This is a genomic window from Streptomyces sp. NPDC001787 (genome assembly GCF_040297465.1).
In the GTDB taxonomy this organism is placed as follows: domain Bacteria; phylum Actinomycetota; class Actinomycetes; order Streptomycetales; family Streptomycetaceae; genus Streptomyces.
The window spans coordinates 57,672-102,029 of record NZ_JBEOZE010000029.1; the positions used below are offsets into that span (position 1 = coordinate 57,672).

Below are 44,358 nucleotides of genomic sequence, written 5' to 3' on the forward strand. Positions count from 1 at the left end.
CCGCGTGGGAGACGACGACCCCCTTCGGAGCGCCCGTCGACCCCGACGTATACATCACGTACGCCGCGTCACCCGGACCCACCTGCGGCAACCCCGCGTCCGAGCGCCCCGCCAGATCGACGTCGCCAACCACTACCAGCCGATCCGCGAACTTCTCCGGCACCGCCGACCGTGTTGTTCCCACACACACCACCGACACCGGATCTGCGTCGTCAAGAATCCACTGCACGCGTTCGGCCGGATACGCCGGATCCACCGGAACGAACGCACCACCCGCCAATGACACGCCCAGTATCCCGACCAGCCACCACGACGACCGCTCCACCACGACGCCCACCCGGCGCTCCGGCCCGACCCCGCGAGCCCGCAGCACAGCGGCCAATCCCACCGCCCGGTCCCACAGTTCCCGGAACGACAGCTCACCCTCACCGTCCACTACCGCAACGTCGTTCGACCGCTCCGTCACCACCCGCCTCACCAAGGCCGGCAATGACTCCCCCACCACCAACGCCGGGTCCGAGTCATGCGCCCGGCCCTCGGCCACACCGACCCGCCCCACCGGTCCGGACGGATCAGCGACCAGCGCGGCGAGCGCATCAACGAACCACTGCAGAGCCGACTCGGCAACGCTCTCCCGGATCTGCCCGTGCCAGTAGCTGAGCTGGATCCGGAAACGCTCTCCCGGGATGATGCCGAGGGTCAGCGGATAGTGGGTCCCCTCAACCGTGCCCAGATACGTGAATTGGCCTGCGAAGTCGCGCGGATAGTTCTCGAACACCAGCAACGTGTCGAATGCCGCGCCGGAGCCGGCCGACTTCTGGATCTCCGGCAGCCCCAGATGCTGATGCGGGATCAGGGCCGCCTGCCGGCGCTGCAACGCAGCGAGCATGTCCATGACCGATTGCCCGCCGTCCAGGGGCACCCGGACCGGCACCGTGTTCATCATGAGGCCCGGCATCGACTCCACACCCGGTAGCACCGCGGGACGACAGGCGACCGTGGCGCCGAAGACCACATCGGTCCGCCGCAGAAGTCGCGCCAGTACCAACGCCCACGCACCCTGCACCACCGTGTTCAGCGTCAGCCCGTGGTCGCGGGCCAACCGCATCAGCCGGGTGTGAAGATCCGTCGACAGGTGGACGACGCGGTGGTCGTAGTCCGCCGCAGAGGCCGCCGTCGCGACCAGCGCCGGCTCGTCCAGACCGGACAGCTCCGCCCGCCAAGCCGCACGTGCCGCGTCCTTGTCCTGCCGGTCCAGCCACGCCAGGTAATCCCGGTAGGAGGCCGAACCCGCCCGTTCCGGGAGCTGCCCACCGGCCGTGTACGCCTCGGCCACCTCGTTGAGGATGACCGCCACCGACCAGCCATCGATCAGGGTGTGGTGAATGACGACCAGCAGGCGGTGGCAGTCCTCCGCGATCCGAATCAGCACCAGCCGGGCCAGCGGAGCCTGGGCGAGATCGAACCGCTTCTCCTGTTCCCGTTCGACCAGGGCGTCGACGGCCGCATCGACATCGCTCGCACCCGTCAGATCCACCTCCTGCCACGGCAAGGTGACGTGCCGGTGGACGACCTGCACCGTCCTGCCCGACGGGAGTCGGTGGAAGCTCGGTCGAAGCTGGGCGTGCCGGGCGAAAACCGCTTCCCACGTGGCCCGCAACCGGTCCGCATCCAGCGGTCCGTTCAGCTCCACGAGCCAGTGCACCTGGTAGATGTCGCGACCCTGATCACCGAGCCCCTGATCATCGAGGGTCGACTGGAAGACCAAACCCTCCTGGAGCGGTGCCAGCGGCCAGACCTCCTCCGCCTCCGAATCGGCGATCGCCAGCTCCGCCTCGTCCTCCGCGGTCAGAGCGATCAGCGGCTGGTCGGCGGGGCGATCCGCCGGTACGGCACGCGCCACGGCCGCCAGCTTTGCGGGGGTCTGCTCCCTGAGGATCTGGGCGGGTGTCAGCAGCAGACCGGCTTTGAACGCACGTGCCGCCAAGCGCATCGCGCCGATCGAGTCCCCGCCCAACTGGATCAAGCCGTCGTCGACACCGACTCGTTCCACGCCGAGCATCTCGGCGAAGAGGTCGCACAGGACGCGCTCCGCCTCGGTCACGGGTTCACGGCCGGTGGCATTCGCCTCGAACTCGGGCGCGGGCAACGCCGCTCGGTCCACCTTGCCGTTGCCGGTCAGTGGCAGCGCGTCCATCACGATCACAGCGGCCGGAACCATGTAGTCCGGCAGGTCCGCCCCGAGGCGCTCGCGGATGAGATCGGGATCCGCGTCCGCATCCGCCACCACGTAACCGATCGGGCGCCCATCGATCGCCACCAGCACGGCGTCGTGGACGCCAGGCTGAGCCATCAGGGCGGCCTCGATCTCGCCGGGCTCGATCCGGTACCCGCGGATCTTCACCTGGTGATCGACCCGGCCCGCGAACAGCAACTCACCGTCCTCGGTCCACTGGGCGAGGTCCCCGGTCCGGTACATCCGCCCACCCGTCACCTGACCGCCACCCGCCTCGGCGGCACTCTCGGGTGCGTACGGATCCGCCACGAACCGTTCCGCCGTCAGACCCGGGCGGTTCAGATAGCCGTCCGCCAGACCGGCACCGGAGAGGTACAGCTCACCGACCACACCCGGCCCCACGGGCCGCAGCGACTCGTCGAGCACGTGGGCCCGGCGGCCCGACAGCGACCGTCCGATCGGCAACGTCGGCCCCATCGCGTCACCTGGTTCGAGCACATGCCACGTCGCCCACACCGTCGCTTCGGTCGGGCCGTACATGTGCCGAATCCGCGCTCGCGGACAGGCCTCCCGCACCCTTTGCACCGCGTGCGCGGGTACCGCGTCACCACCGGTCTGCACCTCACGGAGCCCCGCGAATGACTCCGGCGACTCCTCCGCCACAGCGCGGAAGTTCCCGGCGGTCAGATACGCCCTCGTCAGCCCGGCCGCGACCAGCTCACGCAGGCGCTGGGCATCCACCGGCCCCGGCCCGGCGATCATCACACGGGCGCCCCACGCCAGCGGCACCCAGATCTCGAACATGGAAGCGTCGAAGGCGTACGGCGCGTGCATGAGGACCGCATCGTCGGGTTCCATCGCCCAGCCGGAACTCTCCACCAGCTCCACAAGGCTGCGGTGCGGGACGGCCACCCCCTTCGGGGTACCCGTCGAGCCGGAGGTGTACATCACGTAGGCCAGATCGCCCGGGTGCACCGTGACCGCCGCCGCGTCGCACGCACCGTCGTCCGTGGCAGTGTCCAACTCAAGCAACTCGGTCCCGTCCGGTACGCCGTCGCGCGCCGCGACCGAGCACACCATCAGGGACACCCTTGCATCCGCCACCATGAACGCCACCCGCCGCGCCGGATAGGCGGCATCCACCGGCACGTACACCGCCCCCGCCTTCCATACGGCGAGCAGCGCCACCAACAGGTCGGCCGAACGGTCCATCATGACCGCGACGCGGTCGCCGCGGCGGATGCCCCGACCGATCAGGCGCCCGGCCAGCCGGCCCGCGTGCTCATCGAGTTGCCGATACGTCAGAACCCGATCACCGTCGACGACGGCCACCGCATCGGGCGTCCGGTCGACGTGCGAGGCGAACAGCTCCATCACCGTCGGTGTGGCTTGCGCTGTGGAATTCATCGTTCTCCTTCACGAACCGCCTGATGCACCGACCGGAGTGCGTTGTCCGGTCCCAGCCCCGTCCCGAGGTCGGTGGGCTCGGCTCCGCTGCTTCCCGGCATGACGAACTGCGTGTGATAGAGCTCGGCATAGAGGCCGCCCTCGGCCAGCAACTCCTCGTGCGTCCCGTGCTCGCAGACCCGTCCGTCGTCGATCACGAGAATCTGGTCGGCCTCGCGGATCGTCGACAGCCGGTGGGCGATCACCAGCGAGGTACGGTTGCGCAGAGCGATCTTGAGTGCCCGCTGGACGGCGGCCTCCGACTCGGAGTCCAGGTGCGCGGTGGCTTCGTCCAGCACGACGACCGAGGGTGCCTTCAACAGCAGCCGGGCAATGGCCAGTCGTTGCTTCTCCCCGCCCGACATGCGGTAGCCGCGATCGCCCGAGACGGTGTCGAGCCCACTGGGCAGGGATTCGATCAGATCCCAGATCTGGGCCCCTTTGCAGGCCTCGATCAGCTCGTCCTCGGTGGCGGTCGGGCGAGCGTAGAGAAGGTTCTCCCGGATCGTGTCGTGGAACAGGTAGGTGTCCTGGCTGACCACCCCTACCGTTTCGCGGAGCGAGTCGAAGGTGAGGTCCCGCAGGTCGTGTCCACCGACGCGAACGGCCCCGGAGTTCGGGTCGTACAGCCGGGACACCAGGTGAGTGATGGTGCTCTTCCCCGCGCCGGACGGGCCGACGAGCGCGGTGAGGGTTCCGGCCTGCACGTGGAAGCTCACGTCGCGCAGGACATCCGGCGTCACTTTCCCGCGCTCGCGATCGGTCCGCAGATGCTCCAGAGACGCCAGTGAGACCTCGTCCGCGGTGGGATAGCGGAACGACACATTCTCGAACTCGATGTCCGGCGCCACGTTCTTCGCGAGCGCGACCGCATCGGGGCGTTCCTGGATCAAAGGCTTCAGGTCGAGCAGTTCGAAGACCCGGGAAAAGCTCACCACGACGGTCTGCGCGATCTGCTGCATCCCGGACAGTTGGCTGATCGGCCCGAACAGTCGCTGAAGCAGGGTGGCGATGGCGATCAGCGTGCCGAGCTGGAAGGTCCCGTCGAGCACGAGCCCGCCACCGACCCCGTAGACGATCGCCGTGCCGAGCGAGGCCATCAGCGTCATCATCACGAAGGCCATCCGGCCCCAGACGGAAAGGTTCACGCCGATCTTGCGGATCCTATTGGCACGATCCGCGAATTCGGCCATCTCCTCGTCCGGACGGCCGAAGAGCTTGGAGAGCATCGCCCCCTGTACGTTGAACCGCTCCTGCAGCTGTCCGCCGAGGCCGGCGTTCTCGTCCATCTGCCGTCGGGTACGCCGCTGTATCACCCGCCCCACGTGAACCCAGGGCACGATGAATATCGGAACCAGCGCCAGCGTGATGACGCCGACAAGCCACGACAGGTAGAACAGCTCGGCCAGCACCACCACGACCATGACCGCACTGGTGGCCGCCATCAGCAATCCGCTGAACTGCTGCTGCGCCATGATCAGTTCAGTGTGCAGCCGGCCGACCAGCACCCCCGTCTGGGTGCGGGTGAAGAACGCGAGCGGCAGCCGCCGGACGTGGTCGAGCGCCTGGACCCGGAGGTCGTAGGTGACCACCTGCCCGATCCGCCCGGAGATATAGGCGGACACCAGCGACAACCCCGCGCCCAGCACGGCAAGTCCGGCGGCCAGGCATGCCGTCACGACCACGACCCCGTGATCGTTCTTGACGATTCCGTTGTCGACAAGCTCCCTCAGTAGCAAGGGAGTTGCGGCGACGGTAAGCGCCTCCATCGTGGCAACTACGCCGAAGAGCGCCACCATGCGGATGTGCGGGCGAAAGTAGGCGAGTACTCGGCGCACCGTCCCCGGGTGGATCGTGGTCTGCCAGGGATCGGAATCGTCATCGCTCTTCTTCACCCCCTGATAGCGCAACACCATCTCCACGCAGGCGCCCCTCTCACACAACTCACGAAGTCAGCGAGCCTCAATCGTGCTGAATCAAGTCGATGTCCACGAGTGAACCGTGAGTCCAACTGAAGACTTCCGGCACTTGGACGCATCTGCCGACATCCAAGGGCTGTCCCGTAATCCCTGACGGATCAGCGCGCGGCGTCGGATGCGGTGCATCGCAAGGCGGAGGGACGCCCGCATACTGGATGTATGGGGGCGTTCCGGGAACTCGGCGAGGTGCCGTAGCTGTCGTCGTGCGCCCGCCAGGGATTACGGGACAGCCCTTGGGCCGCACGGCCGCCGCGGCACGGGGGACCACCGCGATCACCCTCTCGACCCGGGGCTCGTCGGCTTGCCGCCGTGGAGTAGTCCCGCTCTTGTCGACGGTGAGCCTCTTCGAGGTGGCCATGTGCCACCCGGTGGCCTCGTCGGTCATCCGACCTGGCGCACTCGCCCTGCCGCGCGCACGCGTGGAGCGGGTCACCGTGCTCACCTTGCCCGCGGGGGCGACCGGCGTTGCAGGCTCCGCCCGTCTCAGCGCGCGCCGGCGCCGCAGGCGTACCCGCGCGGACACATCACCTTGACGAAGCTCGCCACCCGGTTCGGGATCAGTGGGCCCTCCGCCCACGGCTGCACCAGTGCGGTCGTCCGCCTGCGCGCGAACGCGCACCGGGTCGCGGACTCACGCGCGGACGGCTCCCCCTCGCACCGCCGGCACGGGGTGCATGCGTAAGGGCTGGCCCGTCATCCCTGGCGGGCGCGGCGTCAGGGATTACGGTCCAGCCCTTGGCAACACGCGACAGCGACGCTCAGGCGGTGTCCCCGCCGAGCCCCGCGAAGGCCGGCACTGGGCAGGATGATGCCTGAGGGCTGTCCCGGACCTTACTTCCTTGCGACGATGCAACTGGCCACAGGATAGTCCGGGTGGTATGTGCTCAGTTCCAGGGCGTCGAGTTCCTCGGCTGCGATACCCATGAGCGACGCGATGACACTCAGCGGATTGCCGTACTGGTACACGGTCTGTTCGGACCAGGCGCCGAACATCTCCCGCAACGCTGCTGGGAGTGGCCGCCAGTAGTCCTCGGGCGCGCCGTGCAGTCGTTGGGCGCTGGGAACCATGCAGTACGCTGTTCCGCCCTTTCGCAGCCATTGCCGCATGTTGTCGACGACCTGCCACGGGCGCGCGGTGTGTTCCAGAACGTTGAAGGCGATGATGGTGTCGAGGGAGTCCGCCGGGATGATTCCCAGATCCGCCGCGTCACCGACCAGAGATACTCCCGGGGCATCATTGATGTCCAGACCGCGGTATCCCGAAGTTCGGGTGAAACCGTAGACGTCCTTGTTGCCGTCGTTTCCGCCGATCTCCACGACATCTCCCTGAACGAGATCACGGATTTCGGCGATGAACTGGTTCAGGTAGTGACGGTCGATCGGGGTGCCGCGGGATATTCCGAAGTCCGGGCAGATCGGTGCCAGCCTGCGCAGCTGGCCCCAATCGATCTCGCCAACTGACGGTACCAGGAGGCCACGTTCCTGCAGTTCCGTGAAGAGTTCGCGAAAATTCGGGGTTTCTGGATCGTGACTCAGGTTTCGCCGCATTCCCAGGGCCCGCAGCACCTGCCGGGTCGAAAGACTCTGCGCGGTCAGGTCCGCCGCCCGGACCATCTTCCGATCATCGCGCACGGTTAAAGTTCCACGCCGGGCGTGTATCGAGCAGGTGTTCCCACTGTAGCTGAGCTCATCCACAGCGGCTTGCGCGTCGGCCGCCAGCGGGGCTTTCCGCACTGCGGTGAACTGGGCTTCCGCCGCTGCGAGATCATGCTCGTGGAGCATGATCTCCAGAATGAGCAGCATGTCCAGGGAGAGCGGAAAGCCTTCCTCCCCGTTGACTGCACCCGCCTTTACGCACATCCGGTCGGGTTGCGCGGACAGCGCCACGGTGGAGGTGAACAGTCCGTTCTTTGGCATTGTGCATCCACTCCTCACTATTTTTCCGACACCGTTCATCCGGCGCTCATAACCGGCCGGGCGCGTGGTCGTTCACGCTGCACGGGCGCTCCGGATTCCCGGTCTCTGGACCGATCCATATCCAGAAAATTCACGCCGCTCCGAGGCGCACCGTACGGCAGACTCTCAACGTGCAGCAGCTGCGGGCGGACATCAGCGACAACCCCGCGCCCAGCACGGCAAGCCCGGCGGCCACATGCCGTCAAGACTCAAGTGCCCCTCTCACACGACTCACGAAGTCAGCGAATCCCAATCGTGCTGAATCAAGTCGATGTCCACGAGTGAACAGTGAGTCCAACTGAAGACTTCTGGCGCTTGGACGGCAGCGAGGATGGCAGGCCACCTCGCCTTTCGACCGCCGGGCATCCAAGCAGCGCAACACCGTCGAACGGTGCGTCAACAGGATCAAGCGGTATCACTACGCTGCAACACCGCTTCCGCCGCGGCGACTTGGCCTCGCGTTTGGACGCGGAGCTCAACGAGGAGTCGATGTATATGCTCTGTTCGCGCTTCAAGGGTCTGCCGACAGTGGTGATTGAGAGATGGCGCATGCCTGCCGGGCATCGCCTTCGATTGCCAGGCCGGGCCGACCAGGCCAATTTCCGCACCGACGACAAGGACGGCCTGCTCGACGGCTCACCGCGCCGCTATGAGTTGGCTCATGACCGACGAAGGGCTGCGCGCCGACCCGGGCCGCCAAGACCGCCCGCACGACGTGCACGCCCGGGAACCGTACGGCTGCAGTGGGAGCCCTGTTCACCGACCCTCCGCCCTGGAGGCAGGTCCGATTGCCGGGTGCGCGCATGACCGTGCCATCCCTGGGAGCCACAATGCCCGATACTGAACGACGAACTCGCACCGCCGCGCTCGACCACGGTGTCACCGTATGGCTGACCGGTCTGCCCAGTGCGGGCAAGACCACGATTGCCCACGCGCTCGCCGAACTGCTGCGTGCGAAGGGGCGCCGGGTCCAGATCCTGGACGGCGACGAACTGCGCACCTACCTGACAGCCGACCTGGGCTTCTCCCGCGCCGACCGCGATGCGAATGTGCGCCGCATCGGCTTCGTCGCCGCACTCCTGGCATCCCACGGCGTGATCGTGGTGGTACCGGTGATCGCCCCGTATGCCGAAGCCCGTGAAGCGGTGCGCATGCGGCATGTCGCGGCGGGCACGCCGTACGTCGAGGTGCATGTGGCGACGCCGGTGGAGGTGTGCTCGGCCCGGGATGTCAAGGGACTGTACGCCCGGCAGGCGGCCGGTCGGCTGACGGGCTTGACCGGCATCGACGACCCGTACGAGACGCCGGACGCGCCGGAAGTGCGCCTGGATACGAGCGAACGGTCGGTGACAGCGTCAGCGGCTGCGGTGTACGCGGATCTGGTGGAACGGGGTCTGGCATGAGTGACGAGTTCGACCTGGAGCACCTCGATGTCCTGGAGTCGGAGGCAGTGCACGTCTTCCGGGAGGTGGCGGGAGAGTTCCAACGGCCGGTGATGCTGTTCTCCGGCGGCAAGGATTCCATCGTCATGCTGCACCTGGCGCTGAAGGCCTTCGCCCCTGCCCCGCTGCCGTTCGCGCTCCTTCACGTGGACACCGGGCACAACTTCCCGGAGGTGCTGGGGTATCGCGACGGAGTGGTCGCGGAGCACAACCTGCGCCTGCACGTTGCTTCGGTGCAGAATTTCATCGACAGCGGCAGGCTGCGCGAGCGCCCGGACGGCACCCGCAACCCGCTGCAGACGGTGCCACTTCTGCACGCCATCGAGACCGAGCGGTTCGACGCCGTCTTCGGCGGCGGGCGACGGGACGAGGAGAAGGCCCGAGCGAAGGAGCGGGTGTTCAGCCTGCGTGACGAGTTCGGCGGCTGGGACCCACGTCGGCAGCGTCCGGAGCTGTGGCACCTGTACAACGGCCGGCACGCTCCCGGCGAACATGTCCGGGTCTTCCCGCTGTCCAACTTCACCGAGTTGGACATCTGGCAGTACATCGCCCGTGAGGAGATCGAACTCCCGTCGATCTATTTCGCCCACAAGCGTGAGGTGTTCCGCCGCGACGACATGTGGCTGGCCGCCGGCGACTGGGGCGGCCCGAAGCGCGGCGAGACCGCCGAGACCCGGCTCGTCCGCTATCGCACTGTCGGCGACATGTCCTGCACCGGTGCCGTCGACTCCTGTGCCGACACCGTCGAAAAGATCGTGACCGAGATCGCCGCCTCCCGGCTGACCGAGCGCGGAGCCACCCGCGCCGACGATCGCCTCTCGGAGACTGCGATGGAAGATCGCAAACGCGAAGGCTACTTCTAACCCATGAACAGCATCTCACTTCTGCGCCTGGTCACCGCCGGAAGCGTGGACGACGGCAAGTCCACGCTGGTCGGCCGGCTGCTGCACGATTCCAAGTCGGTCCTCGCCGACCAGCTCCACGCCATCGAGCGCGCCTCGACGAGTCGCGGTAAGCAGGGCCTGGACCTGGCGCTGCTCACGGACGGCCTGCGCGCCGAGCGTGAACAGGGCATCACCATCGATGTCGCCTACCGCTACTTCGCCACCGCTGTCCGGCGCTTCATCCTGGCGGACACCCCCGGCCACGTTCAGTACACCCGCAACATGGTCACCGGCGCCTCCACGGCCGAACTCGCGATCATCTTGATCGACGCCCGTACCGGCGTGGTGGAGCAGACCCGTCGGCACGCCGCCATCGCCGGCCTGTTGCGCGTCCCGCATGTGGCCCTCGCCGTCAACAAGATGGACCTGGTCGGGTACGACGAGGGTGTCTTCGCCTCGGTCGCCGCGAACTTCGTCGACTACGCCACCCGCTTGGGTGTGCCCGCGGTGACGGCCATCCCCATCTCCGCGCTCAATGGCGACAACGTCGTCGAGCCCAGCGCCCGGATGAGCTGGTTTGCCGGTCCCACCGTGCTGGAGCACCTGGAGTCCGTGCGTATCGACCACGACCCGAGCCGTCGAGTGGCCCGTTTCCCCGTCCAGTACGTCATCCGGCCGCAGACCGCAGAACACCCGGACTACCGCGGCTACGCCGGAAAGATCGCATCCGGGCTCTTCCACGTCGGCCAGCAGGTCACCGTTCTGCCGTCGGGACGCACCACCACGATCTCCGCGATCGACGTCCTCGGCAGGGCCGCCGAGACCGCCTGGGCTCCGCAGTCGATCACGATGCGCCTCGCAGACGACCTGGACGCCTCCCGTGGCGATGTGATTGCCCCGTCCGACCAGCTGCCCACGCTGACCAACGAGATCACCGCCACGGTGTGCCACCTCACGGACACGCCGCTCACCGCAGGCGACCGAGTGCTGCTGCGACACGGCACGCGTACGGTCGCCGCCAAGGTCAAGGCCATCGACTCCCGGCTCAACCTGGACGACCTGTCCCAGCATCCGCACCCGGAGCGACTCATGGTCAACGACATCGGTGAAGTGGTGCTCCGCACCGCGGAGCCGGTCCCAGTGGATGACTACGCCGTTTCCCGCCGCACCGGATCGTTCATCCTGATGGATCCGGCCGACGGCGCCACGCTCACCGCCGGCATGGCGGCCCACACCCTCGGGTGGAGGCGGTGACGTCGGCGGAGGTCCACCTGGAGCAGGTGTCGAAGGTCTACGACGACAACCCGGTCCTCCAGAACATCGATCTGCACCTGGCGCCGGGCGAGTTCACCTGCTTGCTCGGCGCCTCGGGCTGCGGGAAGTCAACGCTGCTGAACCTGGTGGCCGGCCTTGAGCTGCCAACGCACGGCACGGTGCTCGCGCCCGGCCGTCCCGCGCTGATGTTCCAGGACCACGCGCTGTTCCCCTGGCTGACCGCCGGGCGCAACGTCGAACTCGCCCTGCGCTTTGCCGGTGTGGATCGCAGTGCGTGGCGCACCCGGGCGGCCGAACTGCTGCGGATGGTCCACCTCTCGGAGGCCTACGACAAGCCGATTCACCAGCTCTCCGGCGGTATGCGCCAACGCGTCGCTCTGGCCCGCGCCCTGGCCCAGGAAAGCCGGGTGCTGCTCATGGACGAGCCATTCGCCGCCCTCGACGCCATCACCCGCGACCTGCTGCACGGGGAGCTGACCCGCATCTGGGAGGAACGGAAGCTCACGGTGCTGTTCGTTACACACAACGTCCGCGAAGCGGTGCGTCTCGGCGGGCGGGTGATCCTGCTCTCCTCTCGCCCCGGTCGTATCGCCCGCTCCTGGGAAGTGGACATCCCGCATCCGCGCCGGATCGAGGACGCCGACGTCACCACCCTGACCCGGGAGATCACCGCAAGCCTGCACCAGGAGATCATCCGCCATGCCCGCACCTGAGTCCACTGCCTTCGCGGCGGGCCTCGACACCCTGGAGGCGCAGCAGGTGCCCGCGGCACGGAGGTGGCCCCGTCGCACCGCTGCCCAGGCTACGCCACCGCTGCTGGCCGTCACCCTGGTCCTGGCGCTCTGGCAGACGGCCTGCCTTCTCGGCTTCTCCGACACCCTTCCGGCGCCGGCCGAGGTGGCTGACGACCTCGGCGCCGCCTGGAGAGCAGGCACGCTGCTGCCCGCTCTCGGCCATAGCCTGGCGCGCTGCTTGTTCGGATTCATGGCGTCGGCGGTGATCGGCACCCTGCTGGGATTGCTGCTGGCGCGTATCGGACCGCTGCGCACCACGGTCGGCCCGGTCCTCGGAGCCCTGCAGTCGCTCCCCGCAGCGGCGCTGGTGCCGGTCGCCGTGATAGCGCTGGGGGAGTCCGAGTCCGCGGTGTACGCGGTAGTGCTCCTGGGCGCCGTACCTTCGATCGCCGTCGGCATACTGTCGGCCGTGCGGCAGATCCCACCACAACTGCTCCGCGCCGCACGCACGATGGGCGCCACCGGGCGCGCCACCGCGACCCATATCCTGCTGCCCGCCGCCCTGCCCGGCTGCGTCATGGCATTGAAGCAGGGGTGGACCTTCGGCTGGCGTGCGCTGATGACCGCCGAACTGATCACCTCGACCCAGCTGCCCGGGATCGGCCGCATGCTCGACGAGGGCCGCAACCAGCATGACTTCAGCCTCGTACTGGCCGCGGTGGTACTGATCCTGGCGCTGGGCACCGCGATCGACGTGGGCGTCTTCGGCCCGCTGGAGCGCCGGGTGCTGAGCCACCGCGGGCTGGCTCCGGACACGATGTCGGCGTGATGTCAGTGGACGTCAAGTCCGATCTTCCTCGGTCCGTGACCGCTGTCGGCCAAGGGCTGTCCCGTAGTCCCTGGCGGGCGCACGACGACAGCCCTGTGAGATCCGGACCTTCGTCAGGCCTGACCGCCATCCGTTTGTGTGTGCGCTGACGCGGCGGGCAGTCGCACCGTGACGCGGAGCCCGCCGGCGGGGCGGGGGGTGAGGGTGAGGGTTCCGTCGTGTGCTCGGGTGATGCTTTTGACGATTGCCAGGCCGAGGCCGACACCTGCGTGGTCGGAGTGCAGGCGTTCGGTGCCGCGCTGGAATGGCTCGGTGAGCTTCGACGCCAGCTCTGAGGTGAGCTTCTCGCCGGTGTTCTCGACAACGAGCACAACAGAGTCGCGGTGGACGCTGGTATTCACCCATACGATGCCCTGTTCAGGCAGGTTGTGGCCGATCGCGTTGTGCAGCAGGTTCGTGGTCATCTGCAGCAGGAGCGCCTGGGAGCCGATGGTGATGCTCATGTCGCCGGTGGTTTCGATGGTGATGCCATGCTTTTCCGCCAGGGGGAGGAGCGTTTCCGTGGCTTCCTCCGCCATGAGGGACAGGTCGACGCGTTTCCTGGTGAATGACCGCTGGTTGGCGCGGCTGAGCAGGAGCAGTGCTTCAGTGAGGTCGATGGCCCGGGTGTTGATCACGCGGAGGCGCTCGACAAGCTCGCCGGTGTCGCGGTTCGGATCGTTGCGGGCCACGTCGAGAAGCGCCTGAGTGACCGCCAGCGGAGTGCGCAGTTCATGAGAGGCATTGGCCGCGAATCGCTGCTGTTCGGCGACGTGGGCTTCGAGCTGCGCGAGCATGACGTCGAAGGAGTCGGCTAGTTCGCGGAACTCATCTCGGCGACCCGGTAGGCGGATCCGGTGGGAGAGCGGTCCATTGTTCGCCACCCTGCGTGTGGCGTCGGTAATACGAATCAGCGGGGTGAGCATCCGGCCGGCCAGAATCCACCCGCCCACAAGACCGAACAGCAGCAGGAACGCCAGTACTAGGATTCCCGCCGGGATGAAGACGACCGGTCCGAAATTGCTCGGGTCGAAGACGCGTAGGAAGTCGGTCCGATCAGGGACGCTCAGGCTGTCCGACCTTCCTCGCAGCAGAAACATCCACACGGCGGCGAGCAGCAGGGCGCCCGCGATCTCCAGGAATGCGGCGTAGCTGAGGGTGAGCTTGAGGCGGACACTCAACCCTTGACGCCTATCCACGCTCCGCTTCCTGGTCATCGGCGTTCGGTCCTGTGTCGATGCGGTAACCGACCCCGGCCACGGTGCTGATCAGCCAGGGCTCGCCGAGTCGTTTGCGCAGGGCCGAGACCGTGATGCGCACCGCGTTGGTGAACGGATCCGCGTTCCCGTCCCACGCTCGCTCCAGCAACTCCTCCGCGCTGATGACACCGCCTTCGGCAGCGACGAGGACTTCGAGCGTGGCGAACTGCTTCCTGGTGAGCGCGATGTAGCGGCCGTCGCGGTAGACCTCGCGGCGGAACGGATCCACACGCAGGCCTGCGATCTCTCGCACAGGTGGTCTGTTGTGGGCGCTCCTGCGGTCGAGTGCTCTGAGCCTGAGCACGAGTTCTCGGAGTTCGAAGGGCTTGGTGAGGTAGTCGTCAGCGCCGAGCTCGAACCCGCTGGCCTTGTCGTCGAGCCGGTCGGCAGCGGTCAGCATGAGGATCGGCATGCCGCTGCCGGAGGCGACGATGCGTTGGGCGATCTCGTCACCGGTAGGTCCGGGGATGTCCCGGTCGAGGACGGCGATGGCGTAGGTGTTGATGCTCAGCAGTTCCAGAGCGGTATCACCGTCCCCGGCGATGTCGGCCGCGATCGCCTCCAGGCGCAGCCCATCGCGGATGGCCTCTGCCATGTATGGCTCGTCCTCAACGACTAAAACTCGCATGGCCTCATGCTACGAGCCGATGCATATCGTCGGCATATCGAAAACTGGATACGGGCTGACAACGTCATGCCCCCTCGAATGGAGGTATGAACGAACCACACATTATCCCGCCTCGGCCCCGTGACCGGCTGTTCGCCGTACTTGCGGTGGTGCTCGCCGTGCTCCTGCTCCCGGTTGCGTTCGTCCGCAATCCCGGCCGCGCCCGTGAACTGGCCTGCGACTGGGCGTTGGGGATCCGCTTTCCCGCCGAGGATCTCACCGGGCTCACCGACGGTGCCAGGGCGGCGTTCACCGCCGCACGCGCCGGCGCTCTCTGGCGCCACGGGCAACTCATCGGCCTCACCTCGGGATACCGCGATCCCCTCGTCCAGCAGCAGTTGTTCGACCAGGAGGTGCGCCGCGTCGGCTCACTGGCCGCGGCCCGGATGCTCGTGCTGCCACCGGCGGAATCCAAGCACGTCAAGGGCACCGCGCTCGATGTGCGCCCGTACGAAGGCGCGCGCTGGCTCGAGGAACACGGTGCCCGCTACGACCTCTACCGCATCTACGACAACGAGTGGTGGCATTTCGAGTACCACCCGGACGCCGACCTGCCTCCAACGCCCCAGGAGATCCGCAATGCTCCGCAAGCTCGTTGACAGGGGCGGGGGCGGGGGCAGGCCGACGCCTCGCGGCCCCGGCACGAGCAAGTGGGCCGACTGTGGCCGAACTCGGGAGCAACCTGCTGATCGCAGCCGGCGAAGGCGATCCACAAACCAGGGCACAGGAGGCGTCCGACGCGGAGGCCGCGGTGCACACGGTCGAGGACGCGGCCGGGACAGTCAGGGTGACCACCGAGCTGATCGCGCCGGGGGACGTGGTGCTCGTCAAGGCTTCCAGCGAATACGGGCTGGGTGCCTGCGCGCGTGAACCGGCCGCATAGCGAGAGGCGCCGCCTGCGGCGAAACGCTGCCGAGCGCGATCATTCTGCGGCCAGACTGGCCACCCTGTTCTCCAGGCGATCCGCGAACCCGGTCCAGACCCGGGCGTGCTCTCTGGCAAACTCGGCGATCACGCTGTACAGATGCGGCGGGACACGATGCAAGATCCTTTCCCACTCCTGCCCGTCGATGGAGTGCATGGTGAGCATGCGCAACAGAATTCGGCCAGTCTCATTCAGCCGCAACGACGGATCGGCCTTGAGGCGCTCCAGCATCGCGAGACGATCTCGATCCACGGCGCGGCCGAAGCCCGGCTCCGTGGGATGCAGTGGATGCGACTCGGCCCGTAACCTCACGCTCCCGTCCGGGACCGGGCTCTCACCGCGCTCCAGCCGACCCCGCACATCCCGGACCGTCTCCGGTGAGATGCCGACCTGCTTGGCGACCTGCCGGAGCGAAAGGTCTGGATCACTGCGGATGAGCTCGGCAGCGAGTGTCCTCCGCCCCGAACCGTCGGCCGGACGGACGCGCCCATCCCGCCCGATCCTTGCCTCGGCTCCACTGTCTCCGCCGCGCCTACGCAGGTCGGCCACCGTGCAGGCCGAGATGCCGGTCGCCGAGGCCACCCGCCGATCGGACCACTGCGGGTGCGTCCCGATGATGTGGACAGCCGCACGCTTGCGATCAGCGAGCGAGAGAGGCAAACCATGCCGTATGTTCGCCTCGACGGCCAGGACGAAGGCGTCCGATTCGGTGCCATCGACAAATCTTGCCGCGATTTTCGTATCGCCTCTGAGTCGTGCCACCTTCAACCGGTGCAGGCCATCAACCACCCGCATCGTCGGCCGGTGAACGAGAATGGGCGGGAGCCCTCCCTCAATCGACAACAGTGTCTCGACGTGCTCCGTATCCTCACCTGAGGTTCGAGGCGAGGATACGGAAGTCAGGCGGGACACCTCGATTTCGACGACAGGGAGAGAAACTATGTCAAGGCTCGTCGTTTCTGTGTGAACCCTCCCCCTCTTTATCTCTTCCTTTTCGAAACCGTTGCGGTGCGGTACAGAACTCATCGTTGCCACTACTCATCCGATCGGTGTCGACGGTGCAGACTCAGAATTTTCTCCGTGAAGGCAAACCGCACACACACCTTCACAGACTCCGCCCAGGAGCCACAGGAAGGTGCTTTAACCTCAAGAGTTTCCGTTGAATACCGATGTTGTGGGATTTTCACAGGCAGGCGCAGAGGGAGCGACATGCGCGAATGTCCCTGCCCGGATGTTCACGTCTACTCCTCGGCTGCCGCCGGTCACAGCGATACGTAATCAGGCGACTTTGCAATCACCCTGGGCGACCTACTCGACGGTGGCCTTCGCAGCCCTCGGGCAGTGGGCGAAGGAGGCCTCCATGCCGATCTACTGGCTGACCGACATCGCCGAATTGGTCAGCGGAAACCATGATGGTCCGTCAGTAACCGGCGCGGCAGTACGCCACCGAAGAGGCAGGAGGCGAGCAACGGAACCACTGGCGCGGCTGTGGAGCCGGCCAGCACATTCGGCGAATCGCTCTTGCCGATGATGTACGCAGCGAAGGCGACACGGAACGTGCGGTCCCCCACATGGGAGATGGTCCCGGGCTGCCCGCAGGCAGCCGAAGTCCCGCTCGGCCACCATCACGTTTCTGCAGTACCATCATCGGTCGCTGTACCCGTCCTCTCTGCCTCAAAGCCCGGGCCAGAGCGCCAGGGCGCGGCCGGACGAGCTGCTGTGCTGGAGCGGAGCGGTGAACCGCCCCAGGCCCCGGGGCCACACGAGAGGGGCCCACTGGTGTGGGTGCCAACTCCCCGTCGTGGCTCACCAGTTGAACGATCGCGACGCTAACAGCCCCCAAAGCACGCGTCAACAGAGGTGGATCCGTACACACCCCCGGCCTTCACGTGAGTTGATGGACGTCGACTCTTGTCTCCAGTCCGGACTCGGAACCTGCAGCACTCTGACTGTTCGTCAGGCAGGCTGCTCGGGCTGCCCCATCCTCCGTACTTTCGCGGCTCCGGTGACCAAGCTGATCGCGCAGACGCCCTGGGGGCGGCGGTGGACGACACGCTGTTCAGACAGCCGGAAGGTGACGTCCGGAGCGGCCTGGCAGCGCGACGGCGCCACTTCGCCTCCGCCACCGTTCACCGCTACGGACGCGTTGACCGCGCGTTCCAGATCGAGCGCACCTGCCCGCGATCCGCTCAGGGCCGGCCGGGCCCGCAGCCGCACCCAGGCAGCGGCCGAGCACCGAGCGCGCACTCCGCGGTACGTCACCAAGACTCACCCGGCGTTCCGCGACATGGCGCCAAGCTCCGCCCGTCGTGATCGCAGCCCGGACGTCGAGCGGAGTGTTCGGATCCCGCAGGGGATTGCCGGGCACTGCGATGAGATCGGCATCGTGCCCGACGGCGATCCTTCCCTTGCGGTCAGCCGGCCCACAGGCCGGCGCAGGGAGGCAGGTGGTCGAATCCAGGGCTGCCTGTCGGCATCGCGATAGCCAGTGAGTGGCTAAGGGCTGGTCCCGTAAACCCTGGCGGGCGCGCGACGACAGCTACGGCACCTCGCCGCGTTGTCGGAACGCCCCCATACATTCAGCATGGGGCGTCCCTCCGCCTTGCGATGCAGCGCCGGTGCAAGCCGCTCAGGTTGACGCACCCTCTCCGTGCCTCTCGTCGGGCGCTGCGCCGCCAGGCGACGATGGCAACTCTCCGTCCTGGTGGCCGCGTTCTGCTGAGCGGTGATCCGGCGCGTCCTTCAGCAGACCCTCCAGTTCACGGACCCGCTCGATCACCTCGCTGATCGAGTGCAGACTCTTGGACGACAAGCCGGCCGCTCGTAGCGCCACGTTCTGCACGCCCGCATCCCTGAGCGCGACGAGCAGCCCCAAGTCCGCGTCGACGTCCGCCGCCACCTGTTCATCGAAGAAATACGCCGCAGGCACTCCGAAAAAATCCGCGATCCCCTGCAGATGCCGCATTGTGGGGTTGTCCCGCTGGCCTTTACGCAGCAGCCAGACATAGCTGCCGGAGATCGACGCCCCGCTTGCCGTGATGGCCTGGGCTACTTCCTCCGTGCCGTACGGCCCACGTCCGGGTGGAATGACAGTCTCGAACAAGTGCTCCAGCTTGCTGGCCAGCGTGCGCCCCCCTTTCGGGCCGCGCTCGCTGTCCATAGCCATCTCCGTTCTGGCGTTTGTGCTGCACTCCGGTACAACGGACAACCGTGGAAGCTCTTCCATCAGTTGACTGCACGCATATGCCAACAGTGGCATCTCACACCGCCGGTCCTCACCTAAGGGCTGTCCCGTAAACCCTGGTGGGCGCACGACGACAGCTACGGCACCTCGCCGCGTTGCCGGAACGCCCCCATACATCCAGTATGCGAACGTCCCTCCGCCTTGCGATGCACCGCTTCTGACGCCGTGCGCTGATCCGCCAGGGTTTACGGGACAGCCCTTAGGTTAGGGGAAACCGCCTTTGAGGTCCATCGTGAGCCGAACGAGTCCGGGCGGCCCCAAAGAGCAGGCGTCGAGGGCGGGTTGTTCATCGGCGGTGCGGGCGTCGCCGATGACCATGTCGCGGCCGCGGAGTCCGTTGCCCCACGCACGGATGCCTCCGTATGAAGGTCACCAGCAGTGATCGTCGGCATGGTGCGCACAAGTTCAGCCGGCGCCGCGGGTACGTCGACGAAGCGGGGATGTCGTCCCGGTTCCTGCGGCCTCCAAGGTCCCGGACCACGTCGTCGACCGTCCACTCCGCGACGCGGATGCCCGGCTCGCCCCGGCAGGCTACGTGAGCGCGGCGGCGACCTCGTCGAGACACGCACCGCGGGAAGCCTTGACGAGGACCACGTCGCCTGCGGCAATGTGGCCGCGCAGCCAGTCGATGGCCGCGTCGTTGTCGGCCAGCGCCACCGCCGCCTCTCCCGCGCCGGCGGCGATCCAACGGCCGCCCGCGCCGACGGTCGCCACCACGTCGGCCCGGTCGGCGGCGTACGCGCCGATTGCACGGTGCTCGGCCTCGCTCTCCTGCCCCAGCTCAAGCATTTCGCCGAGGACGGCGATGCGACGCCCGCCCTCGATTGCTGCCAGCGCGTCCAGGGCGGCGCGGGTCGAGTCGGGGTTGGCGTTGTAGGTGTCGTTGAGCAGCATCGCGCCGCCGGCGAGGTCGCGCAGCTCCATGCGCCACTTCGACAGCGAGACCGTGCCCAACGCCGCCGCGGCCACCTCCAGAGGTATGCCGGCCGATAGCCCCGCCGCCACGGCAGCCGCCGCGTTGAGTGCCTGGTGCGCACCCACGAGCGGCAGCGCGACGCGAGCCGAGGCGTCGGCGGTCCGCAGCGTGAAGGACGGCCGGCCGAGCCGGTCCAGCGCCAGGTCGAGCACACGTACGTCGGCATGCTCGGCCAGCCCGAAGGTCAGCACCGGACCGTCGGTGAGCGCGCGCATCGCGACCACCCGGGGATCGTCGGCGTTGAGGACGGCGGTGCCGCCGGGCGCCAGCCCCTCCACCAGCTCCCCCTTGGCCTTGGCGATGGCTCCGCGCGACCCGAACTCGCCGAGGTGTGCCTTGCCGACGTTGAGGACGACGGCGATGTCAGGCGCGACCAGGCCCGCCAGCGCGGCGATGTCGCCGATGCGGCGAGCTCCCATCTCAAGGACGAGGTACTGGGTGCCCATGCCGGCGCGCAGCATGGTGAGCGGTACACCGAGCTCGTTGTTGAGCGAGCCGATGGTGGCGACCGTCGGCCCGGCATTCGAAAGCACGGCAGCCAACAGGTCCTTGGTGCTGGTCTTACCCTGGGAGCCGGTCAGCCCCGCAACGGTCAGCCCTTTGCGCAGCTGGACCACGACATGGGTGGCGAGCTTCTGCAGCGCCGCCTGGACATCGTCGACGACGATGGTGGGCAGCGGAGTGGGCTGGGAGCCGAGCACAGCCACCGCCCCTGCCTCGCCGGCCTGGCCGGCGAAATCGTGGCCGTCGGCACGCTCCCCGGCTATGGCGACGAAGAGGCCGCCCGGCTCGGCCAATCGACCGTCGAGCACGGCCGGCGCGGTCACCATCACTGTGTCGTCGCCCGCGACCGTCCCGCCGACGACCGCAGCAATCTCGCCGAGGCTGAGCGGAACGATGCTCACGCGGCGCGGGAGCCCGCGAGCGGGAGCGAGGCCGGCGGAGTGGAGGCACGAGGAGGCTGGTTCGCTATAGGTCACCCCTCAAGTCAAGCCGGTGCGGTGTTGCCGGCGTGTATGCGGTTTTCAATACACCGACGATATGCTACCCACCGGTAACATATTGTCGGCATATCGAAAACCTCATACGTTCCGGCAACGCCACGCCGCCTTGACTGTAGGCATGACCTACAGCGAACCAGCACACGCGGCGGTCGGCCGCACCCAATCGCTGACGTCCCCGCATCCCACAGCCGCCGCACCCACGGGAATCACGGTTTATGGGTGTGGGAAGGACGAGGCCGCCCTGTTCCGAGAGATGGCGCCTCGCGTCGGCGCAATTCCCACCATCACCGAGGCAGCGGTATCCGAAGCCAACGTTGAATTGACAAACGGAAACCGATGCATCAGCGTCAGCCATAAAACTGGCATCGAAAATTCCACTCTTCTTGCACTCAGCCGGGCAGGCGTGGCTTACATCTCCACAAGAAGCGTGGGATACAACCACATCGATGTGGGGTACGCAGCGAGCGTCGGCATCTCCGTGGAAAACGTCGCCTATTCACCGGACAGCGTGGCCGACTACACGTTGATGCTGATGCTGATGACGGCGCGAAACGCAAAGTCCATCATCCGTCACGCAGATGTGCACGATTACCGGTTGAACGAAGTCCGCGGAAAAGAGCTTCGCGATCTGACCGTCGGAGTCGTGGGAACGGGGCGCATCGGCGTAGCAGTCATGGACAGGCTGCGGGGTTTCGGATGCCGGACATTGGCCCATGACAGTCACCCCACGAACGAGGCCGATTACGTCCCTCTCGATGAATTGCTGCAGTTGAGCGACATCGTAACGCTCCACACACCGCTCACCGCGGATACACACCACCTCCTGAATCGCCACCGCATCGAGCAGATGAAGCACGGCTCATGCATTATCAATACTGGACGCGGTTCACTTATCGACACCGAGGCCCTTGTTTCCGCATTGGAAAGCGGCCGTTTGGGCGGTGCCGCGCTGGACGTCCTCGAAGGAGAGGAAGGAATCTTCTACACCGATTGCCGAAACAAACCCATTGACAGCAAGGCGCTGTTGCGGCTGCAAGAGATGCCGAACGTGATCATCAGTCCGCACACCGCCTACTACACAGACCACGCCCTGAGCGACACGGTCGAAAACTCCATCACCAATTGCCTGAAGTTCGAAAGCAGGAACCAGCATGGATAAGCTCAACGTCGGAATCGTATTCGGGGGCTGCTCCGAAGAACACCCCATCTCCATCAAGTCCGCGCAAGAGGTCGCAAAAAGTATCGATCTCGAAAAGTACGAACCCTTCTACATCGGGATCACGAAGGGCGGCGCCTGGAAACTCTGCGACAGCCCTGGCCCAGACTGGGAGAGTGGCAACTGTCGTCCGGCGCTGTTGTCACCGGACAGAAGCGTACGCGGATTGCTCGTCCTGGAGCAGGGGCGCTACAGCACGATCAATCTGGACGTCGTGCTGCCCATCCTGCACGGAAAACTTGGCGAAGACGGCGCGATGCAAGGCCTGTTGGAGCTCACCGGCATCCCCTACGCGGGCTGCGACGTGCAGAGTTCCGCTCTGTGCATGGACAAGTCCCTCGCTTACCAGATGACCAGGAGCGCGGGAATCGCCACACCGAACTTCTGGACCGTTGCGGCGAACGAGAGTATTGATCCCGAGCAGCTGACGTATCCCGTCTTTGCGAAGCCGGCCCGTTCGGGGTCTTCCTTCGGCGTCAGCAAGGTATCACAAAAAGAAGAACTGCTGCCGGCGGTGGAAATCGCGCGACAGTACGACTCAAAGGTGCTCATCGAAGAGGCTGTCGTCGGCAGCGAAGTCGGATGCGCCATCCTGGGGAACGAACTGGATTTGATCGCAGGCGAGGTGGATCGAGTCGCGCTGTCGCACGGGTTCTTCAAAATCCATCAGGAGAAGGACCCGGAGAGCGGATCCGAGAACTCAACGTTCATCGTTCCCGCCGACATTTCAGAAGAGTCGCGCTCGCTCGTTCAGGAGACGGCAATGACCATCTACCGCGCCCTGGGGTGCAGCGGCCTGGCACGAGTGGACATGTTCCTCAAGGAGGATGGAAGTGTAGTCCTCAACGAGGTCAACACATTGCCTGGCCTGACCTCCTACAGCCGTTATCCGAGGATGATGGCGGCTGCGGGGATCACGCTGACCGAAGTGATCGACCGGATGGTGACGTTGGCAATGACGGGAAAGATCCGATGAATGACAACTTTGCCTTCCTGGACGAATGTGTACCCGGAGTACGCTGGGATTCCAAGTACGCCACCTGGGACAACTTCACCGGCAAACCCGTGGACGGCTACCTGGCCAATCGAATCGTCGGCACCAGGCCTTTGTTCGCGGCCCTGGAAAGGGCGCGAGAAGAGGCCCAGTCCTATGGCTTTGGCCTGCTCCTCTGGGATGGATACCGCCCTCAACGCGCCGTGGATTGCTTTGTGCGCTGGTCGAGGCAGCCGGAGGATGGCCGCACGAAGCAGCGACACCATCCGCATATCGACAGAGCCGATATGTTCGAGATGGGATATGTCGCCACAAAATCCGGCCACAGTCGGGGCAGCACCGTCGACCTGACTCTCTACCACATGGCCACCGGAGAACTTGCCGCCATGGGCGGTGACCACGACCTGATGGATCCGATCTCGCATCACGGAGCACAAGGGGTCACACAATCCGAGGCGCGAAATCGAGAACACCTCCGCTCCATCATGGAGGCCTCCGGCTTCAGCCCATACGAGTGTGAATGGTGGCATTACACCCTGAAAGACGAACCCTACCCGGACACCTATTTTGACTTTCCCATAACGTGACTGAACCGGACCGATAAGTCGAAGTCGTCGAAGCACTACGAGCGACTGCGGTTCCAGTTGCGCGACTCGCGCAAGAAAGGGAATGTCATGTCAGAGCACCATTCCGACTGGTGCCTCCGGTGTGGACACAACCATCGCCACGGGCCGACGGGGGATCTGAGCGGGGCGATCCCGCTGTTCGAGCGGACCCTCTCCGACACCGTACGGGTGATGGGCGAGGACCACCCTGACACGCTGACCGCCCGCAACAACCTCGCCTGCGCCTACGAGTCGGCCGGGGACCTGGACCGGGCGATCCCGCTGTTCGAACAGACCCTCATCGACACCGTACGGGTGATGGGCGAGGACCACCCCGACACGCTGACCGCCCGCAACAACCTCGCCTATGCCTACGAGTCGGCCGGCGACCTGGACCGGGCGATCCCGCTGTTCGAACAGACCCTCTCCGACACCGTGCAGGTGCTCAGTGAGGACCACCCCGACACACTGACCGCCCACAACAACCTCGCCTGCGCCTACGAGTCGGCCGGCGACCTGAACCGGGCGATCCCGCTGTTCGAACAGACCCTCTCCGACACCGTACGGGTGATGGGCGAGGACCACCCCGACACACTGACCGCCCGCAACAACCTCGCCTATGCCTACCACTCGGCCGGCGACCTGGACCGGGCGATCCCGCTGTTCGAACAGACTGTGGACGCCCGGGTCCTGGTGCTGGGTGAGACTCATCCCTCCACCCTGACCGCCCGCAACAACTTGGCCTACGCCTACCATTTGGCCGGCGACCTGGACCGGGCGATCCCGCTGTTCGAACAGACCCTCTCCGACACCGTACAGGTGCTCGGCAAGGCCCACCCGCTGGCGAAAGCGCTCCGCTGCGCCCACGTTGCAGCTTGCGCCCAGAGGGCTGTCGACGGCCCCAAGATGATGTAGGCGCCTACCTCGGCCCGCAGAGGTTGTCCCGTCAGTCGCAGTTCGAGCAGCTCGTCGTGCTGGTTGCTGGTGGCGCCGCTGTTCGGGATCACCTCTGCGTCGAGCGCGAACTATCGCTGCACGATGGGTGCGGTACCTCCCGTTTCGTTCTCCTCGGAACTGGTCCTGGTTGCCGATGGCCGAGGTCTCCCGCGTTGAAGGCGAACTCTTCGTGGGCTGACAGGAAGTCAGCCGGTCGACAGTGACGGCGGTGAAGGGCTACGTGCGCGTCGCGGATCCGGTCGTTGGACGTTCTTGAGTTCGCTCAGGCTGGCTTCCCGAGATCCCGTCCGATCGTGTCGATCGGGCGGGATCTTGCAGCTTTCGGGGGCGTTCTGCGGTCCGGCCGGGGCTGAGCGGCAGCTTCCGGGGCTCTCGGGGCGCCATCCGGGGGTGCCTCGGGCGGGGTGGCGATCGTCAAGAAGCACGGCGAGCCGTGGATCAGGGTCTCCCCGCGCGGCAAGCAGGAGGAGTCCGAGAGCCTGGTGGCGATCAAGGGCGAGACCGAGCGGCGCTGGGGCACCATCGACCTGAACAGCCGCCTGGACCTGGACCTGGTCGCCGTGTCGGCCGTGCCCGGCCCGCGCAGTCCGCAAGAGGCGGCTGCCCCGGCCCCCGCGTGACACCGACCGGCAGACCGCCGAGCCGTCCGACGCGACTCCAGTTCCCACAGGCCGCCCAATAGTTTATTTAGACTGATAGAGTTCGACTATGCCACGTCGCGCTCTCGACAACCCGATCGTTCTGGCAGTGCTGGGTCTCCTGCTCGAACAGCCCTCGCACCCGCACCAGATGCTTGCCGAACTGCGAAAACGCAGCGACAACCACGCGGCCGCGATCACGCGAGGCACGCTCTACAACACCGTTGCCGCCCTGACCGAAGCGGGATGGCTTGCCTCACAAGGCCGGCAGCGCTTGGGAAACCGTCCGGAGAGGACCGTCTACGCCCTCACGGAAGAGGGCCACCACGAACTCGTACGACGCCTGGACTCCCAGATCCGCAACCCAGAGCGCGAGTTCTCGCAGTTCCTGGGCGCGGTCACCTATCTCGGCGCCCTAGGGGTGAGCGGTGCGGTGGAGGCCCTGGCCGAGCGTGCTCAACGCCTTCGGCAACGCACGGCCGCCGATGAAGAACGCCTCGCGGACGCCCTGGCGGCCGGCGTACTCCGCATGCACGTCATCGAAGCTGAATACGCGTTGTGCCTCGCTCGCGCCGAAATGGCATGGATCGACTCGGTCATCGACGACCTGCGCACCGGCTCACTGACGTGGCCGACCGATGCGGCGACAACCTCCGCACCCCTGTAACGCCGAACCGAAAGGAATCGAACGCGTGACACCGACGGCGCATGACGGCATGCTCTTCGGGATCTATCCGGGCGGAGTCGCCGGCGATGACACCGGGGGCCTGGCCAGCGGCCTCCCCGATGACCCGGCCCTCGTGTCGAATGCACTCGACCGCCTCCAGGGCCGACCAGGCCGCCCGTTCCTGGTGCGCGCCTATATAGGCTTCGACGACGCCACCCGCCTCGGCGAGCCACACGCGACCGCGGCGCCGGCCGTCGCAGCCCAATACGCCATCCGGGGGCGCCGCTTGGACCTGGTGGCGCAGTACCAGTCCACAGCCGGAGACGTCGACGGCTACTGCGACTTCCTGCGCGAGCTGGTCGAGCAGTACGGCGCGGTCACGAGCACGTTTCAAGTGACGGAAGAGCCCAACGTCACGTCGAACCCGACGCTGGACGGCTACTACCCGGCGGTGCGCGAGGCGATCGTCCGTGGGGTTTCCGTCGTCAAAGCGCGAGCACGTGAACTCGGTTACACAGACCTACGGGTCGGATTCAACACCACTCCTCTCTTCGGGCCAGCAACATCCTTCGTCACTGATCTGACCAACCTCGGTGGAGGAGACTTCATCACCGATCTGGACTACGTGGGCCTGGACTTCTTTCCCGACGTCTTCCAACCCGTTGACGCATCCGACCTCACGCTCGCTGTCGAGGGACTGCTGCGTCATCACCGTGACTCGGTGCTGGCACCCTCCGGCTTGGGACACCTGCCGCTGCACATCACCGAGCACGGTTGGCCTACCGGACCCGAACGCCACCCGCACCGGCAGGCTGACGTCGTCGAGACCGTGGTAAATGTGATCGCCGCCCAAACGAAGCGACTCCAACTGAGCGGTTACACGCATTTTGCGCTGCGAGATGCAGACAGCGCCCGAACGGGACTGTTCCATCAGTTCGGGCTCACCACCGATGACTACTCTCCCAAGCCCGCCTTCGACACCATGAAGATGCTCGTCGAACGCTTCAGTGTCTGAAGGGAACGACCGGCCGCCGCACGGGACAGAGCCCCAGCCTCTCCGGCATCCACCGCGCGCCGGCCGAGCACGAGAAGACCCGGGCGTACCCGGAGGCCGTCGAGACAGCGCACGCCGGCTTCGCCGCCTCCAGCAGCGCGACCGCAGCCCCGAGTGATTACTCAGTGCTGCACGCCACCTGGCGGTAGCTGTACGAGAACAGGGCCGGAGCAGGCGTGGACGAGCACGTACGGCGTGTCACATCGCCGGCTCGGGCGGCTCTGTGGAAGGGAACGCGGGGCTCGTCACGTGGCGCGTTCCATGTGCAGGTAGTCCTGGGGACAGGTGAGGCGGTATCCGCCGTCGGGGGTCCGGTGGTGGTCTTGGAGATAGCCGGCCAGGTCGTCGAGGCGGGGCGGCGGTGTGGGCATGGGCGCGTCGTTCAGGAGGAACTGGGCGATGGTGAGCGCGGTGTCCAGGTCGGGGGTCTCGACGGTCCCGGCGACCGTGGTGAGGGTGAGGCGCCACTCATGGTGGATATCGGTGGCCATGAACGGTGTGATGAGGCTGCGCAAGTCGTAGCGGTGTCCGGTGAAGTGCCGGAGCATACGCATGCAGTCGCCGTCGGGATTCTGCAGCACGACGACGGTCCGGCCGCCCGGCGCGGTCCAGGAAGCCAGGCGCTCCAGGGTGGGGAGCCACTGGTCGGTGTCGACGTGGTAGAGGACGTGCTCGCACAGCACCAGGTCGGCCGTCTCCTCCGGAACCGCGGTCGCGATGGAATCGGCCAGGATGCGTGCTTGCGGGCAGGCGCGGGCCAGCCGGGGCCTGAGGTGGGGGCTCGGTTCGATGGCGGTGATGCGCTCGAAGGAGCCCGCCAGCGCGGCGGTGGCGCGGCCGGTCCCGGCGCCTGCGTCGATGAGCACGCCACGGCGTGTCAGAGCGGCCACCGTGGACGCCAGATGGGCGCTGCCGGAGTTCTTGCCTTCGGTATGGGCGAGGAACGTCCTGAACGCCTCTTCGTACTCCGAACTCAGTGAGTCGAACGCACTGACCGTCTGCCTGCGATCACCCTGTGGAGCAGGAACCGTGTTGCTCACGTAACCTCCTTGACAGCGAGCGGAGTTACTCCCACTCAGCGCAACCGAACTCTATGCCGCGTTCGGCTCCATCGGCCTTGGCCGCCCTGATTTCTGTAGAGTCCGCCGTCGGGCGCAGCGGCGGCCTTCCGGGTGCCGGCACGGATGGTCGAGACGCCGGAGACGCCGGAGACGCAACGGGACCTCGTGATGCAGGCAGCGGGACCTCGCGAGGGCGAGGGAGCAGCGCGAGCGTGGAAGGCACGGGGAAGAGCCATGAGCAGGAAGCCGGGACCACAGGTCCAGCCGCCCGGCAGGGGCGTACGGCGGCTGTGGCTGCTGCCCGACCCGGGTGAGGACGAGCCGTTCATCGACGTCCGCAGGGACGGTCACGGGACGCTGAATGTGTGGGTCGCCCGGGACGAACAGCATGATCATTTCTGCTTCGCGGTGACCGCACGGCACATCGCCGCCGCGGAGCGCAGCGCACTCCGGCGTTGGGCCGTCTTCGCCACGCTCTTCGGTGAACTCGCTGTCTTTCACCCCGATGCCGCCCCGGCGCGTCCGCCGGGAGAATGCCAACGGTTGATCGACACGATCCTCGGTGGCACCGATTCCGAGGTCGAGCGGTACTTGACCATGATGAACAAGCGTTTTCTGGGCGGCCTTCGGGATTCTCTGGCGTTGTTGTGCGAGGCCGATCTGACGCGTTCCCGGGACCGCGAGGCGTTCGAGAAGCGGCTGTGGTTCGGCGTCGAGTCATTGATCATCAACGATGCGGAACGCGCCCGGCGTGCGCGGGAGACGGAACGCGGGGCAGCGGCCCGGGCGACCGCGGTGCGGCAGGCCTTCGAGCCGTACAACGATGCTCTCCTGATGGCCGAGTGCGACGACGTCGTGCGGCGTGCCATCGATCTGCTCGGCTCGAACCCGGTGATCAGCGAGTTCGAGGTGGGTGCGCCCGCACACCACGACCGGTATCTGACGTTCGGCTCCGGCGGCGAGATCATGCTCCGGGACGGGGCGGTGACGGCGGTCCTCTTCCATGTGCAGCCCACCGAGGCCGCGCCGCGCGGCTTCACGGGGCTCAGCACTCTGATCCCCGGGTTGAGCCGGGACGCCTCACGGAGCCAGGTCGAGGAGGCACTCGGGGAGCCGGTCGTCGGACGCACGGGCCCGAACGCGACCTACCTCGTCGGGGGCGGGTTCGTGAAGGTCTTCTACGACGCGTGGGCCGAGAAGGACGCGCCGGGTCATCTGAAGCTCATCCAGATGACAGCACAGGACACGTACGCCAGGACCGATCCTGCTGACGAGCGTTGCCCTGGCTGCGCGGGAATGCTGATCAGGACGACATCGGCGTCCGATGGTGTCGACGTGGACGCAACCATCACAGCGTTGCGTGACGGGGTCGCCGTCGGCCGTCTCCGCCAGGCGCACAACTGGGTGGCGCTGGACGACATGCTCCGCCTGCACGACTCCGGACTGATGGAACACGTCGTGGCACAGCTGGGATGCACGATCTGCCACCGGCACATCTTCTTCGCCCTGCACCGCGACGCGGACCCGACGTTCGAGTACGTCTCGCTCAACGACACCTATCGCCGCACCCCGGAGCAGGTCCCGCCGGTGGAACGGTGGGGTGATGCCGCCCGGATCTCACGGGAAGCACAGCGCCCGGAACGGATCGCGACCGACGGCAGCACCTGGGTCCTGTTCGCCAGGGGCAAGCATCTCTTCATGAACGCGCGCTGCTGGTACAGCGCCGTGGAGGGGTCGAGGCTGATCCGCCTCAAGGCCGCCGAGGTGCTGCGGTACGAACGAGAAGGTGAGGCCTATTTGTCCCGCTTGCAGCAGGCGATCAACCGCACCTGGACGAGCGACGACGATCCGTGGCGCTCGTGCGACCTGACGCGGAGCGGGATGTCGGACGAGGAGGCCATCGAGGCGAGCCTGGCCGCAGAGCAGGATCAGCAGGTGTGAGCGGCCGGAGCATCACCGCGCCCGAGGTCGCCGGTATCGCCGACATCGCCGGTATCGCCGGTATCGCCGGTATCGCCGGTATCGCCGGTATCGCCGCAGGGAACGGAACCACGGCGCTGCCGCACGTGGACATGTGCGGCGTGCTTCCATGATCCGATGAATCCCGAGAGCGCCACCGCATCCGCCCGAGTCCCGGTTCCTCATGTCCGGCGTCGCGGCCCGCTCGACCTCGACGAGTGCGTCCATGCCCTCGCCGAAGTCCATGAGCGCGACGCGTATCCGGTGAACTGGCCGGACAGCCCCGGCGATTGGCTGACGCAGCCGTCGTTGCTCGTGGCCTGGGTGGCGGAACTGGACGGGCGGATCGTCGGTCACGTAGGCCTGTCCCGCAGCGAGGCAGGGGATGCGGCACCTGCCTTGTGGAGCAGTCGCAAGGGCGTGGACATCGAGGTCACCGCGGTGGTCAGCCGGCTGTTCGTCGCCCCAGCGGCACGAGGTCACGGGATCGGCGCCCTGCTGATGGCGGAGGCGGTGCGGGAGGCCCATGCGCGCGATCTGCATCCGGTCCTCGACGTCGTGGCATCCGATACCTCGGCCGCCGCTCTGTACGAACGTCTGGGCTGGGAACTGCTCGCCACCGTCGAGCAGTGGTGGAGCCCGGACCAGAAGGTCGCCGTGCGCTGCTATGCGGCGGCCGGCTGACGACGCGGAGCCCGGGTAGCACCAGTGGCACAAGTGGTATCAGTGGCACCAGAGCGAGTAACTGATGGACTCGGCCGGGTGCCATCTCCTCCATCCCCCTTCACGGAGATGTGGTCACGGCTTCGGGGGCGTGGTCGACGAGATCGGCGGTTCGCCGCCGAAGTAGACCCGGGTGAACGCCTTCATCGCCCCTTTGGAGACCGAGACCGGGGACGGCACATCCCGACGAGGTTCATCGGGCCGCGCACGAGGATCGCGCGGGCCCGTCACGATCGTCGGTACGGCGGACGACCGCGCGGCCCGGTCACGCGACCAGGCGCAGCCAGGCCGCCGCGAGTGCGGCGTGGCCGGCCGGCGTCGGGTGCACGCCGTCCGTGGACCAGTACTCCGGCCCGGTCGTCGCGGCGAGCTCGGCGAACATGCCGTCGGCGGCGAGCAGATGCGCGCCGTACTCGCGGGCGAGCCTCCGCACGGCCCGGATCTTCGGGTCCAGGTCGGCGCGCCATTGCTTTCGCTCCTCCTCTCCGACGAGTGCGGCTCCGGCCTCGACGGTGCCGTGTATCGGCAGGAGGAACGGCTCTATGAGGATCAGTTCCGTGCCCGTCCCGGCGAGGGGAGCGAGCAGGCGGTCGTAGCCCGCTTCGAATTCCTCCGCGGGGATCACATGTCCCTCGGGGTCCAGCGAGTGCCAGCCCATGTCGTTGACCCCGACGAGGATCGACACCACGTCCGGGCGCGCGTCGAGCACATCCGCCTGCCAGCGGGCTTCGAGGTCCATCACCTTGTTGCCGCCGATCCCGGTGTTCAGCCAGGTCACGGGGCGTTCCGGGTGCCGCAGTCCCCACTCGCCCGCGACGCGCAGCGGGTAGCCGAACCCGAGGCCGTCCTCGCTCGCCAGCCGTTGGCAGTCGGTGATCGAATCACCGGTGAACATCACGGTGATTCCGGGGCGGACAGTGATCGTCATGTGTGCTCCTTGGGCTCGGCCGAAGAGAGAAGAGCGGAAACCCGCGGCGGGTCGGGCACCCGGCAGGCATCCGGCAGGACTTCTCGAAAGGTGCCAGACCTCACCGACACCCGACCGACACCGGGCCGACAGTTCCCGACATGCCACCGACGCCGCGGCACCGCCGCCTGACGCGTCGTTCATCTGCGGCGATCGGTCGCTGCGCGGGTACCGACCGGGCCGACGAGCCGGTACGCGGCAGCCCTGCGCACGCCGGGGAGCGCGTCGACAAATCCATTTCACTCTGCGGCTATCGGTCGATACGGTTGCGTCGGCGACGCCTCGAATCCGCACGGGCCGAGTGCTGCTGCCAGTTCGCCCGCGGCCCACGCGTGCCGGCGGCGATCGCGGAGGAAACAGAGGTGGGCGAATGGGTCGGGAGAGCATGATGCGCGTCGCCGTGGTCGGCTCGGGCGTCCTGGGCGCGGCGGTGGCCGACGAGCTCGTGCGCCGCGGCCTGTCCGTCGTCGTCTGCACGGCGGAGGAGTCACGGCCGCCGGTGACGGATGCGGCGTTCGGCTGGCTCAACTCGCACGGGTCGGCGGCGGAGCCGCCGTCGGGCGCACGCGATCAGGGCGAGCTCGCCCGGTCGCTCGGCGTGCTGCGCAGCGTCACGGCGACGCCGCCGTTGCGCGGCCTCATCGCTTGGAACGGCGCCGTGAGCTGGGCGTCGACCGCGACCGCGACGGCTCGGTTCGCCGAGCAGTCGGGGCCCGGCGTCGCGACCGTCGAGGCGGAGGCCCTGCGGCGTATCCTTCCCGGCCTGCGGGTGCCGCCGCCGGTCGTCGCCCACGCGAGCGACGAGGGCATGGTCGAGCCGGACGACCTGCGCCACGCGTTCCTCGCCCGCGCGCGGGCCGGCGGGGCCACCGTCGTCGCCGCCCGGGTGGATCGCGTCCGGGCGCGGCGGGCCGGCGGCTACGAGCTGCGGGGCACCGGAGCGGCGCTGGTCGTCGATCGGGTCGTACTCGCCTGCGGGACGGGCCTGCCCGCCCTCGCGGAGCAGTTCGGCGAGCACATCGAAGTGCCCGGTGTCCCGGCCGCGCGCTTCACCTTCACCGCGCCGGGACTGCGTCTGGACCGGGTGGTGTCCACGCCGTCCTTCGAGATCCGGCCGTCCGCCCGGCACGGCTTCGTCGGCGCCGAGGACGTGGTCCCGGGAGAGCCGGAGTCGGCGACGCGGGCACGGGTGCGTACGTCCCTGAGTGCCGTGACGGAGGCGTTCGGGCTGCCGCGGGAACCGGTGCTGGAGGGCATGGCCATCGGCATGCGCCCGATCCCGGCGGGCGACGGCGTGCTCTGCGCCCCGCTGGCGAGCGCTCCGGGGGTCGTCGCGCTGGCCGCGCACCCCGGGGTGACGCTCGCGGCCTCGCTGGCGCAGCGTGCGGCGGAGCAGCTCGGGGACTCCACCGGCTCGGAGCAGTCCGGGGACTCCGCCGGCGCGGAGTAGACCGGGTTCTCGGGCTGCGGTTGCGGTGCACGGCGAGGCATCGAGAATGAGTGCGTGAGGCGGATTGCTCCTGTATGCGTGTTTCGCGCCGGTCACAAGACCCGGAAACACCGGAGGAGACCCCGCCGAGAAGGAGGTGGGACCGTATGCCGACGCTCCCCTGGGCGACACCGAACCCGGCTCCACCACACACGCGGGCGTACGTCATGGCGTCCCGTTTCACGCTGGGGTCGCGGCGGGACGTGCCTCGGTTCTTCCTGAAGTCCCTACAGGCATGGCGGCAGGTGCGGTCCGCGCCGGGTGCGTTCGGCGCCTCCCTCGTCGCCCACCCCCTGGCCGGTGTCTTCCTGACCCTGTCCGCGTGGGAGAACCGCGACGCCCTGTACGTCTTCGCGGGGACGGAGCCCCATCGGAGCATCATGGACGCCGTACGGCCCACCATGCGCGCGGCGACCTTCACCTTCTGGGAAGTCTCCACCGACGATCTTCCGCTCACCTGGGACGACGCCCGGCGGCGTCTCGACGCGCAGGCCCACGCCGACGCCGCCCAGGGGCCGGCCACCGCAGCGGACGGCTGACAGCCGTAGCGTTCCTCGAACTCGCCGGACAGGCCGCCGTGCGGATCTCCGGCGCCGGTCGCGCGGATCCTGGAGAAGTCGCTTATCAGTTCCGCCAGTTCGCGCCGGCTCTGGACGTCCGGGGCGGTCCGGGGCGGTCCTGAAGGCCGCCGCCCGCAGCCGGCCCGCGCAACCGGCCGCGCGCAAACGGCCGCCGCCGTCCCGTCGGGAACGGGAGCGGCGGCGGCCGAGGAGCGTGTCAGGCGTTCAGGTCCGGGGCGCGGACCGCGTCCCGGCCGGCCGGGGCGTCGCCCGGCCGGGGCGGAAGGGGATCAGTGCTTCGGTGGGTTTGCCACCACCCAGTCGGAGTTCCGGAAGTGAGTGGAGATCCCGTTCCCCTCCTGGGACTTGTTGGGGGGTCCGGAGCTGGGGAACAGCGACGGCACGATGGGCCGGCCCAGCCGCTCCTCCCATACGGTCGACCACTTCTCGAGGTCCGGGAAGGCCTCCAGAACCGCCGTACGGTTGACGAAGCTGTATTTCTGATGAATGAATCCCTTGCGGATGTCTTCATCACTGAGCTTTCCCGCACTCTTCAGCTCATCCCACTTCACGCGGGCCTCAGCCACCATGACGTCGGACGAGATCTGGAAGTCCCCGTCGCTGGGTCCGAACGGCTTCCCGTTCTCGTCGAGCATCCCCAGTTTGTGCAACGCGCCGAACGGACGGCGCGCCGGGCGCTCGGCGGGGGGTGTGGAGCCCATCCACTCCTGGAACCGTGCCAGCGCCACCGGCTGCCCTGCCAGGTCCCGTTCGGTCGGGAAGTCCTTGTGGCGGCCCGAGAAGAAGAACGCCCATGATCCCTGGAGCCGTACGTCATAGTCCTGGGGGCGCTCACAGGCGGAGCACAGGACCCTGAACAGGGACGCCGACATGCGCTTGAACTGGTGGGGAGTCGTACCCAACGGCGCCTGGTAGTGGCGCCACCACTTGACCTGCTGCTGCGTCAGTCCGAGGAATTCCAGGTCCCGGGGCTGGATGCGGTATCCCGTGTCATCGAGTGGCCATGCGCGGCTCCCCTCGCTCTGGCTTCCCGGGACCCTGCCGTCGGCGTCGATGAGCCCCTCGGCCTGGGCTTTCTGACGCCTTTTGAGAAAGCCCGGGTCCTCGTCGGCCGACGGACCCGCCAGGACGGCCTGCCCATGGACGCTCGTTGTGACCGGCCAGGAGGTTACCGCCGCGGTCGGGGCAACCGCGGGACCCGACAGAACCAGTGCCGCAAGGGCAAGCACTCCCAGCCTCAGACGCTGACGTGACACTCTTTCGCCTCCAGGGGAAAACACTTCGCATGGCTCGCGCTTCTCGCGTTCCATGACTCAGAGTTACGCATATCACCGCGTGTCACCGTCACAGCCACGCCGTCCTTGACGGCCCGAGCCACACGGCGCCCGGGGGCGAGGCGTGTGCGGTGGGTGATCACCGGGCCGATCATGGGTGACCTGCCGTCGTCGGGCGGCGTTTCCGGGGGCGACCACCGAAACGGGTGAACCTCGGACTGGAGTCACATCGCCGATGGGAACCTGCGGCGGGCGGGGACCCGCCCCGCCCAGAACGCGCTCAGCACCCGCTGGGCCGAGGGCGGCATCGCTGTCGGCAAGAGTGTGAAGGGGCGTCAGCCCTTCGGGACCCGGCGCGGGATGTTCGCGACGAGCGAGCTGCGGTGCCCCAACAGACGCATCCCCTGGCGGTAGGCCCGTACCGCGCGCTCGCTCTCCCCGCTCCTCTCCAGGATCTCCCCCAGTTCCGACCAGGCGAAGGCGGCCTGGCGCCCGGCCTCGGAGGCTTCGAGCAGCAACGCCGCCCGTTCGTACGCGGCCCGTACGGTGTCGTGGTCGTCGCGCAGCAGATGGGCGGCGGCAAGCACGAGATGCACGCGCGCGCTCTCCAGCCGGTGTTCGGGTCCCAGCAGATCAAGGGCGGCCTCGGCGTGCTCGATCGCGGCCCCGGCACAGCCGAGCATCACCTCCACGCGGGCCAGCGCCGTCTCGACGTGGGCCACGTCGAGGCCGCCGCCCAGGGTGCGCAGGGTGGCGGCGCTCTGTTCGAGGAGCGTCTTGGCGGCCTCGGGGTCGGGGTCGTCCGACTGCAGCAGCACCGTCGCGTGCGCATTGCGCACCCGCGCCAGCGCGCGCTCGTCGTCACCCTCGGCATAGATGTCGACGGCCTTCCTCAGCAGGTCCAGGGCCTCGCTCGACCGTCCGCGCCGGTGCAGGACCACGCTCGCGTTCCAGTAGGCGCCGCCGAGCGCCCGGCGGTCGGACATGAGCTCGGCACGGCTGATCGCCTCGCCGGCGAGGAAGTTCGCCCGGTGCAGGTCACCGCGCTCGCAGTACACACCGACCAGTGTGGACAGCAGCTCCAGCTGTGCGACCGTGGGCGGCAGGTCGGCGGCGTCCGCCTCGGCCAGCACCTTCTCGGCCACGTCCACGGCGTGCGAGAGGTCGCCCAGTTCTCGGTAGCACCGGCACAGCGGCATGACCACGCTGAGCCGGTCCAGGACGCCGCGCCCCCGCGCCGCGGACCACTGAAGCAGTGACTCGTAGTTCCGGGCGGCCTCGTCCAGCTCGCCCTGGTGCTCCAGGCACTGGCCGATGCCGAGCTCCACCGCGAACCGCAGATCCGTCCGGTCGGTGGCCGGCAGCTTGGCCCGCAGAGCGGTGAACGCCTCCAGCGCAGCACGCGATTCACCGTTGCGCAGGGCGAGTTGCGCGTGGTGCAGCTCGATCTCCAGATCCACCGAGTCCGGCTTGGCGATCACCCCTGTGAGATAGGCCTGATCACATCCCAACCGCTCGGCGAGCTGCGCGAGGACGTCCTCCGAGGGGACGCGCTTTCCGGCCTCCAGCAGGGAGACGTAGCTGGGGGAAAGGCTGGGACGGGCCAGTGCCTCCTGGGAAAGACCGGCAGCTCTGCGCAGTCGCCGAATACGTGATCCCAGCCCTTCGATCGCGGTCACTGCGACCCCTCACTTGACAGGTATTCGAGAAAGCGAGCCTGAAGCGGACTTTTCCCGGACCGGCGGACTGGCGTATATGTCTTCACCCGAGTTCAGACATGTCCGCGCCTTCCACGGCCGTCCTGATCTGCGAGATCATCGCAATGCAGGCGGTACGGGCCATCCGGTTGGATCAAACGAACGTGGCGCGACAAGCATACTGACCGACTTAGTAGAGTTCTAGTCAACTTTCATATCGGCAGCAACCTATTCCTTCCCAGGAAACTCACCCCCGTTTCCCGTCGCCCGCACCGAACCCTCCCGGTGCGCCACCACGGACCGGGAGGCGGGCGAGCGGCGAGCGGGCGACGGCACCCTCGCTCCGTGCGGGCGGCGGAGGTGTTCTGACGGGAGGAGGCGGGGCGGCGACCCTGCCCGGCCGCACCGCATCCGACCCCAAATAGTTGAACAAATCCGGCATTTGACGCTTTTCACCCGCCCTTTGGGCATTGGTCTTGACCAATATCTGATTGTGTGAAAACTATGGGCAGCCGCCACGGAATCTTTACAACCACCTCCGCTGGAGAATCACGCCCCATGCGCATAACCGCAACCGCCGCAGCAGCCATGCTCGGTGGAGCTCTCGTTCTCGGCCTCACGGCCGTCCCTGCCGCACAGGCCGCCCCTGCCGACTCGGCAGGCTGCACCACCGACGCCTTCGGAATCGCCGGTAAGTACGGCGAGTTCGTCCTCGGCGACGATGTCCATTCCCCCGACGCGGAGGGCGCGGTGGCCGTGGGTGGCAACGCCGACTTCCGCGGCGGATTCAGCGTCGCCAACGAGCTGACCGCGGCCGAGGTCGACGCGCTGCCCGGCCGGGCTTCGCTCGTCGTCCGCGGCGACCTGATCAACGGCGGTTCGGTCACCGCGGTGATGAAGGGCAACGCGGTCGTCGGCGGCGAGATCCGCGACCGCGCGGTCGAGCTGCACTCCGGCACGTTCCGCAAGGACGCCGGGCTGATCGACTTCGACGCCGAGTTCACCAAGCTCCGCGCCTACTCCTCGGCCCTGGCCGGGGAAGCGGTAACCAGCGGCACGGACGTCGCGCTGGAGGGGACCAAGCTCACCCTCAAGGGCAGCGACACCGGGCGCAACATCTTCAAGGTGACGGCCGGCCAGCTGGAGCAGGCCAAGGACATCTACCTCAAGGTCCCGGCCGGTGCCACCGCGATCGTCAACGTCAGCGGCCAGACGTACGACATGGCCAAGGCGGGCACCACCGGCTTCTTCCTGTCCGGCGGGCAGGACTACGTACTCGACGACAAGCTCCAGAGCGCCTCCGACGGCAAGGTCCGTGCCCGGCTGCTGTGGAACTTCCCCGAGGCCCGCACGGTCACCAAGAGCAGCAAGGCGGCCTGGCCCGGCAGCGTGCTCGCGCCCCGGGCGCACCTGGAGCTGGGTACCGGCGCACCGGTCAACGGCTCCGTGTGGGTCGCCTCGCTGCACGGTTCGGGCGGCGCGGAGACGCACCACTTCCCCTTCACCGGCTGCCTCCCGGAGACCGGGAAGCCCCCGACCACCACGCCGACGCCGAGCGACACCCCCACGACGAAGCCGCCCGTGGACGCCACGCCGTCCGCCTCGGTGACGCCTCCCACGGAGAGCGGCACGCCGTCCTCCGGTTCCTCCGAGCCCGCGGCACCGGGCACGCCCGCCCCGTCGTCGAGCAAGACGCCGGGCACCAGCGGCGACCTCGCCTCGACGGGCAGCAGCGGCACCGTCCCGATGATCATCGGCACCGCCGCGGTACTCGTCGTGGGTACCGGCCTGGTCGTGGCGGCCCGCCGCAGGTCCAAGCGAGCCTGACACCCGGCGGCATCACCCGCCCGCCCCGTCCGTCCGGCGACGGACACAGCCGCGGCCCGGCCCGGCTCCCTCATCAGGAGCCGGGCCGGGCCGTGGGCGGTTGGCCGTGCTCCGCTCGGGTCATGCCCTCTCCCCCCGTAGCCGCTGCGCTCGGGGGGCGCGGTCGTTGGCCGCCCTGTGCGAGGGTGCGGCTTCCCGGCGCCCGGTGGTCGGTGCCCGGTGGCCGGCGCCCGGTGGCCGCCCGGGAACTCACGGGCGGGTGACAGGGGCGGCAGGGGTGCTTGACTGGCCCGTATGCCGACAAGTCTTGGGGTTTCCACGCCCGATCAGGCCGCGTACATGCTGCGGTCCGCCGCCACCGATGCCGGCCGCGCCTACAAGCGGGAACTGCTCGATCTCCTCGCCGTCCAGCCGGGCCAGACCGTCCTCGACGTCGGGTGCGGTCCGGGCACCGACCTTCAGGACCTCGCCGACCGGGTCGGTCCGGGCGGCACGGTGATCGGTGTCGACCGGGACCCGGCGATGCTCGACCACGCCCGGGGCCGCGTCGACTCACCGGCCGCGGTGGAGTTCCGCGAAGGGGACGCGCACGCTCTGCCGGTCGATCCGGGGACCGTGGACCGGGTCAGGATCGACCGGGTCCTCATGCACGTCGACGATCCCGACGCCGTCCTCGCGCAGCTCCGTCTGGTCACCCGCCCCGGATGCCGGATCGGACTGGCCGAGCCCGACTGGGACACCCTGGTCGTCGATGCGGAGGACATCACGACGAGCCGTGCCTTCACCCGCTACACCGCGTCGGAGGTGGTGCGGAACGCCACCATCGGACGGAGCCTCGCCCGGCGGGCGGAGCGGGCGGGGTTCACCGTCGACGCCGTACGGACCACGGCTCCGGTGTTCCGCGACTTCCGGGAGGCCGACCACTTCCTGGGGCTGGGCCGCACCACGCAGCGCGCCATCGAGGCCGGTCACATCGACGAGACCCGTGGCCGCCGGTGGTTCGACTCCCTGTCCCGGGGGCCGTTCTTCGCCACCTTCACCCTCGTCACGGTCATCGGCTCCCGCTGACCACCGCTCAGCCCCCGCGCCGGGAACGCCGTCGGCCGTGCCGGAAACCGATCAGCCGGACCGCACGTCCTGGAGGGGGCAGGAGCAAGCGGAGGGGATACATGGTGCGGCGGGCGGACAGCGGTACGGCGTCGAGAGCGGGGGCGGCGTTCCGGTGGGCGGGACGGAGCGGGGGCACGGAGGGGCGCCCGGGGAACCGGCCGGCCTGGGTACGGGGGCGGGTGCTCGCCGCGCTCGCGGTGCTGACGGCCGCGCTGCTGGTGTTCCACGGGGTCGTCGCCGACCTCGCGGGCGGTCCGGGCAGCCTGCTGGAGACGTTCCTCCCCTGGCTCGGGCTGGTGGCCGTGCTGCTGCTCGGCCTGGCCCTGCTGCGCCGTTCGGCCCTCGCGCTGGTGGCCCTGCTGCTGCCGGTGACGGCCTGGACGTACCTCTTCGGCGGGCTGCTGCTGCCCGGGGACGGGCCCGGGGCGGACGATCTGCTCGTGGTGCAGCACAACGTCAGCGACGAGAACACCGACGCGGCGGCCACGGCCCGCGCGCTGACGGACGCCGAGCCGGATCTCATCGCGCTGGAGGAGCTGGTGCCCCCGGCGCTGGCGGTCTACGAGAAGACCCTCGCCCCCGACTACCCCTACCACGCGGTCCGGGGCACCGTCGGGCTCTGGTCGAAGCATCCGATGTCCGGCACCCGGCTGTTGGACATCAGACCCCGGGGAATCGCGGAGGGCTGGAGCCGCGGCCTGCGGAGCGTCGTGCACACACCACGCGGCGAGGTCGCGGCGTACGTCGCGCACCTGCCCTCGGTCCGGATCGGAGCGAGCGGCCTCGCCTCCGCCCGCCGTGACGAGAGTGCCGGGCTGCTGGGCGAGGCCGTCGCCGCCGAGAAGGTACGCCGGGTGATCCTGCTGGGCGACCTCAACAGCACGGTCGACGACCATGGGCTGGCCCCGCTGACCTCGCGGATGAACACGGCGCGACGCGGCTTCGCCCTCAGCTTCCCCGCCGCCTTCCCGGTGGCCCGGATCGACCAGGTCATGGCCCGCTCGGCGACCGTCGGCCACATCCGTACGCTGCCCGCCACCGGCAGCGACCACCTGCCCGTCGCCGCCCGGATCACCCTGGACTGAGGCGGGTGCGGTTCCCGCCTCCGCCGCCGCGGTGCGAAACCGGCTGGCCCGCCCGTCCGGCCGGCTGTCAGACTCGCTCCATGCAGGTGATCATCGAAGACATGGCCGCGCGGCTGGCCGAAGTCCCGGGAGTCGTGGGCGTACTGCTCGGCGGCAGCCGGGCGCGTGGGGAGCACCGGCCGGACTCGGACTGGGACCTCGGCGTCTACTACCGGGCCGGACTCGACCTCGACGCGCTGCGCGCACTGGCCGGACCGGACGTCGAGGTGGCCGGGCCCGGTGGCTGGGGGCCGTGGGTGAACGGCGGTGCGTGGCTACGGGCCGACGGCGTCGCGGTGGACTGGATCCTGCGGGACCTCGACCGGGTCGAGCGGGTGTGGGAGGACTGCCGCGAGGGCCGGTACGAGGTCGGTGTGCAGGCCGGGCATCCGCTCGGGTTCTGGTCGCCCTGCTACGCGGGCGAGGTGGCACTCGGTCAGGTGCTGGCCGACCCTTCGGGCGAGCTGACGGACCTCCGGCTGCGGGCGTCGGCGTATCCGGAGCCGCTGCGGGAGGCGTTGACGGCGGGAGCCTGGGAGGCGGAGTTCCTGGTCGCCGCCGCGGGGAAGGGCGCGGCCCGGGAGGACACGCTGTACGTCGCGCTGTGCCTGTCCCGGGCCGTCGGCGTGCTGGTGCAGGCGCTGTTCGCCCGGGACCGGCGCTGGTGCCTCAACGAGAAGGGGGCGCTGGCCGTCGCCGAGTCGCTCCCGGGCGCCCCGGCGGACTTCGGCCCCCGGGTCCGTGAACTGCTCGGAGCGCCGGGCGTGAGCACCGAGGCGCTGACGGCGACGGTGGACCGGGCGCGGACGCTGGTCGAGGAGACCCTCGCGGCGCTGCGGGGCTCCGCCTGATGACGCCCGGCCCGGGGAACACCCCCGGGCCGGGCCGTCATCCGCAGTGCCCGTACGCCACTCACGGTCTGGATGTCCTGCGCGTGGCTCAGGCGCCGAGGGCCTCGGCGGCCATGGCCGTACCCTGGATCCGTGCGGCGATCTTCGCGAACGCCAGGTCGCGGGAGGTGGAGGCGTCGTCCGCGAACGGGGAGAAGCCACAGTCGTCACAGGTGCCCAGCTGTTCCACCGGAAGGTGACGGGCGGCGGCGAGCACCCGGTCACGTACCTCCTCCGGTGTCTCCACCCGCGGATCGATCGGGTCGGTCACACCGACGAACACCCGTGTACCCGCCGGGAGATGCTCCGCGACGATGCTCAGCACCCGGTCCGGGTCCGCCTCGCTCGCGAGCTGGAGGTAGAAGTTGCCCGCCCTGAGCTGGAAGAGCTTGGGCAGCAGCTCGGCGTAGTCGACATCGAGGCTGTGCGTGGAGTCCTGGTCCCCGCCGGGGCAGGTGTGCACTCCGATCCGGGCGCGTTCGGCGTCGCTGAACCGGTCGAGGACCGTGTTGTTGAGAGCGATGAAGTCGTCCAGGACACCGCCGCTCGGATCCAGTTTCAGCGACAGCCGCCCCTCGGTGAAGTCGAGCTGCACCACATGGGCCCCGGCGTCCAGGCAGCCGCGGATGTCGGCCTCCGCCTCGTCGGCCAGATCCCGCAGGAACTCCTCGCGGGAGTACCCCTCGATGGGCGTGGCCGGATAGAGCAGGCTGAGCGCGGAGGGGGCGATGACCGCCTGTTTGACGGGCAGGTCGGTGAGCCGCTGCGCCTCGCGCAGATAGGTCTCCGCGTGCACCTGGTACCGGAAGGGGCCCTCGGTGATGCAGGGCAGCTGCCGGGTGTGTCCGTCGGCGAACGGGATGACGACGCCGTCCGGCGAAAGGCTCACCAGTCCGGCGACCGGGTAGGTGGCGAAGCTCGGTTTGGCCTGCTCCCCGTCCACCAGGACGGGGCTGCCCAGCTCCGCCAGCCGGGCCAGGGTCTCCGCGGCGGCCTGCTCCTGGTGCTTGGCCAGCTCGGCGTCGCTCAGCCGCCCCCGCGCGTGCGCGGTGAGGGCGGAGAGAAGGTCCGAAGGGCGCGGAATGCTACCGATCAGCTCGGTGGGGATACTCATGGTCGGGAGGATAGGGAAGGCCTCGGACGATCACGCGAGGAACATCCGAAGTACCCTCAAATTTACGGCAGTTGATCAAAATTCGGGACCTGCGGGCCGGGTGTGGTGTAGGAGCCCCGGGGACCGCGCAGGACCCCAGGGCCGCCAGGTGCACCGGATCCGGTTCTCGGCCCGGCCCGGTTCGGCTCAGCTCAGCCGGGTCGTGGCGTACGCCTCGATGACGTCACGCTGGTACGCGGCCAGGCCCGGCGTGATCGCCTCGTATGCCGCGCGCCACGGTTCGTTCTCCACACAGGAGCGCCCGATCGCCCGGTACTCCTCCGCGGTCACGGCGCGCAGTTCGCTCAGCTTGCGGTACTGGGCGTCCGCCTCCGCCTGCGCGGGCGCCGCGTCGGCGGGCGTACCGGCGGTCAGCAGTTCGGCCAGCCGGATCATCTGTGCCGTGCGCTCGCGGTGTCCGCTCTCGATCTGGGTCTCGGTCATCGTCGCGGTATGGCTTTCGACCTCCCTGGCCAGCTCGGGGAAGTCGCGCAGGTTCTCCCCGTACATGGTGGGGCGGACGCCCTCGAACAGGTTCTCCGGTCGGTTGATGCCGGTCATGGGACCACCGTTCTCTCTGGATCGCTCCAGTTCGGTGATCGTGCGGGAGACGGTGCCGGCCAGGGCATCGAGCCGGTCGCGCTCGGCGAGCAGCCTGCGGTGATGGCCGCGCAGGGCTTCCAGCTCGTCGACCTGCGCGGCCAGGACCCGGCCGATCTCGGGCAGGCCCAGGCCCAGTGCCCGCAGTACGAGGATCTGCTGGAGCCGGAGCAGCTCGCGCTCCTCGTAGTAGCGGTGGCCGTTGGTGCCGGTCCAGGCCGGTGGCAGCAGGCCGATCTCGTCGTAGTGGCGCAGGGTGCGGGCCGTCACGCCCGACATCCGGGCCACTTCCGCGGTCGGCCAGGCCATCGCCGTCCCCCTCACGATTCGCTTCACCGGGCCGGCCTCTCCGGCCCTGCTCACGAAGGTAGAGGCTGCCGCTGCGGAAGCTTCAAGCCTGTGGTTCCGCAGGTGGCACGGCCGACGCCCCGCCCCGGGAAGCCGGGGGCGGGGCGTCGGCCCGCGTGCTCATGGTGGTTACTTCGGGTCGTGGTGGAACGTGGAGGTGGACCAGAGGTAGCCGAGGATGGTGAGGCCGAGGGACCAGGTGAGGGTGAGCCAGCCGTTGTGGCCGATCTCGGTGCCGAGGAGGAGGCCGCGGAAGGTTTCGATGGCGGGGGTGAAGGGCTGGTACTCGGCGATCGGCCGGAACCAGCCGGGCATGGTGTCGACGGGGATGAAGGCGCTGGACAGGAGCGGGAGCACGATCAGGGGCAGGGCGTTGTTACCGGCGGCCTCGGCGTTCGGGCTGACGAGGCCCATACCGACCGCGATCCAGGTCAGCGGTCGCGAAGAGGACGAGGAGCCCGAGGGCCGCGGCCCATTCCAGGGCCGTGGCACCGGAGGAGCGGAACCCGATGGCGACGGCGACGGCACC

General features: G+C 68.2%; 37 protein-coding genes and 2 pseudogenes (1 of these 39 cut by a window edge). 24 read left to right on the top strand and 15 right to left on the bottom strand.

The window, feature by feature from the left end; all coding sequences use genetic code 11:
* The 3 genes from ABT170_RS31205 to ABT170_RS31215 all read right to left on the bottom strand — a co-directional run.
* Nucleotides 1-3,643, bottom strand: the 5' end (the start) of a protein-coding gene (locus tag ABT170_RS31205) for a non-ribosomal peptide synthetase (protein ID WP_351872922.1). The gene continues 5,780 nt to the left of window position 1, outside the view; the window shows 3,643 of its 9,423 coding nt (coding positions 1-3,643); the start codon lies at nt 3,641-3,643; its stop codon lies off the left edge, out of view.
* On the bottom strand, nt 3,640-5,598 hold the full coding sequence (locus ABT170_RS31210; protein ID WP_329944546.1) for an ABC transporter ATP-binding protein: 1,959 nt from the start codon (nt 5,596-5,598) through the stop codon (nt 3,640-3,642). Before ABT170_RS31210 ends, ABT170_RS31205 begins: the two co-directional genes overlap by 4 nt.
* 894 nt (nt 5,599-6,492) lie before the next feature.
* On the bottom strand, nt 6,493-7,578 hold the full coding sequence (locus ABT170_RS31215) for a class I SAM-dependent methyltransferase (protein WP_351872925.1): 1,086 nt from the start codon (nt 7,576-7,578) through the stop codon (nt 6,493-6,495).
* 360 nt (nt 7,579-7,938) lie between these two features.
* Here ABT170_RS31215 and ABT170_RS40665 point away from each other — a divergent pair.
* From ABT170_RS40665 to ABT170_RS31240, 6 genes and pseudogenes are all read left to right on the top strand, one after another.
* Nucleotides 7,939-8,033: pseudogene (locus tag ABT170_RS40665) on the top strand (IS5/IS1182 family transposase); the annotation flags it as partial.
* A gap of 414 nt (nt 8,034-8,447) precedes the next feature.
* On the top strand, nt 8,448-9,020 hold the full coding sequence (gene cysC, locus ABT170_RS31220; RefSeq protein WP_329944529.1) for an adenylyl-sulfate kinase: 573 nt from the start codon (nt 8,448-8,450) through the stop codon (nt 9,018-9,020).
* Nucleotides 9,017-9,922, top strand: a complete 906-nt coding sequence (gene cysD / locus ABT170_RS31225) for a sulfate adenylyltransferase subunit CysD (RefSeq protein ID WP_329944530.1) — start codon at nt 9,017-9,019, stop codon at nt 9,920-9,922. Before cysC ends, cysD begins: the two co-directional genes overlap by 4 nt.
* 3 nt (nt 9,923-9,925) lie before the next feature.
* Nucleotides 9,926-11,197 carry a sulfate adenylyltransferase subunit 1 gene (locus tag ABT170_RS31230; protein ID WP_329944531.1) on the top strand — a complete coding sequence of 424 codons (1,272 nt, stop codon included), beginning with the start codon at nt 9,926-9,928 and terminating at the stop codon, nt 11,195-11,197.
* Nucleotides 11,185-11,931, top strand: a complete 747-nt coding sequence (locus ABT170_RS31235; protein WP_502970585.1) for an ABC transporter ATP-binding protein — start codon at nt 11,185-11,187, stop codon at nt 11,929-11,931. Before ABT170_RS31230 ends, ABT170_RS31235 begins: the two co-directional genes overlap by 13 nt.
* The gene (locus ABT170_RS31240; RefSeq protein ID WP_351872933.1) at nt 11,918-12,781 is read left to right on the top strand and encodes an ABC transporter permease; all 864 of its coding nucleotides are present in this window, start codon (nt 11,918-11,920) and stop codon (nt 12,779-12,781) included. Before ABT170_RS31235 ends, ABT170_RS31240 begins: the two co-directional genes overlap by 14 nt.
* Nucleotides 12,782-12,894: 113 nt before the next feature.
* On the opposite strand, the gene ABT170_RS31245 is transcribed toward ABT170_RS31240, so the two are convergent.
* Together ABT170_RS31245 and ABT170_RS31250 are read right to left on the bottom strand one after the other, a co-directional pair.
* Nucleotides 12,895-14,037, bottom strand: a complete 1,143-nt coding sequence (locus ABT170_RS31245; protein ID WP_351872936.1) for a sensor histidine kinase — start codon at nt 14,035-14,037, stop codon at nt 12,895-12,897.
* Nucleotides 14,012-14,707, bottom strand: coding sequence for a response regulator transcription factor (locus tag ABT170_RS31250; protein WP_329944535.1), 696 nt, complete (start codon nt 14,705-14,707; stop codon nt 14,012-14,014). The genes ABT170_RS31245 and ABT170_RS31250 overlap by 26 nt, the downstream gene beginning before the upstream one ends.
* Before the next feature lie 86 nt (nt 14,708-14,793).
* Here ABT170_RS31250 and vanY-N point away from each other — a divergent pair, with 86 nt between their 5' ends.
* Both vanY-N and ABT170_RS31260 read left to right on the top strand, forming a co-directional pair.
* The gene (gene vanY-N / locus ABT170_RS31255; protein ID WP_351872939.1) at nt 14,794-15,345 is read left to right on the top strand and encodes a D,D-peptidase/D,D-carboxypeptidase VanY-N; all 552 of its coding nucleotides are present in this window, start codon (nt 14,794-14,796) and stop codon (nt 15,343-15,345) included.
* A 62-nt stretch (nt 15,346-15,407) separates the two neighbouring features.
* The gene (locus tag ABT170_RS31260; protein WP_351872942.1) at nt 15,408-15,629 is read left to right on the top strand and encodes a hypothetical protein; all 222 of its coding nucleotides are present in this window, start codon (nt 15,408-15,410) and stop codon (nt 15,627-15,629) included.
* A gap of 39 nt (nt 15,630-15,668) precedes the next feature.
* Here ABT170_RS31260 and ABT170_RS31265 read toward each other — a convergent pair whose 3' ends face one another.
* The 3 genes from ABT170_RS31265 to ABT170_RS31275 form a co-directional block, all read right to left on the bottom strand.
* On the bottom strand, nt 15,669-16,697 hold the full coding sequence (locus ABT170_RS31265; protein WP_329944538.1) for a ParB/RepB/Spo0J family partition protein: 1,029 nt from the start codon (nt 16,695-16,697) through the stop codon (nt 15,669-15,671).
* 1,603 nt (nt 16,698-18,300) lie between these two features.
* A complete protein-coding gene (locus ABT170_RS31270; RefSeq protein ID WP_329944540.1) occupies nt 18,301-18,831 on the bottom strand; it encodes a helix-turn-helix domain-containing protein in 531 nt (176 codons plus the stop codon).
* 615 nt (nt 18,832-19,446) lie between these two features.
* Nucleotides 19,447-20,790: a UDP-N-acetylmuramoyl-tripeptide--D-alanyl-D-alanine ligase gene (locus ABT170_RS31275; protein WP_351872990.1), complete on the bottom strand. Its 1,344-nt coding sequence runs from the start codon at nt 20,788-20,790 to the stop codon at nt 19,447-19,449.
* Nucleotides 20,791-21,013: 223 nt separating this feature from the next.
* Between ABT170_RS31275 and vanH the strand changes: the two genes are divergently transcribed.
* The 7 genes from vanH to ABT170_RS31310 all read left to right on the top strand — a co-directional run bounded on the left by vanH (nt 21,014) and on the right by ABT170_RS31310 (nt 26,987).
* Entirely contained in the window at nt 21,014-22,054 is a 1,041-nt protein-coding gene (vanH, locus tag ABT170_RS31280; protein ID WP_351872945.1) for a D-lactate dehydrogenase VanH, read from the top strand.
* Nucleotides 22,047-23,087, top strand: a complete 1,041-nt coding sequence (gene vanA / locus ABT170_RS31285; RefSeq protein WP_329944542.1) for a D-alanine--(R)-lactate ligase — start codon at nt 22,047-22,049, stop codon at nt 23,085-23,087. Before vanH ends, vanA begins: the two co-directional genes overlap by 8 nt.
* Nucleotides 23,084-23,692 carry a D-Ala-D-Ala dipeptidase VanX gene (gene vanX / locus ABT170_RS31290; RefSeq protein WP_329944543.1) on the top strand — a complete coding sequence of 203 codons (609 nt, stop codon included), beginning with the start codon at nt 23,084-23,086 and terminating at the stop codon, nt 23,690-23,692. The genes vanA and vanX overlap by 4 nt, the downstream gene beginning before the upstream one ends.
* Before the next feature lie 87 nt (nt 23,693-23,779).
* On the top strand, nt 23,780-24,625 hold the full coding sequence (locus ABT170_RS31295; protein WP_351872949.1) for a tetratricopeptide repeat protein: 846 nt from the start codon (nt 23,780-23,782) through the stop codon (nt 24,623-24,625).
* A gap of 446 nt (nt 24,626-25,071) precedes the next feature.
* Nucleotides 25,072-25,287: a hypothetical protein gene (locus ABT170_RS31300; RefSeq protein ID WP_351872952.1), complete on the top strand. Its 216-nt coding sequence runs from the start codon at nt 25,072-25,074 to the stop codon at nt 25,285-25,287.
* 88 nt (nt 25,288-25,375) lie between these two features.
* On the top strand, nt 25,376-25,972 hold the full coding sequence (locus ABT170_RS31305; protein ID WP_329940390.1) for a PadR family transcriptional regulator: 597 nt from the start codon (nt 25,376-25,378) through the stop codon (nt 25,970-25,972).
* A 49-nt stretch (nt 25,973-26,021) separates the two neighbouring features.
* Entirely contained in the window at nt 26,022-26,987 is a 966-nt protein-coding gene (locus tag ABT170_RS31310) for a hypothetical protein (protein WP_329940393.1), read from the top strand.
* Nucleotides 26,988-27,271: 284 nt separating this feature from the next.
* On the opposite strand, the gene ABT170_RS31315 is transcribed toward ABT170_RS31310, so the two are convergent.
* The gene (locus ABT170_RS31315) at nt 27,272-28,066 is read right to left on the bottom strand and encodes a class I SAM-dependent methyltransferase (RefSeq protein ID WP_351872955.1); all 795 of its coding nucleotides are present in this window, start codon (nt 28,064-28,066) and stop codon (nt 27,272-27,274) included.
* Nucleotides 28,067-28,321: 255 nt separating this feature from the next.
* Between ABT170_RS31315 and ABT170_RS31320 the strand changes: the two genes are divergently transcribed.
* Genes ABT170_RS31320 through ABT170_RS31330 form a run of 3 tightly spaced genes read left to right on the top strand, consistent with a single transcriptional unit; the run spans nt 28,322 to nt 30,730 of the window.
* Nucleotides 28,322-30,028 carry a hypothetical protein gene (locus ABT170_RS31320; RefSeq protein WP_351872958.1) on the top strand — a complete coding sequence of 569 codons (1,707 nt, stop codon included), beginning with the start codon at nt 28,322-28,324 and terminating at the stop codon, nt 30,026-30,028.
* Nucleotides 30,025-30,180 carry a hypothetical protein gene (locus ABT170_RS31325; RefSeq protein WP_351872961.1) on the top strand — a complete coding sequence of 52 codons (156 nt, stop codon included), beginning with the start codon at nt 30,025-30,027 and terminating at the stop codon, nt 30,178-30,180. Before ABT170_RS31320 ends, ABT170_RS31325 begins: the two co-directional genes overlap by 4 nt.
* Before the next feature lie 4 nt (nt 30,181-30,184).
* Nucleotides 30,185-30,730 (top strand): GNAT family N-acetyltransferase, encoded by a 546-nt coding sequence (locus tag ABT170_RS31330; protein ID WP_351872964.1) that lies wholly within the window; start codon nt 30,185-30,187, stop codon nt 30,728-30,730.
* 304 nt (nt 30,731-31,034) lie between these two features.
* Here the strand turns inward: ABT170_RS31330 and ABT170_RS31335 are convergent, their stop codons facing one another.
* Nucleotides 31,035-31,697 carry an SGNH/GDSL hydrolase family protein gene (locus tag ABT170_RS31335; protein WP_351872967.1) on the bottom strand — a complete coding sequence of 221 codons (663 nt, stop codon included), beginning with the start codon at nt 31,695-31,697 and terminating at the stop codon, nt 31,035-31,037.
* A 409-nt stretch (nt 31,698-32,106) separates the two neighbouring features.
* Between ABT170_RS31335 and ABT170_RS31340 the strand changes: the two genes are divergently transcribed.
* Entirely contained in the window at nt 32,107-33,186 is a 1,080-nt protein-coding gene (locus tag ABT170_RS31340) for an NAD(P)/FAD-dependent oxidoreductase (RefSeq protein ID WP_351872970.1), read from the top strand.
* 146 nt (nt 33,187-33,332) lie between these two features.
* On the top strand, nt 33,333-33,764 hold the full coding sequence (locus ABT170_RS31345; protein ID WP_329940383.1) for a DUF3291 domain-containing protein: 432 nt from the start codon (nt 33,333-33,335) through the stop codon (nt 33,762-33,764).
* 311 nt (nt 33,765-34,075) lie between these two features.
* Here ABT170_RS31345 and ABT170_RS31350 read toward each other — a convergent pair whose 3' ends face one another.
* Both ABT170_RS31350 and ABT170_RS31355 read right to left on the bottom strand, forming a co-directional pair.
* Nucleotides 34,076-35,116, bottom strand: coding sequence for a hypothetical protein (locus ABT170_RS31350; RefSeq protein WP_329940382.1), 1,041 nt, complete (start codon nt 35,114-35,116; stop codon nt 34,076-34,078).
* A gap of 299 nt (nt 35,117-35,415) precedes the next feature.
* Complete coding sequence (locus ABT170_RS31355) at nt 35,416-36,759, bottom strand: helix-turn-helix domain-containing protein (RefSeq protein ID WP_351872974.1); 1,344 nt, start codon at nt 36,757-36,759, stop codon at nt 35,416-35,418.
* A 576-nt stretch (nt 36,760-37,335) separates the two neighbouring features.
* Between ABT170_RS31355 and ABT170_RS31360 the strand changes: the two genes are divergently transcribed.
* From ABT170_RS31360 to ABT170_RS31375, 4 genes are all read left to right on the top strand, one after another.
* Entirely contained in the window at nt 37,336-38,604 is a 1,269-nt protein-coding gene (locus tag ABT170_RS31360; protein ID WP_329940380.1) for a choice-of-anchor A family protein, read from the top strand.
* A 294-nt stretch (nt 38,605-38,898) separates the two neighbouring features.
* Nucleotides 38,899-39,672: a methyltransferase domain-containing protein gene (locus tag ABT170_RS31365; protein ID WP_329940379.1), complete on the top strand. Its 774-nt coding sequence runs from the start codon at nt 38,899-38,901 to the stop codon at nt 39,670-39,672.
* A gap of 101 nt (nt 39,673-39,773) precedes the next feature.
* Nucleotides 39,774-40,799 (top strand): endonuclease/exonuclease/phosphatase family protein, encoded by a 1,026-nt coding sequence (locus tag ABT170_RS31370; protein ID WP_443034201.1) that lies wholly within the window; start codon nt 39,774-39,776, stop codon nt 40,797-40,799.
* Nucleotides 40,800-40,879: 80 nt separating this feature from the next.
* Complete coding sequence (locus ABT170_RS31375; protein ID WP_351872979.1) at nt 40,880-41,689, top strand: nucleotidyltransferase domain-containing protein; 810 nt, start codon at nt 40,880-40,882, stop codon at nt 41,687-41,689.
* A gap of 88 nt (nt 41,690-41,777) precedes the next feature.
* Here the strand turns inward: ABT170_RS31375 and ABT170_RS31380 are convergent, their stop codons facing one another.
* The 3 genes and pseudogenes from ABT170_RS31380 to ABT170_RS31390 all read right to left on the bottom strand — a co-directional run.
* Entirely contained in the window at nt 41,778-42,842 is a 1,065-nt protein-coding gene (locus ABT170_RS31380) for a cobalamin-independent methionine synthase II family protein (RefSeq protein WP_351872981.1), read from the bottom strand.
* Between the two features lie 186 nt (nt 42,843-43,028).
* Nucleotides 43,029-43,790 (bottom strand): MerR family transcriptional regulator, encoded by a 762-nt coding sequence (locus ABT170_RS31385; RefSeq protein ID WP_351872984.1) that lies wholly within the window; start codon nt 43,788-43,790, stop codon nt 43,029-43,031.
* 168 nt (nt 43,791-43,958) lie between these two features.
* A pseudogene (locus ABT170_RS31390) lies at nt 43,959-44,358 on the bottom strand (ABC transporter permease); the annotation flags it as partial.

What these genes read in the sequence shown, in the direction of transcription:
- ABT170_RS31210 (WP_329944546.1), bottom strand. Translation starts at nt 5,598, where the DNA reads ATGGTGTTGCGCTATCAGGGGGTGAAGAAGAGCGATGACGATTCCGAT.
- ABT170_RS31215 (WP_351872925.1), bottom strand. Translation starts at nt 7,578, where the DNA reads ATGCCAAAGAACGGACTGTTCACCTCCACCGTGGCGCTGTCCGCGCAA.
- cysC (WP_329944529.1), top strand. Translation starts at nt 8,448, where the DNA reads ATGCCCGATACTGAACGACGAACTCGCACCGCCGCGCTCGACCACGGT.
- cysD (WP_329944530.1), top strand. Translation starts at nt 9,017, where the DNA reads ATGAGTGACGAGTTCGACCTGGAGCACCTCGATGTCCTGGAGTCGGAG.
- ABT170_RS31230 (WP_329944531.1), top strand. Translation starts at nt 9,926, where the DNA reads ATGAACAGCATCTCACTTCTGCGCCTGGTCACCGCCGGAAGCGTGGAC.
- ABT170_RS31240 (WP_351872933.1), top strand. Translation starts at nt 11,918, where the DNA reads ATGCCCGCACCTGAGTCCACTGCCTTCGCGGCGGGCCTCGACACCCTG.
- ABT170_RS31245 (WP_351872936.1), bottom strand. Translation starts at nt 14,037, where the DNA reads ATGACCAGGAAGCGGAGCGTGGATAGGCGTCAAGGGTTGAGTGTCCGC.
- ABT170_RS31250 (WP_329944535.1), bottom strand. Translation starts at nt 14,707, where the DNA reads ATGCGAGTTTTAGTCGTTGAGGACGAGCCATACATGGCAGAGGCCATC.
- vanY-N (WP_351872939.1), top strand. Translation starts at nt 14,794, where the DNA reads ATGAACGAACCACACATTATCCCGCCTCGGCCCCGTGACCGGCTGTTC.
- ABT170_RS31265 (WP_329944538.1), bottom strand. Translation starts at nt 16,697, where the DNA reads ATGAGTTCTGTACCGCACCGCAACGGTTTCGAAAAGGAAGAGATAAAG.
- ABT170_RS31270 (WP_329944540.1), bottom strand. Translation starts at nt 18,831, where the DNA reads ATGGACAGCGAGCGCGGCCCGAAAGGGGGGCGCACGCTGGCCAGCAAG.
- vanH (WP_351872945.1), top strand. Translation starts at nt 21,014, where the DNA reads ATGACCTACAGCGAACCAGCACACGCGGCGGTCGGCCGCACCCAATCG.
- vanA (WP_329944542.1), top strand. Translation starts at nt 22,047, where the DNA reads ATGGATAAGCTCAACGTCGGAATCGTATTCGGGGGCTGCTCCGAAGAA.
- vanX (WP_329944543.1), top strand. Translation starts at nt 23,084, where the DNA reads ATGAATGACAACTTTGCCTTCCTGGACGAATGTGTACCCGGAGTACGC.
- ABT170_RS31295 (WP_351872949.1), top strand. Translation starts at nt 23,780, where the DNA reads ATGTCAGAGCACCATTCCGACTGGTGCCTCCGGTGTGGACACAACCAT.
- ABT170_RS31305 (WP_329940390.1), top strand. Translation starts at nt 25,376, where the DNA reads ATGCCACGTCGCGCTCTCGACAACCCGATCGTTCTGGCAGTGCTGGGT.
- ABT170_RS31310 (WP_329940393.1), top strand. Translation starts at nt 26,022, where the DNA reads ATGCTCTTCGGGATCTATCCGGGCGGAGTCGCCGGCGATGACACCGGG.
- ABT170_RS31320 (WP_351872958.1), top strand. Translation starts at nt 28,322, where the DNA reads ATGAGCAGGAAGCCGGGACCACAGGTCCAGCCGCCCGGCAGGGGCGTA.
- ABT170_RS31330 (WP_351872964.1), top strand. Translation starts at nt 30,185, where the DNA reads ATGAATCCCGAGAGCGCCACCGCATCCGCCCGAGTCCCGGTTCCTCAT.
- ABT170_RS31335 (WP_351872967.1), bottom strand. Translation starts at nt 31,697, where the DNA reads ATGACGATCACTGTCCGCCCCGGAATCACCGTGATGTTCACCGGTGAT.
- ABT170_RS31340 (WP_351872970.1), top strand. Translation starts at nt 32,107, where the DNA reads ATGGGTCGGGAGAGCATGATGCGCGTCGCCGTGGTCGGCTCGGGCGTC.
- ABT170_RS31345 (WP_329940383.1), top strand. Translation starts at nt 33,333, where the DNA reads ATGCCGACGCTCCCCTGGGCGACACCGAACCCGGCTCCACCACACACG.
- ABT170_RS31350 (WP_329940382.1), bottom strand. Translation starts at nt 35,116, where the DNA reads ATGGAACGCGAGAAGCGCGAGCCATGCGAAGTGTTTTCCCCTGGAGGC.
- ABT170_RS31360 (WP_329940380.1), top strand. Translation starts at nt 37,336, where the DNA reads ATGCGCATAACCGCAACCGCCGCAGCAGCCATGCTCGGTGGAGCTCTC.
- ABT170_RS31365 (WP_329940379.1), top strand. Translation starts at nt 38,899, where the DNA reads ATGCCGACAAGTCTTGGGGTTTCCACGCCCGATCAGGCCGCGTACATG.
- ABT170_RS31370 (WP_443034201.1), top strand. Translation starts at nt 39,774, where the DNA reads ATGGTGCGGCGGGCGGACAGCGGTACGGCGTCGAGAGCGGGGGCGGCG.
- ABT170_RS31375 (WP_351872979.1), top strand. Translation starts at nt 40,880, where the DNA reads ATGCAGGTGATCATCGAAGACATGGCCGCGCGGCTGGCCGAAGTCCCG.
- ABT170_RS31380 (WP_351872981.1), bottom strand. Translation starts at nt 42,842, where the DNA reads ATGAGTATCCCCACCGAGCTGATCGGTAGCATTCCGCGCCCTTCGGAC.
- ABT170_RS31385 (WP_351872984.1), bottom strand. Translation starts at nt 43,790, where the DNA reads ATGGCCTGGCCGACCGCGGAAGTGGCCCGGATGTCGGGCGTGACGGCC.